General features: G+C 62.8%; 51 protein-coding genes and 1 pseudogene (1 of these 52 only partly in view). 34 read left to right on the forward strand and 18 right to left on the reverse strand.

The features are described 5' to 3' along the window. The first annotated feature begins 144 nt into the window (after window positions 1-144). From AC0L3I_RS07830 to AC0L3I_RS07840, 3 genes are read left to right on the forward strand one after another with little or no spacing between them, the layout of a single operon-like run. Complete coding sequence (locus tag AC0L3I_RS07830; protein WP_473485180.1) at window positions 145-1,179, forward strand: ABC transporter permease; 1,035 nt, start codon at window positions 145-147, stop codon at window positions 1,177-1,179. A gap of 12 nt (window positions 1,180-1,191) precedes the next feature. After that, entirely contained in the window at window positions 1,192-2,349 is a 1,158-nt protein-coding gene (locus AC0L3I_RS07835; RefSeq protein ID WP_473485181.1) for an ABC transporter permease, read from the forward strand. A gap of 48 nt (window positions 2,350-2,397) precedes the next feature. Further along, window positions 2,398-4,602: a dipeptide ABC transporter ATP-binding protein gene (locus AC0L3I_RS07840; RefSeq protein ID WP_473526534.1), complete on the forward strand. Its 2,205-nt coding sequence runs from the start codon at window positions 2,398-2,400 to the stop codon at window positions 4,600-4,602. Between the two features lie 13 nt (window positions 4,603-4,615). Here the strand turns inward: AC0L3I_RS07840 and AC0L3I_RS07845 are convergent, their stop codons facing one another. Next, the gene (locus AC0L3I_RS07845) at window positions 4,616-5,206 is read right to left on the reverse strand and encodes a transglycosylase SLT domain-containing protein (protein WP_473526535.1); all 591 of its coding nucleotides are present in this window, start codon (window positions 5,204-5,206) and stop codon (window positions 4,616-4,618) included. Between the two features lie 218 nt (window positions 5,207-5,424). On the opposite strand from AC0L3I_RS07845, the gene AC0L3I_RS07850 reads away from it, so the two are divergent. Further along, complete coding sequence (locus tag AC0L3I_RS07850; protein WP_473526536.1) at window positions 5,425-6,963, forward strand: trimethylamine methyltransferase family protein; 1,539 nt, start codon at window positions 5,425-5,427, stop codon at window positions 6,961-6,963. An 87-nt stretch (window positions 6,964-7,050) separates the two neighbouring features. Continuing rightward, the gene (locus AC0L3I_RS07855; protein ID WP_473526537.1) at window positions 7,051-9,492 is read left to right on the forward strand and encodes a GcvT family protein; all 2,442 of its coding nucleotides are present in this window, start codon (window positions 7,051-7,053) and stop codon (window positions 9,490-9,492) included. Window positions 9,493-9,511: 19 nt separating this feature from the next. Here the strand turns inward: AC0L3I_RS07855 and AC0L3I_RS07860 are convergent, their stop codons facing one another. Further along, a complete protein-coding gene (locus tag AC0L3I_RS07860) occupies window positions 9,512-9,904 on the reverse strand; it encodes a DoxX family protein (RefSeq protein WP_473485186.1) in 393 nt (130 codons plus the stop codon). A 188-nt stretch (window positions 9,905-10,092) separates the two neighbouring features. Here AC0L3I_RS07860 and AC0L3I_RS07865 point away from each other — a divergent pair, with 188 nt between their 5' ends. Then, window positions 10,093-10,581 (forward strand): hypothetical protein, encoded by a 489-nt coding sequence (locus AC0L3I_RS07865; RefSeq protein ID WP_473485187.1) that lies wholly within the window; start codon window positions 10,093-10,095, stop codon window positions 10,579-10,581. Window positions 10,582-10,784: 203 nt separating this feature from the next. On the opposite strand, the gene AC0L3I_RS07870 is transcribed toward AC0L3I_RS07865, so the two are convergent. After that, a complete protein-coding gene (locus tag AC0L3I_RS07870) occupies window positions 10,785-11,561 on the reverse strand; it encodes a VOC family protein (RefSeq protein ID WP_473485188.1) in 777 nt (258 codons plus the stop codon). A gap of 173 nt (window positions 11,562-11,734) precedes the next feature. On the opposite strand from AC0L3I_RS07870, the gene AC0L3I_RS07875 reads away from it, so the two are divergent. From AC0L3I_RS07875 to AC0L3I_RS07905, 7 genes are all read left to right on the forward strand, one after another. Next, the gene (locus AC0L3I_RS07875; RefSeq protein WP_473485189.1) at window positions 11,735-12,451 is read left to right on the forward strand and encodes a gamma-glutamylcyclotransferase; all 717 of its coding nucleotides are present in this window, start codon (window positions 11,735-11,737) and stop codon (window positions 12,449-12,451) included. A gap of 140 nt (window positions 12,452-12,591) precedes the next feature. Next, window positions 12,592-13,956, forward strand: a complete 1,365-nt coding sequence (locus AC0L3I_RS07880; RefSeq protein WP_473526538.1) for an NAD(P)-dependent oxidoreductase — start codon at window positions 12,592-12,594, stop codon at window positions 13,954-13,956. Between the two features lie 2 nt (window positions 13,957-13,958). Then, a complete protein-coding gene (gene preA / locus AC0L3I_RS07885; protein ID WP_473526539.1) occupies window positions 13,959-15,272 on the forward strand; it encodes an NAD-dependent dihydropyrimidine dehydrogenase subunit PreA in 1,314 nt (437 codons plus the stop codon). Between the two features lie 382 nt (window positions 15,273-15,654). After that, window positions 15,655-16,173 (forward strand): RrF2 family transcriptional regulator, encoded by a 519-nt coding sequence (locus AC0L3I_RS07890; RefSeq protein ID WP_473526540.1) that lies wholly within the window; start codon window positions 15,655-15,657, stop codon window positions 16,171-16,173. Window positions 16,174-16,185: 12 nt separating this feature from the next. Beyond that, window positions 16,186-16,644 carry a carboxymuconolactone decarboxylase family protein gene (locus AC0L3I_RS07895; protein WP_473526541.1) on the forward strand — a complete coding sequence of 153 codons (459 nt, stop codon included), beginning with the start codon at window positions 16,186-16,188 and terminating at the stop codon, window positions 16,642-16,644. A gap of 62 nt (window positions 16,645-16,706) precedes the next feature. Further along, a complete protein-coding gene (locus AC0L3I_RS07900; RefSeq protein WP_473526542.1) occupies window positions 16,707-17,084 on the forward strand; it encodes a DoxX family protein in 378 nt (125 codons plus the stop codon). Between the two features lie 103 nt (window positions 17,085-17,187). Beyond that, window positions 17,188-17,682 (forward strand): DUF3592 domain-containing protein, encoded by a 495-nt coding sequence (locus AC0L3I_RS07905; protein ID WP_292191649.1) that lies wholly within the window; start codon window positions 17,188-17,190, stop codon window positions 17,680-17,682. 106 nt (window positions 17,683-17,788) lie between these two features. On the opposite strand, the gene AC0L3I_RS07910 is transcribed toward AC0L3I_RS07905, so the two are convergent. Further along, on the reverse strand, window positions 17,789-18,418 hold the full coding sequence (locus AC0L3I_RS07910) for a TetR family transcriptional regulator C-terminal domain-containing protein (RefSeq protein WP_473526543.1): 630 nt from the start codon (window positions 18,416-18,418) through the stop codon (window positions 17,789-17,791). A gap of 255 nt (window positions 18,419-18,673) precedes the next feature. Here AC0L3I_RS07910 and aptA point away from each other — a divergent pair, with 255 nt between their 5' ends. The 4 genes from aptA (at window position 18,674) to AC0L3I_RS07930 (ending at window position 23,218) form a co-directional block, all read left to right on the forward strand. Beyond that, window positions 18,674-20,002 (forward strand): omega-aminotransferase AptA, encoded by a 1,329-nt coding sequence (aptA, locus tag AC0L3I_RS07915; RefSeq protein WP_095492228.1) that lies wholly within the window; start codon window positions 18,674-18,676, stop codon window positions 20,000-20,002. 69 nt (window positions 20,003-20,071) lie between these two features. Continuing rightward, a complete protein-coding gene (locus AC0L3I_RS07920) occupies window positions 20,072-21,322 on the forward strand; it encodes a Zn-dependent hydrolase (protein ID WP_473526544.1) in 1,251 nt (416 codons plus the stop codon). Between the two features lie 64 nt (window positions 21,323-21,386). Further along, window positions 21,387-22,838, forward strand: a complete 1,452-nt coding sequence (gene hydA / locus AC0L3I_RS07925; RefSeq protein WP_473526545.1) for a dihydropyrimidinase — start codon at window positions 21,387-21,389, stop codon at window positions 22,836-22,838. Next, window positions 22,835-23,218, forward strand: a complete 384-nt coding sequence (locus AC0L3I_RS07930; RefSeq protein ID WP_473526546.1) for a hypothetical protein — start codon at window positions 22,835-22,837, stop codon at window positions 23,216-23,218. Before hydA ends, AC0L3I_RS07930 begins: the two co-directional genes overlap by 4 nt. 23 nt (window positions 23,219-23,241) lie before the next feature. Here the strand turns inward: AC0L3I_RS07930 and AC0L3I_RS07935 are convergent, their stop codons facing one another. Further along, a complete protein-coding gene (locus AC0L3I_RS07935; RefSeq protein WP_473526547.1) occupies window positions 23,242-23,646 on the reverse strand; it encodes a cupin domain-containing protein in 405 nt (134 codons plus the stop codon). Between the two features lie 116 nt (window positions 23,647-23,762). On the opposite strand from AC0L3I_RS07935, the gene AC0L3I_RS07940 reads away from it, so the two are divergent. The 6 genes from AC0L3I_RS07940 to AC0L3I_RS07965 all read left to right on the forward strand — a co-directional run bounded on the left by AC0L3I_RS07940 (window position 23,763) and on the right by AC0L3I_RS07965 (window position 28,753). Then, on the forward strand, window positions 23,763-24,554 hold the full coding sequence (locus AC0L3I_RS07940; RefSeq protein WP_473526548.1) for an ABC transporter ATP-binding protein: 792 nt from the start codon (window positions 23,763-23,765) through the stop codon (window positions 24,552-24,554). Further along, window positions 24,544-25,062, forward strand: coding sequence for an endonuclease domain-containing protein (locus tag AC0L3I_RS07945; protein WP_473526549.1), 519 nt, complete (start codon window positions 24,544-24,546; stop codon window positions 25,060-25,062). Before AC0L3I_RS07940 ends, AC0L3I_RS07945 begins: the two co-directional genes overlap by 11 nt. Then, window positions 25,062-25,940 (forward strand): ABC transporter permease, encoded by an 879-nt coding sequence (locus AC0L3I_RS07950; RefSeq protein ID WP_473526550.1) that lies wholly within the window; start codon window positions 25,062-25,064, stop codon window positions 25,938-25,940. Before AC0L3I_RS07945 ends, AC0L3I_RS07950 begins: the two co-directional genes overlap by 1 nt. Beyond that, entirely contained in the window at window positions 25,937-27,073 is a 1,137-nt protein-coding gene (locus AC0L3I_RS07955; RefSeq protein WP_473526551.1) for an ABC transporter permease, read from the forward strand. Before AC0L3I_RS07950 ends, AC0L3I_RS07955 begins: the two co-directional genes overlap by 4 nt. 81 nt (window positions 27,074-27,154) lie before the next feature. Beyond that, window positions 27,155-28,126: an ABC transporter substrate-binding protein gene (locus tag AC0L3I_RS07960; protein ID WP_473526552.1), complete on the forward strand. Its 972-nt coding sequence runs from the start codon at window positions 27,155-27,157 to the stop codon at window positions 28,124-28,126. A 177-nt stretch (window positions 28,127-28,303) separates the two neighbouring features. Further along, entirely contained in the window at window positions 28,304-28,753 is a 450-nt protein-coding gene (locus AC0L3I_RS07965) for a CHRD domain-containing protein (protein WP_473526553.1), read from the forward strand. Window positions 28,754-28,828: 75 nt separating this feature from the next. Here AC0L3I_RS07965 and AC0L3I_RS07970 read toward each other — a convergent pair whose 3' ends face one another. The 3 genes from AC0L3I_RS07970 to AC0L3I_RS07980 form a co-directional block, all read right to left on the reverse strand. Further along, window positions 28,829-30,478 (reverse strand): thiamine pyrophosphate-binding protein, encoded by a 1,650-nt coding sequence (locus tag AC0L3I_RS07970; RefSeq protein WP_473526554.1) that lies wholly within the window; start codon window positions 30,476-30,478, stop codon window positions 28,829-28,831. Beyond that, complete coding sequence (locus AC0L3I_RS07975) at window positions 30,475-31,650, reverse strand: CaiB/BaiF CoA transferase family protein (protein WP_473526555.1); 1,176 nt, start codon at window positions 31,648-31,650, stop codon at window positions 30,475-30,477. The genes AC0L3I_RS07970 and AC0L3I_RS07975 overlap by 4 nt, the downstream gene beginning before the upstream one ends. Window positions 31,651-31,808: 158 nt before the next feature. Next, window positions 31,809-32,744: an alpha/beta fold hydrolase gene (locus AC0L3I_RS07980; RefSeq protein ID WP_473526556.1), complete on the reverse strand. Its 936-nt coding sequence runs from the start codon at window positions 32,742-32,744 to the stop codon at window positions 31,809-31,811. A gap of 196 nt (window positions 32,745-32,940) precedes the next feature. On the opposite strand from AC0L3I_RS07980, the gene AC0L3I_RS07985 reads away from it, so the two are divergent. The 5 genes from AC0L3I_RS07985 to AC0L3I_RS08005 all read left to right on the forward strand — a co-directional run bounded on the left by AC0L3I_RS07985 (window position 32,941) and on the right by AC0L3I_RS08005 (window position 38,617). Beyond that, window positions 32,941-33,960, forward strand: a complete 1,020-nt coding sequence (locus tag AC0L3I_RS07985; RefSeq protein ID WP_473526557.1) for a ribonuclease T2 family protein — start codon at window positions 32,941-32,943, stop codon at window positions 33,958-33,960. Window positions 33,961-34,067: 107 nt separating this feature from the next. After that, window positions 34,068-35,717 (forward strand): energy-dependent translational throttle protein EttA, encoded by a 1,650-nt coding sequence (gene ettA / locus AC0L3I_RS07990; RefSeq protein ID WP_292214292.1) that lies wholly within the window; start codon window positions 34,068-34,070, stop codon window positions 35,715-35,717. Window positions 35,718-35,761: 44 nt separating this feature from the next. Next, on the forward strand, window positions 35,762-36,532 hold the full coding sequence (gene tam, locus AC0L3I_RS07995) for a trans-aconitate 2-methyltransferase (RefSeq protein ID WP_473485215.1): 771 nt from the start codon (window positions 35,762-35,764) through the stop codon (window positions 36,530-36,532). Between the two features lie 200 nt (window positions 36,533-36,732). Next, a complete protein-coding gene (locus AC0L3I_RS08000; protein WP_473485216.1) occupies window positions 36,733-37,854 on the forward strand; it encodes a beta-ketoacyl-ACP synthase III in 1,122 nt (373 codons plus the stop codon). A gap of 145 nt (window positions 37,855-37,999) precedes the next feature. Then, a complete protein-coding gene (locus AC0L3I_RS08005; RefSeq protein WP_473526558.1) occupies window positions 38,000-38,617 on the forward strand; it encodes an MOSC domain-containing protein in 618 nt (205 codons plus the stop codon). A gap of 56 nt (window positions 38,618-38,673) precedes the next feature. Here AC0L3I_RS08005 and AC0L3I_RS08010 read toward each other — a convergent pair whose 3' ends face one another. The 4 genes from AC0L3I_RS08010 to tsaA all read right to left on the reverse strand — a co-directional run bounded on the left by AC0L3I_RS08010 (window position 38,674) and on the right by tsaA (window position 41,634). Next, entirely contained in the window at window positions 38,674-39,516 is an 843-nt protein-coding gene (locus AC0L3I_RS08010; RefSeq protein ID WP_473485218.1) for an SDR family oxidoreductase, read from the reverse strand. Window positions 39,517-39,721: 205 nt separating this feature from the next. Continuing rightward, window positions 39,722-40,681: an aminotransferase class IV gene (locus AC0L3I_RS08015; RefSeq protein ID WP_473526559.1), complete on the reverse strand. Its 960-nt coding sequence runs from the start codon at window positions 40,679-40,681 to the stop codon at window positions 39,722-39,724. Between the two features lie 108 nt (window positions 40,682-40,789). Beyond that, on the reverse strand, window positions 40,790-41,101 hold the full coding sequence (locus tag AC0L3I_RS08020; RefSeq protein ID WP_123151985.1) for a DUF2293 domain-containing protein: 312 nt from the start codon (window positions 41,099-41,101) through the stop codon (window positions 40,790-40,792). After that, the gene (gene tsaA, locus AC0L3I_RS08025) at window positions 41,098-41,634 is read right to left on the reverse strand and encodes a tRNA (N6-threonylcarbamoyladenosine(37)-N6)-methyltransferase TrmO (protein WP_473526560.1); all 537 of its coding nucleotides are present in this window, start codon (window positions 41,632-41,634) and stop codon (window positions 41,098-41,100) included. Before tsaA ends, AC0L3I_RS08020 begins: the two co-directional genes overlap by 4 nt. Window positions 41,635-41,778: 144 nt before the next feature. Here tsaA and AC0L3I_RS08030 point away from each other — a divergent pair, with 144 nt between their 5' ends. Together AC0L3I_RS08030 and metF are read left to right on the forward strand one after the other, a co-directional pair. Next, window positions 41,779-42,801 carry an ArsR/SmtB family transcription factor gene (locus AC0L3I_RS08030; RefSeq protein ID WP_473485221.1) on the forward strand — a complete coding sequence of 341 codons (1,023 nt, stop codon included), beginning with the start codon at window positions 41,779-41,781 and terminating at the stop codon, window positions 42,799-42,801. Further along, entirely contained in the window at window positions 42,801-43,718 is a 918-nt protein-coding gene (metF, locus tag AC0L3I_RS08035) for a methylenetetrahydrofolate reductase [NAD(P)H] (protein WP_473526561.1), read from the forward strand. The genes AC0L3I_RS08030 and metF overlap by 1 nt, the downstream gene beginning before the upstream one ends. A gap of 529 nt (window positions 43,719-44,247) precedes the next feature. On the opposite strand, the gene AC0L3I_RS08040 is transcribed toward metF, so the two are convergent. Beyond that, window positions 44,248-45,165: a DMT family transporter gene (locus AC0L3I_RS08040; RefSeq protein WP_473526562.1), complete on the reverse strand. Its 918-nt coding sequence runs from the start codon at window positions 45,163-45,165 to the stop codon at window positions 44,248-44,250. A gap of 232 nt (window positions 45,166-45,397) precedes the next feature. Here AC0L3I_RS08040 and AC0L3I_RS08045 point away from each other — a divergent pair, with 232 nt between their 5' ends. Further along, window positions 45,398-46,618, forward strand: a complete 1,221-nt coding sequence (locus AC0L3I_RS08045) for an alanine racemase (protein ID WP_473485223.1) — start codon at window positions 45,398-45,400, stop codon at window positions 46,616-46,618. A 155-nt stretch (window positions 46,619-46,773) separates the two neighbouring features. Beyond that, window positions 46,774-48,321, forward strand: a complete 1,548-nt coding sequence (locus tag AC0L3I_RS08050; RefSeq protein ID WP_473526563.1) for an acyl-CoA synthetase — start codon at window positions 46,774-46,776, stop codon at window positions 48,319-48,321. Between the two features lie 191 nt (window positions 48,322-48,512). Here the strand turns inward: AC0L3I_RS08050 and AC0L3I_RS08055 are convergent, their stop codons facing one another. Next, entirely contained in the window at window positions 48,513-49,244 is a 732-nt protein-coding gene (locus AC0L3I_RS08055) for an SDR family oxidoreductase (protein WP_473526564.1), read from the reverse strand. 122 nt (window positions 49,245-49,366) lie between these two features. Between AC0L3I_RS08055 and AC0L3I_RS08060 the strand changes: the two genes are divergently transcribed. Next, complete coding sequence (locus AC0L3I_RS08060; RefSeq protein WP_473526565.1) at window positions 49,367-50,260, forward strand: LysR family transcriptional regulator; 894 nt, start codon at window positions 49,367-49,369, stop codon at window positions 50,258-50,260. Between the two features lie 86 nt (window positions 50,261-50,346). Here the strand turns inward: AC0L3I_RS08060 and AC0L3I_RS08065 are convergent, their stop codons facing one another. Together AC0L3I_RS08065 and AC0L3I_RS08070 are read right to left on the reverse strand one after the other, a co-directional pair. Further along, window positions 50,347-51,528, reverse strand: coding sequence for a lytic murein transglycosylase (locus AC0L3I_RS08065; RefSeq protein ID WP_473526566.1), 1,182 nt, complete (start codon window positions 51,526-51,528; stop codon window positions 50,347-50,349). 80 nt (window positions 51,529-51,608) lie between these two features. Then, complete coding sequence (locus AC0L3I_RS08070) at window positions 51,609-52,400, reverse strand: glycoside hydrolase family 25 protein (RefSeq protein ID WP_473526567.1); 792 nt, start codon at window positions 52,398-52,400, stop codon at window positions 51,609-51,611. Between the two features lie 331 nt (window positions 52,401-52,731). On the opposite strand from AC0L3I_RS08070, the gene AC0L3I_RS08075 reads away from it, so the two are divergent. Beyond that, window positions 52,732-54,111, forward strand: coding sequence for a serine hydrolase domain-containing protein (locus tag AC0L3I_RS08075; RefSeq protein WP_473526568.1), 1,380 nt, complete (start codon window positions 52,732-52,734; stop codon window positions 54,109-54,111). Between the two features lie 272 nt (window positions 54,112-54,383). Here AC0L3I_RS08075 and AC0L3I_RS08080 read toward each other — a convergent pair. Both AC0L3I_RS08080 and AC0L3I_RS08085 read right to left on the reverse strand, forming a co-directional pair. Beyond that, window positions 54,384-55,567: pseudogene (locus AC0L3I_RS08080) on the reverse strand (M14 family metallopeptidase). 103 nt (window positions 55,568-55,670) lie between these two features. Beyond that, on the reverse strand, window positions 55,671-56,696 hold the 3' portion of the coding sequence (locus tag AC0L3I_RS08085) for an alpha/beta hydrolase (RefSeq protein WP_473526569.1). The gene runs 627 nt beyond the window's last position; 1,026 of the gene's 1,653 nt are visible here — the last part of the coding sequence; the start codon falls outside the window, past its right edge; it ends in the stop codon at window positions 55,671-55,673.

Genomic DNA, 56,696 nt, shown 5'->3' on the forward strand with positions numbered 1-56,696 from the left:
AAGCGCGGACTCTTCGGATGGGGGCGTGCAATAAGACAGGGTTGATCGCATTCTGAGGGTCCGTTTGACAGCCAGCTCTGCCGATAGCGGCTGATTTGGCTCCAAGCCGGCCTCAACCCCAACCAGACCGGCAGGGGGACCGCCATGCTCTCTTTCATCCTTCGACGCCTCGGCACCATGGCATTGACGATGCTGTGCCTGACGATGGTCGTGTTCTTCCTGATCAATCTCGACCCCAATCTGAAAAAGCTGGCGATCAGCCAGACTGAAATGCACACCTCGGCCGAGCAGCTCGAAAGCTGGCTGGTCAATCATGGCTACCGCCAGAATTTCTTCTCCCGTTATGGCCAATGGCTGGGTATCGTGCCCAAACAGCCGGTCACAGACCCGGCAACGGGCAAACCCGCGCGACGTTTTTCCTTCTGCAACGATCCTGTCGAGCCGACGTTCTCCGGCGTGCTGCAGGGTGATTTCGGCTGCTCGACCAAGTTCAAGACGACGGTGGCGTCGAAGCTTTTCCCGGCGCTCGGCGCCACCGGCATCCTGATGTTCTGGGTGCTTGTGGTGATGGTGCCGATCTCGCTTCTGATCGGCATCCTCGCCGGCATGCGCGAGGGCTCGCGAACCGACCGGACATTGTCCGTCGCCTCGATCGCCTCGACGGCGACGCCCGAATATGTGTCGGGCGTCATTTTTACCGTCATCTTCGCCTCATGGCTCGGCCTGCTGAACGGTTCGGCGGCTTCGGCCAGCCGGGGTATCACCTTCTACAACTTCACCTTGCCGGTGATGACGCTGGCGATCTACGGCATCGGCTACATCGCAAGAATGACCCGCGCCTCGATGGTCGAGGTGATGACGCAGCAATATATCCGCACCGCGCGGCTGAAGGGCCTCTCCTTCGGCAGCGTCGTGGTCAAGCACGCGCTGCGCAACGCGCTGATCGCGCCGTTCACGGTCATCATGCTGCAATTTCCCTGGCTGCTCACCGGCGTCGTCATCGTCGAGGTGATGTTCCGCTATCAGGGCTTCGGCTACACGCTGGTCGAGGCGGCCGGCAACAACGACATCGATCTTCTGCTCGGCTGCTCGCTGGTCTCGGTGCTCATCGTCCTGATCACACAGCTCATTTCCGATGTCGGCTACGCGTTTCTCAATCCGCGTATCAGAGTTCAATAGGGGATCGGGCGGATGCTGCTTGAATATATCGGCGCCTTCAATGTGGTGCTTGGCGTGCTTGCGCGTTTCTGGCCGGTCTGGATCGCCCTCGTCCTGGTGATGGGGGCGAGCTTCGCCTACAAGAAGCGGCTTGGCCTCTACGGTCAGCTCTTCGACAGCAGCGTCGGCATCGTCGGCGTCGGCATCTGCCTGTTCTGGCTGTTCACGGCGATCTTCGCGTCGACCATCTCGCCCTTCAATCCGCTTGCCCAGGTGGCGATCATGAAGGATGCGCTGCCGGGCGCGATCGAGCCGCAATCGGGACTTGTCTACCTCTTCGGCGGCGACAAGCTCGCCCGCGACGTGTTCAGCCGCATGGTCTATGGCAGCCAGATCGTGCTGATCATCGCGCCGGCGGCGACCGGTTTCGCGCTGATGGTCGGCATCACGCTTGGCCTGCCGGCCGGCTACTATGGCGGCAAGATCGATACGGTGCTGTCCTTCCTCGCCAACCTGGTGCTCGCCTTCCCGGTGATCCTCCTGTTCTACCTGCTGGTGACGCCGGGCATCATGGACACGCCGATTCCCTATGCGATGGCCGGCCTGTTCTTCCTGTTCCCGATCATCTTCTTCAGCGTGCTGTTCTGGACGCGCTACAAGAAACGGTCCGACCGCCTCTACATCCTCTTGGGACTGACGCTGATCATTGGCGGCTGGGTCTATGCCGGCCTGGTCTTCGACGCCGACCCGTTCAGGATCATCCACATCGATCCCAACCAGCTCAACATCTTCGTGGCGGTGGTGTTCGCCTCCAGCCCGGGCGTGTTCCGTATCGTGCGCGGCCTCACCATGGACATCAAGACGCGCGACTATGTTGCGGCGGCGCAGACGCGCGGTGAATCGCCCTGGTACATCATGCTTTGGGAGATCCTGCCCAATGCGCGCGGGCCGCTGATCGTCGACGCCTGCCTGCGCATCGGCTACACCACGATCCTGCTCGGCACGCTCGGCTATTTCGGCTTGGGGCTGGCGCCCGAGAGCCCGGACTGGGGCACCGCGATCAAGGATGCCAGCCGGCTGCTGCGCTCCTTCATCCATCCGGCGCTGCCGCCGACGATCGCGCTGATGTCGTTCGTGCTGGGGCTGAACCTTTTGGCCGACTCGCTGCGTGAACAATCGATGAAAGATTGATGGACGGGTCTTCGACCCTATTTAGAAGAACAAGGATTGGAGCGACCCATGAATGAGGCAGTTCGAAATCCCGCCGAGCCGATCATCGAGATCGAGAACCTGTCGATCTCCTTCTTCACCCGCAAGGGTGAGATACCGGCCGTTATGGACTTCTCCTGCACGGTCATGCCTGGCGAAGCCATGGGCATCGTCGGTGAATCCGGCTGCGGCAAGTCGACCGTGTCGCTCGGCATCATGCGCGATCTCTCCAACATCGGAAAGATCGTCGGCGGCCGGATAAAGTTCCAGGGCAAGGACATGGGCGAGCTGTCCGACGAGGAACTGCGCGCCATCCGCGGCAACAAGATCGCGATGATCTACCAGGAGCCGATGGCCAGCCTGAACCCGGCGATGAAGGTCGGCCAGCAACTGATGGAAGTGCCGCTGATCCACGACAAGGTGTCGAAGGAAGAGGCTTATCGACGCGCGCTGGAAATGGTGCGCTCGGTCAGGCTGCCCGATCCCGAGCGCATGATGCGCTCGTTTCCGCACCAGCTTTCCGGTGGCCAGCAACAGCGTATCGTCATCGCCATGGCGCTGCTGTCGAAGCCGGCGCTGCTCCTGCTCGACGAGCCGACGACAGCGCTCGACGTGACGGTGGAAGCCGGCATCGTCGACCTGGTCAAAGGGCTCGGCGAGAAGTTCGGCACCTCGATGATCTTCGTGTCGCACAATCTCGGCCTGATCCTGGAAACCTGCGACCGCATCACGGTGATGTATTCGGGCGAAGCGGTGGAGACCGGCAAGATCAAGGACGTCTTCGACCGGATGCGCCATCCCTACACGCAGGGTTTGTTCCGCTCGATCCCGCTGCCCGGCGCCGACAAGAATTCGCGGCCTCTGATCTCCATCCCGGGGCAATTGCCGCTGCCGCACGAGCGGCCGAAGGGCTGTAATTTCGGCCCCCGCTGCCACCATTTCGTCGAGGGCGTCTGCAACGCCGCCGAAATCCCGATGATCGCGGTCGAAGGCCATGAAGGCCATTTTTCGCGCTGCGTGCGCTTCAACGAGATCGACTGGGAGGCGCTGCCGCCCGGCGCCAAGAAGGTCAACGAGCGCGTCGAGCCCGGCGCGCCGGTGCTCAAGATCGAGGATCTCAAAAAGTACTACAAGGTCGGCGGCAGCGAGGTGTTCGGCTCGAGCGAAGGCCGCGTCGTCAAGGCCAACGAGACGATCTCCTTCATGGCACGCGAATCCGAGACCGTCGCCATCGTCGGCGAGTCCGGTTGCGGAAAGTCAACGCTGGCCAAGGTGCTGCTCGGCCTGGAGACGGCAAGCTCCGGCAGCGTGACGCTCGGCAACCAGCAAATTCAGTCGACCGGCGTCGAGAACCGCAGCGTCGAGACGGTGTCGTCGATCCAGATGGTGTTCCAGAATCCGTTCGACACGCTCAACCCCAGCCACACGGTCGGCTCGCAGATCATCCGCACGCTGGAAAAGTTCAATGTCGGCAACACTGTCGCCGACCGCCGCAAGCGCATGCTGGAGTTGCTCGACCTGGTGAAGCTGCCGCGGGCGTTCGAGACCCGCAAGCCGCGCCAGCTTTCCGGCGGCCAGAAGCAGCGCATCGGCGTGGCGCGGGCCTTTGCCGGCGACGCCAAGGTGGTGGTGGCCGACGAGCCGGTCTCGGCGCTCGACGTGTCGGTGCAGGCGGCGGTGACTGAGCTCCTGATGGACATCCAGCGCAAGAACAAGACGACGATGCTGTTCATCAGCCACGACCTGTCGGTGGTGCGCTACATCGCCGACCGCGTCGTCGTCATGTATCTCGGTTATATCGTCGAGCAGGGCACGACCGACCAGATCTTTTCGCCGCCCTATCATCCCTATACCGAGGCGCTGCTGTCGGCGATCCCGATCGCCGACACCAGCGTGATCAAGAAGCACATCGTGCTGGAGGGCGACATTCCGTCGGCGATGAACCCGCCAACCGGCTGTCCGTTCCAGACGCGCTGCGGCTACAAGAAGCTGGTGCCGGACAATCTTTGCGAGACGCAGGTGCCGCCGGTGAAGAATCTCGGCGATGGCCATATGAGCCTGTGCTGGCTTGCCGACGACGTGCTGGCGAAAATGGAGCCGGTGATCAAGTTCGACAAGGAGCATGCCGCCAATGAAGGCGTGTCGGAAGACGCGCCGCAGGGCGTCGGTCCGGGCTTTGCCGGCGCTCCGCCCAAGCGTCCACGCGGCAAAAGGCCGAAGCTGACGGATGGTTAGATCCGTGGCGCCATCAAGGCGCGCATTGGCGTAGCTGCGCGGCGTAATCCCGAGCCATCTGCTCGGTGGCCCGCGCATAGCGCTGCACGCCGGCATCGCCGCGGTTCCCGCGGCCATAGGCCGTCCAGCCGAGATAATAGGCCAGATAGAGGTTGTAAGTGTCGTTGCGAGCGACGCCGAGCGTGTCTGCGGTCTTGGAATGATACCAGCCGACGAAATCGACGGCATCGGCGAAGCTGGTGCGGCGCGCCGCCCAGCTGCCGGTCTCGCTTTGATACTGCGCCCAGGTGCCGTCGAGCGCCTGCGAGAAGCCGGTGGCGCTGGAGACACGTTTCCAGGGAATGAAGCCGAGAAGCTTGGTGCGCGGCGGCCTGGCGTTGCTCTTGAAGCCGGATTCCTTGCGCACAGTCGCCATCAGCACGCGAACCGGCACCCCGTGCTTCTGTTCGGCGCGTTCGGCCGCCGCCTGCCAGTTGTCGAACCAGCCGTCATTCTGGTCGAACACGGCGCAGACATCGTTGATATGGTTCGGCGGCGTCGCGCAGGCCGACAGCGCCAGCAGCACGGTAACTGCTACAATTTTACTAAAACTCGACCTGCCCATTGGAACAGGATTAGGCCGAAAACATAAAAGGAATCTTGCTGCGTTCCTTAACGGCCCATCGGCCGCTTTGGGGGGGTCAGAACTAGGATAGATATTCCGACGTTTTCCGTCGCTTTTGTCGGCATGAAGCTACCAAAGTGCCGCCTTGGCTAAAATCACGCCCGTGGGTGGCGGATTTCTGACAGCCCGATCGTCGTGCCGGCGCTTTGATGCGCAGCATGGCCGAACCGAGACGCAAGCGCGGCGCTGAGCGAACCAGCAACAGAGGGCCGGCCGCCATCCCGCAACTGCCGCTGCGGCGCGTGACAAATCCCTATCCGCCAATGGCGATGCTCTCGGCCGACCAGATCGAGGCGATCCATCAGGCGTCGATGCACATTCTGGAGAATTTCGGCATTGAGGTGATGAGCCCGCGGGCGCTTTCGCTGTTCGAAAAGGCCGGGGCCAAGGTCGATCATGCGTCGATGACTGTCCGCATCGACCGCGGCATGGTCGATCAGGCACTGGGGACGACGCGGTCGAGCTACGCGCTGACGCCGCGCAACCCGGTCCGTGCCGTTCATCTCGGCGGCAACACCATCAATTTTACGCTCGTCGCCGGACCTCCCAATGTGCACGACATGGAACGCGGCCGCCGCGCCGGAAACCTGCGCGACTATTGTGATCTCACCCGGCTGGCGCAGCATTTCAACTGCGTACACATGCTGGGCAACCAGGTCTGCGCCCCGGTGGAACTGCCGGCCAATTCCCGCCACCTCGACACCTATTTCGCCAATCTGACGCTGACCGACAAAAGTTTTCACGTCTCGGCGATCGGCCGCGGCAGGGCGCTGGACGGCATCGAAATGATGGCAATCGCGCGCGGACTGACGCTCGATCAGATGCGCGACGATCCCGGCGTCACCACCATCATCTCGGTCAACTCGCCGCGCCGCTTCGACGAGATGATGGCTGAAGGGCTGATGACCATGGCCGAGTTCGGCCAATCGGTCGCGGTGACGCCGTTCACGCTGATGGGGGCGATGAGCCCGGTTACGCTTGCCGGCGCGCTGGCACAACAGAACGCCGAGGCACTGTTCGGCGTGGTCTTGACGCAGCTTGTCCGCCCCGGCGCCCCGGTCATGTATGGCGCCTTCACCTCCAATGTCGACATGAAGTCGGGCGCGCCGGCCTTCGGCACGCCGGAGAACACCAAGGCCAACATCGCCTCCGGGCAGTTGGCACGGCGCTATGGACTGCCGTACCGGACGACGCCGGGCTCGGCCTCCAACGCCGCCGACGCGCAAGGCGCCTATGAGACGCTGATGGCGCTGTGGGGCGCGGTGCTCGGCCACGGCAACCTCGTCTACCACGCAGCCGGCTGGCAGGAGGGCGGACTGACCGCGTCGTTCGAAAAGTTCATCATCGACGTCGAGATGATCCAGCACATGATGGAGTTTTTGCGCCCAATCGAAGTCAACGAGGCGGAACTCGCCGTCGAGGCGCTGGGTGCGGTGCCGACCGGCGGCCATTTCTTCGGCGAGCCGCACACGCTGGAGCGCTACGCCACCGCCTTCTACCAGCCGATGCTCTCCAACTGGCAGAACTACGAGGCGTGGCAGGAGACCGGCGGGCTCGACGCCACGGCGCGGGCGACGCGGCTGTGGAAGAAAGCGCTGGAAGATCATGTCGAACCGGCGATGGATATTTCCGTGCGCGAGGCGCTGGAGGTGTATGTGGCCAGGCGCAAGGAAGCGATCGGGCAAGGCGAGCCATGATGGTCGAAGGCTTGCGCTCGTGTGGCTTGGCTCCTCCCGCCCCGATTCATCGTTCCCCTCCAACTCCCTGAAATAACGAGAAAACCCATGAAATCGCATGCAAAGGTCGTGGTCATTGGCGGAGGCGTCGTCGGCTGTTCCGTGCTGTTCCATCTCGCCCGTCACGGCTGGACCGACATCGTGCTTCTGGAGCGTGACGAGCTGACCTCCGGTTCGACCTGGCATGCGGCCGGCGGCATGCACACGATCAATGGCGACCCCAATGTCGCCAAGCTACAGAAATACACGATCTCGCTCTACAAGGAGATCGAGGAGCTGTCGGGCCAGGCGACCGGCGTCCACCTGACCGGCGGCGTGCTTCTGGCGGCGACCGAGGCGCGGCTCGACTGGCTGCGCGGCGTCGTCGCCAAGGGCCGCTATCTCGGCATCGACCTCGAGGAGATTTCGCCTGATGAGGCGGCCGAGCTGATGCCGCTGCTCGACCCGAAGCAGTTCGTCGGCGCCGTCCGCAACAAGGAGGATGGCCATCTCGATCCATCGGGAGTCACCCACGCCTATGCCAAGGCCGCGAGGAAGCTCGGCGCCGAGGTTGAGCGCTTCACCAAGGTCGAGGACATCGTGCGCCGCGCCGACGGGCTGTGGCGCGTCATCACCAACAAGGGCGAGGTGGTGGCCGAGCATGTCGTCAACGCTGGCGGCCTGTGGGCGCGCGAGGTCGGCCGCATGGTCGGGCTGGAACTGCCGGTGCTGGCCATGGAGCACATGTACCTGATCACCGAGGACATGCCGGAGGTTGCCGCCTGGAACCAGAAGACCGGCACGGAGATCATCCATGCGGTCGATTTCGACGGCGAGCTCTATCTGCGCCAGGAGCGCGGCGGCATGCTGATGGGCACCTATGAGAAGGCCAACAAGCCATGGTCCGAATTTTCCACGCCGTGGACTTTCGGCCACGAACTGCTGGAGCCTGACATCGACCGCATCGCGCCATCGCTGGAAGTCGGCTTCCGCCATTTTCCGGCCTTCCAGAACACCGGCATCAAGCAGATCATCAACGGCCCCTTCACCTTCGCGCCCGACGGCAACCCGCTGGTCGGGCCGGTGCGCGGCCTGCCGGGCTTCTGGGTCGCCTGCGGCGTCATGGCCGGCTTTTCGCAGGGCGGCGGTGTTGGCCTGGCGCTGTCGAACTGGATGATCGAAGGCGATCCCGGCGCCGACATCTGGGCGATGGATGTCTCGCGCTACGGCGACTGGGCAACGATGGCCTACACCAACGCCAAGGTGCGCGAGAATTATTCGCGGCGTTTTTCCATCCGCTTCCCCAATGAGGAGCTGCCTGCCGGGCGGCCGCTCAAGACCACGCCGGTCTACGACCTATTGTCGGCTAAGGGCGCGCAATGGGGCGTGGCCTACGGGCTGGAAGTGCCGCTGTGGTATGCGCCCGAGGGCGTCAGGGACGAGTTCTCGTGGCGGCGCTCAAGCGATTTCGAGCATGTCGCAAAAGAGGTGAAGACGGTGCGGACAAGTGTCGGCCTGTCGGAAATTTCGTCCTTCGCCAAATACAGGGTGACAGGCGAGGGTGCGGCGGCCTGGCTCGACCGCCTGCTTGCCTGCAAGCTGCCAAAGCCCGGCCGCATGACGCTGGCGCCGATGCTGAAAGAAGACGGCAGGCTGATCGGCGATTTCTCGCTGGCCAATCTCGGCAGCCCCAATTCCAACGGGGAGGGCTGGTTCCTCGCCGGTTCCGGCATTGCCGAGGAGTATCACATGCGCTGGTTCGAGGCGCATCTGCCGCAAGATGGCTCGGTCCATATCGAGGCGCTGGGGGCGAGACTGACTGGCCTGTCGATTGCCGGGCCGAGGGCACGGGACGTGCTGGCAAAAGTCACGCGGGCGGATGTGTCGAATGCGGCGTTTCCATTCATGGCCATCCGCAAGGTGGATATCGGCATGGCGCCGTGCCTGGTCGGCCGAGTCAGCTACACCGGCGATCTCGGCTACGAGATCTGGGTGGCGCCGGAATATCAGCGTGCCGCGTACCAGACCCTGATGGCGGCTGGCGAAGAATTCGGCATCGGTCTGTTCGGCTCGCGCGCGCTCAATGCGCTGCGGCTGGAGAAGAACTACGGCTCGTGGGCGCGCGAATACCGGCCGACCTATGGTCCGCTTGAGGCCGGGCTCGACCGTTTCGTCGCCTACGGGAAAGAAACCGATTTCATCGGCAAGCAGGCTGCACTGGCTGAGCGCCAGCAAGGCGGCAAGCTGCGGCTGCGCGCCTTTGTCGTTGATACGGCAGACGCCGACGTCATCGGCGACGAACCGATCTGGTTCGACGGCGCCGTGCGCGGCTGGGTGACGTCAGGCGGCTACGCACATCATTCGAAGACGTCCGTGGCTATGGGCTACGTGCCGAAGGAAATCGCCGACGAGGCCGACGGTTTCGAGATCGAGCTCTTGGGTAAGCGCTATCCCGCGCGCGTGCAGCCGACACCGCTGTTCGACGCGAATCTCGAGCGGATGCGGGGGTAAAGGCGCCGCTGGTGGCGGCTCAGGCGCTGCGGCGGTTGTCCAGCGCCAAGGCGCCGGGACCGGCAAACACCAGATAGAGAAAGATGAAACAGAAGGAGATTGCCGCGTCGCCGCCATTGTTGACCGGGAAGAAATCGCGCGGCATGTGCGCCATGAAATAGGCGATCGCCATTTCGCCGCTGAGAAGAAATGCGACCGGCCTGGTGAAAAGGCCCAATACCAGCAGGATGCCGCCGACGAATTCGAGGATGCCCGCGGTCAGCGATAGGCCGCTCAGGGTGCCGGCGTGTTCGCTGACCGGGAAATTGAACAATTTCTGTGTGCCGTGCTCGATGAACTGCAACGCGGTCATGATGCGCAGAACGCCCAGCGCCTGCGGCTGATATCTGGCAAGGCCGTCGAAAAGCTTCATCCAAACGCCATTTTACCCCGAACCGGCCATAGATTATCGCCCGGCAAGGGACCATTCACTTCGCATGGCCTGCCATCAACAATCGGTGATTAGAATGCTCCTCGTATCTATTCTCGCTAGGGTTGCATTCAGATCGCTATAGTTGTATTGATAGCCAGACACTCCAAACCATGTGGGTTCCGTTTGCCATGAGAAAAGTCCTCGTCAGCCTGTTCGCCACCCTTGCAGGCACCAGCGTCGCCATGGCCGACGACGCCGGCTGTGCTGCTTTCAAATGGCCGGTGACGCGCGAGGAGGCCCTGTTTGCGGCAGCGCCCGCCGCGCAGCCCGGGGCTGACCTTTCGGTCGGCGAGGCTGCAGATGTGGCGTTGGCGCCGGTCGACACGATCAGCTTCACCGTTCCGCCGGAACGCGCGCCGGCAGCCGGTACATTCGGCGCGACGGCAAGCGTGGCCGTGCCCCCTGAGGGAGAGCTCCAGATCAGCCTGTCTGATGAGGCTTGGATCGATGTCGTTCAGGACGGCAAAGCCGTGAAGTTGGCGGCTTTCAGCGGTATGAAGACCTGTCCGGGGATCCGCAAGAGCGTGCGCTTCAAGCTGGCCGCCGGCCCGGCGACCATCCAGCTGAGCGGCGCCAAGAAAGAGACCGTTAAGATTGCGGTGCTGGCGCCGGAATGACTTTGCGCGCCCTGAGGCAATTCAGGCCATGCCGTTCGCTCGGTCGATTTCAGCGGCGTGAAAACCTGTCCTGGCATTTGCAAAAGCGTGCGTTTCAAGCTTGCGGCGGGTGCCGCGACCGTCCAACTCAGCGGCGCCCGGTCTCAAAGTTGCGGTGCTGACGCTGGAATGATCCAGCGGCAGCACTCGGTCGGTCAGGACGCCTACCGCACCGGCGCCATCAGCGCGAAATGAGCGCCTTGCGGATCCGTGCACTGCACGATCCAGCCGCCGCCGGGGACCTCCATCGGGCCCATCAGGATCTTGCCGCCATTATCGGTCACGCGCTTGGCCGCTGCGTCGATGGCCGGAACGTTGAAATAGAACTGCCAGACCGGCACGGGAATCTGCTCGGGCTTGTTCATCATGCCGCCGATAGGTTCGCCGTCGAAGGCAAAGAGCTGGTATGTGCCCATCGGACCCATGTCCATGGCGTCGCCCTTGGTCCAGCCGAACTGGCTGGAATAGAAATCGAGCGCCGCCTTCCAGTCGGACGTGTAGAGCTCATGCCAGCCAATGTTGCCGGGTGTCGTCGATGGTAGCGGCGGCTGGTCGGGGCCAATCGGCTGCAGGAAGTTGAAGGCCGCGCTTTGCGGATCAGCGACGACGGCAAAGCGGCCGACGCCCGGAATGTCATCGGGTTCGCGGTGAACCGTACCGCCAGCTTCCTTCAACGATTTTGTCGAGGCATCGACATCCCTGGTGTGGATGTAACCGACCCAGGCCGGCGGCATACCCATCTTGCGCACTTCGTCCGGCTGCGCCATCAGCCCGCCAACGCCGCGCTCGCCGACATTCATGACGATATAACGCGGCATGCCTGGCGCGCCATCGAAGGGCTGCGCCGTCCAGCCGACCACAATTGTATAGAAGGCCTCGGCGGCGTCGAGGTCGGTGGTCATCAGTTCGTACCAGAAGAAGGGCATCGGGGACTTTGGCATTGTCGTGCTCCTTGCGTTTCCAGTTGTGGATTGTGGTTTGATCCATCCTAGGACGATCTTGGCGACGGAAATCCGACATCTGGGCCAGAAATCGATGACGGCAAGGTGCGCCTCATTCGCAATCTTGCGCGTGTCTCGGTTTTCGACTTTGCTGCGTAAGGGGGTGTCGATTCATGCGCCTAATGTCGCTTACGCCGGAGCTTGTCGCGCTATGCCATCGGGAGGAGGCCGATCCCGGTCCCGATGGCAGTTGGACGCAACTGAACGATGAGGATTTCCAAACCCTCGCGTCGCGGCTTTCTGATGAAGCAGACGCGGGCCCCTTGTGGGTGTACGCCTATGGCTCGCTGATCTGGAAGCCGGCTTTCGAGTCCGTCGAACGACAGCGCGCCACCGCTTTCGGCTGGCATCGGTCCTTCTGCCTCGACATCGCTCGCTGGCGCGGCAGCGCTGCGCAACCGGGACTAATGATGGCGCTCGAACGAGGTGGGCGATGCGATGGTGTGATCTACCGCTTGCCGGAGGGAGAAAAGCCGCTGCAGATCGAAAGACTGTTGCGGCGCGAGATCGACGATCACGAGAGCGTCGGCTCGGTCAGATGGCTTCCGGTGCGTACGGCTCAAGGTTCACTGCGGGCGCTGGGCTTCTGGGTCGGTGTGACCGGCAGGGGGACGTCGCTCAAACAGCCGCTGGAGAGGGTAGCGCAAGTGCTGGCGCGGGCGTGCGGGCATGTCGGGTCGGGCGCCGAATATCTCTACAACACCGTCTATCATCTGGAAGAATTCGGCATTCGCGACCGCAACCTGTGGCGGCTGCAGGAACTTGTCGCGAACGAGATCAGGTCTATCCATGGCCGTGCCTCCGGAATGGGCCTCCTGTCTGCGTCGTGATCGCTCGCACACCTCGAAAACATGACTACAATTATCATATTTTTATTAAGCGTTTTCAGCAACTTGGCTGAAAATTGACCAATTGATAAAAAAACAAAACGTGTTAGCCTTCGGCAAAACCACAAGAATGGGGAAGCGGAATGGCGACTGGTCATTTCAAGCAGGGCATTGCCGGCGGCCGGCTTTCGCCTGAACAATATGCGGATAATTTTTCCGACCTGCATCCGCCGCTCGATCATCACGAGGCGCTGGTCGAGTCCGATCGCTGCTATTTCTGTTATGACGCGCCGTGCATGAACGCATGCCCGACCTCGATCGACATCCCGCTGTTCATCCGCCAGATCTCGACAGGCAATCCGATCGGCTCGGCAAAGACGATTTTCGACCAGAACATTTTGGGCGGCATGTGTGCCCGCGTCTGCCCGACCGAGACGCTGTGCGAGGAAGTCTGCGTGCGCGAAGTGGCGGAAGGCAAGCCGGTGCAGATCGGCCGACTGCAGCGCTACGCCACCGATGTCGCCATGGCTGAGAATAAGCAGTTTTACCCGCGCGCCGCCCCGACCGGCAAGACGGTCGCCGTCGTCGGCGCCGGACCGGCCGGGCTTGCCGCCGCTCATCGGCTCGCCCGCCACGGTCACGACGTGACCATCCTGGAAGCCCGTCCGAAAGCCGGCGGCCTCAATGAATACGGCATCGCCGCCTACAAGAGCATCGACAATTTCGCCCAGGCCGAGGTCGACTATATCCAGTCGATCGGCGGCATCGACATCCAGAACGGCAAGGCGCTCGGCCGTGACTACCAACTCTCGGACCTGACCAGGAACTACGACGCGGTGTTTCTCGGCATGGGGCTTGGCGGCGTCAACGCGCTACGCGCCGACGGCGAGGAGGCGCAGGGCGTCACCAATGCGGTGGAGTTCATTGCGGAGCTTCGCCAGGCGAGCGATCTTGCCAGCCTGCCGGTCGGCCGGCGCGTCGTCGTCATCGGCGGCGGCATGACGGCGATCGACGCGGCGGTGCAATCGAAGCTGCTCGGCGCCGAAGAGGTGACGATCTGCTACCGGCGCGGCCAGGAGCACATGAACGCCTCGGAATTCGAGCAGGATCTGGCTGCCGCCAACGGCGTCATCATCCGTCACTGGCTGCAGCCGAAGCGGGTCATTACCGAAGGCGGCAAGGTGTCGGGCATCGAGCTCGAATATACGGCGATGGATGGCGACAAGCTCGTCGGCACCGGCGAGCGGCTGACGCTTACCGCCGACCAGGTGTTCAAGGCGATCGGCCAGAGTTTTGTCCCGGCTGCGCTCAACGGCAGCGGTGCCTTGCTTGCTTTGGAAGCTGGCCGCATCAAGGTCGATGCCGAAGGCCGCACCTCGCTGGCCAATGTCTGGGCCGGCGGCGACTGCATCTTTGGCGGCGACGACCTGACAGTCTCCGCCGTCGCACAGGGCCGCGACGCGGCCGAATCGATCCACCGGGCACTGACCTCGAACGGGAGGGCATGAGCATGGCAGACATTCGCAACAATTTCGTCGGCATCAAATCGCCGAATCCGTTCTGGCTTGCTTCGGCGCCGCCGACCGACAAGGCCTACAACGTCATCCGCGCCTTTAAGGCGGGCTGGGGCGGCGTGGTGTGGAAGACGCTCGGCGAAGAAGGTCCGCCGGTGGTCAACGTCAACGGTCCGCGTTACGGCGCGATCTGGGGCGCCGATCGCCGCCTGCTCGGTTTGAACAATATCGAGCTGATCACCGACCGCGACCTGCAGGTCAATCTGCGCGAGATAAAGCAGGTCAAGATGGACTGGCCCGACCGCGCCATCGTCGTCTCGCTGATGGTGCCTTGCGAGGAGCATGCGTGGAAGGCGATTCTGCCGGGGGTCGAGGAGACGGGGGCCGACGGCATCGAGCTCAATTTCGGCTGCCCGCACGGCATGTCGGAACGCGGCATGGGTGCTGCCGTCGGCCAGGTGCCGGAATACATCGAAATGGTGGTGCGCTGGTGCAAGGCCAACACCCGCATGCCTGTTATCACCAAGCTGACGCCCAACATCACCGACATACGCAAGCCGGCGCGGGCCGCCCTTGCCGGCGGCACAGACGCGGTGTCGCTGATCAACACCATCAATTCGATCACCGGCGTCAATCTCGATAGTTTCGCGCCGGAGCCGACGATTGACGGCAAGGGTTCGCATGGCGGCTATTGCGGCCCGGCGGTGAAGCCGATCGCCATGAACATGGTGGCCGAGATCGCCCGCGATCCGGAAACGCATGGCTTGCCGATCTCCGGTATCGGCGGCATCACCACGTGGCGCGACGCTGCCGAATTCATGGCGCTCGGCGCCGGCAATGTGCAGGTGTGCACGGCGGCGATGACCTATGGCTTCAAGATCGTGCAGGAGATGATCGCCGGCCTGGAAAACTGGATGGACGAGAAGGGCCATACCTCGCTCGACGACATCGTCGGCCGCGCCACGCCCAACGTCACCGACTGGCAGTATCTCAACCTCAATTACATCGCCAAGGCGCATATCGACCAGGAGGCCTGCATCAAATGCGGCCGCTGCCACATCGCCTGCGAGGACACTGCGCACCAGGCAATCACCGCAATCGTCGATGGCGTCAGGCATTTCGAAGTGATCGAAGCTGAATGCGTCGGCTGCAATCTCTGCGTCAATGTCTGCCCGGTGGAGAACTGCATCACCATGGAGCCGCTGGCGGCCGGCGTGATCGACCAGCGCACCGGCAGACCGGTGTCGCCGGTCTACGCCAACTGGACGACGCATCCGAACAACCCGATGGCGAAGGTAGCGGCGGAATAGGGGCGGACGGGGCGACCTTTCTTATCTCTCACACCGTGTGGGAGCACTGTCGGTGGCGCTTTAGCAGTGCAGCCGTTGAGGTCGGCGCTGCTCCTCATCCGCCTGCCGGCACCTTCTCCCTGTAAACGGGGAGAAGCCCGCTGGCCGCGGCCTTGGCTCTCTATTCTGCAACGCTGGAGATTGGCGAAAACTTCGATGCCGGCGTCTTTCTCCCCGTTCTACGGGGAGAAATGCCCGGCAGGGCAATGAGGGGCGGCTCCATCGATCGGATAAAATCGCGGGCAGGGCAGCCATCCCATTCACAGTCGAGAGACTCTCGATTTCGTATTGCGGATAAAATTTATCCACGATAAGATATATCCATGAATTGGAGATCAGCACAATGAAGCTGGGCGAGGGCGTCGAAGCGGCCATCCACTGCGCCACCATGCTCGCCGGCGTCGAAGGCGCAGCGACCATGCCGGGTGCTGCCATGGCTGAAGCGTTCGGCCTGTCGCCGAGCTATCTCCTCAAGCATCTCAACGCGCTGACGGCGTCGGGCATCCTGGAATCGGTGCCCGGCCCATCGGGGGGTTACCGGCTGGCGCGGCCGGCTGAGCGCATAACGCTGCTCGACATCGTGCTCGCCGTGGAAGGACGCGAGCCGGCCTTCCGCTGCGGCGAAATCCGTCAGCGCGGGCCGGCCAGGCTCGATGCCTCGGTCTATGTCAAACCCTGCGGCATCAGCGTCGCGATGCTGAAGGCGGAGCGCGCCTATCGCGCCGCCCTCGCCGAGGCCCGGCTGTCCGACATCGTGGCGGGATATAGGAGCGATGCCGACCCCCGTTCAGTCGCCGCGAACTGCGCCTTTGTCGAGCGCCATCAGCGACCGCAGAAATCCAGTTCAACCAAGCAAGCGTGAAAGGTAATGACGATGAAGCAGAGGCTGCAATTCTTCGGCGCGGCGCCGGAAATCATGAAAGCTGTGTCGGCGCTCAACAAGGCGGTCGACGAATGCGGGTTGGAGGCAAGCCTGCTGCACCTGATCAAGCTGCTGGCGTCGCAGATCAATGGCTGTTCGTATTGCGTCGAGATGCACAGCCGCGAGGCGCGCCACGACGGCGAGACCGAACAGCGGCTCTATCTCGTCTCTGCCTGGAAGGAATCGCCGCTGTTTTCCGAGCGCGAACGCGCTGCCTTCGCTTGGACCGACGCGGTGACGAAGATCGCCGACAGCGGCGTGTCGGACGATCTCTACGCAAAAACGCTCGAGCACTTCTCAGAAGAGGAACTGGTCAAGCTGTCCGTCGCGATCGGCATGATCAACACCTGGAATCGGCTCTGCGTTCCCTTCCACGCCATTCATCCGGTAGCGGCGGCCAAGGCCGCTTGAGCGGACGGACCTGACGCGCGGCCTTTACGCCGCGCGTCTCTTTTTGCTTTGGGATCAAGAGCATGTTGTCGAATTTTGAGAATGAGATTCTTCTTGCCGCCCGCCTGCTGCTTGGTGGGGCGTTCGTCTTTGCCGGCCTGCGCAATATCCAGAATGCAGGCTTCCTGACCCAGATGATGACGACACGCGGCGTGCCGCAGGCGCGGCTGATGCTGTGGCTGGGGATCGTCCTGCAGATCGTTTCCGGAGCGCTGGTGATATCAGGTGTCTGGACCGCTGCCGCCGCTCTGTGCCTGGTGCTGTTCCTTGTCGTCGCCACCCCGATGTTCCATAATTTCTGGGATCATCAGGGACCCGAGCGCGCGTCCCGCATCAACGGCTTTGTCGGCAATGTCGCGCTGACCGGAGGATTCCTAGCGCTGATGGGCCAGGCGCTTTAAGGAGAATCGCGCAGCCGATATGGTATGAATTGTCATCTGCGCATTAATCGCTCCGTTGCGATTGCCTCGTATGATTGGCTCAGTTTCGCTTGTCGGAGCCTTTATGGAGCAAAGCTGGAATAGCTTCTGGGGAAGCGTTTCGCAGGCCTTTCACCTCGCGCTCTCGCCGCTTCGGGCGCTTGCCGAAACATTCGGCTATTTTCCGAGCGATATCCAACTCTGGTGCTTCGTCTGCGGTCTCTTTTTCCTGGTGCTTGTCGTTCCCCACACCTATGGCGATCTCGTGCTTCGGCACCGTCGCGTCTATGTGACAGGCAAGGTGGTGGAGATAAAGATGTCGGACGACTCGCCCAGGACGCCGACCATCGAATTCGCCGATCGCCTCGGCAAGATCTGGCGCTTTGAATCGCATTTGCCGGTCAATAACATGACTGGTTCGGTCGGAGCGGCGGTAAAGGTCATGTATGACCCCCTGCATCCGAACCGGGCACGGGAAGTGGGGCGGCCGATCATGAAGGCAACCCATACGGCGGTCTGGTATGCCATTATCGCCGGGCTAATGGCGCTGGCCTTCTGGCCCGGCCTGACGTCCGATTGAGCCTTCGTCTGCAACCGTGCGCACTTACGCTGCAAATCGCAGACCGCCGTCGCAGGTCAGCACCTGGCGCTTGCCGCCGAGCGGCGCAGCGCCTGAACTATCGAGGTCAGCTTTTCGGCTTCAGCCCGTCGATGAACAATTGCTCGAGAAACCTTGCGGCGTCCTCGAAGCGGCCGTCGCCGCCTCGGTTGGGGCCGAGCACGGCGCGGACCTGAACGTCGAAATCGGCATAGTGCTGCGTCGTCGCCCAGATCGAGAAGATCAGGTGCCAGGGGTCGGTGCGGGCGATCTTGCCGGCGCGCATCCAGCCTTTGATGACGGCGGCCTTCTCGTCGACCAGCGTCTTCAACTCGCCTTCCAGCATCGGCATGATGCGCGGCGCGCCCTGCAGGATCTCGTTGGCGAACAGCCGGCTTTCCCTAGGGAAATCGCGCGCCATTTCGAGCTTGCGCCTGATGTAGCTGCGCAATTCGGTCAAGGGATCGCCGATGTCGTCGAGTTCGCGCAGCGGCGCCAGCCAGGTGTCCAGAAGCCGCTGCATCAGCGTCTCGTGGATGTCCTCCTTGCGGCGGAAATAGTAGAGCAGGTTCGGCTTCGACATGCCGGCGGCTTCGGCGATCTGGTCGATGGTCGAGCCGCGAAAGCCGTTGGTTGAGAAGACCTCGAGCGCCGCCTCCAGGATCAGCTCGCGTTTTTCCTGCTGAATGCGGGTGCGGCGAGGGGCGGGGGTGTCCATGCCAATCGTCATCCCCGCAGGACATTGCCGCGAGGGTCGTCTGGACCAATTCTCTGGACCAGTTTTTCTCCTGCCTGTGGAGCGCGCTTCAGCTGCCGCATTTCCGCTAGTAATCCCTTGACCGCCGACAGGGCGGTGCTAACGTTTGTCCAACCGGTCAAAAATTTGCGTAGCACGAAAACGCAGCAGAGACCAAGTGTCGGGAAGACCAAGCGTTAGCCGCACCGAAACAGGTTACAAGGGGAAGCCTTGGTCATGTCCAACCGGCTGAAAGTCACGCCGAACGATCTCAGCGCATTCTGGATGCCGTTCACGGCAAACCGGCAGTTCAAGCAGGCGCCTCGCATGATGGTGTCAGCCAAGGACATGCATTACACGACGAGCGACGGGCGCAAGGTTCTCGACGGCACCGCCGGCCTGTGGTGCGTCAATGCCGGCCACTGCCGGCCGAAGATCACCGAGGCGATCCAGAGCCAGGCCGCCGAACTCGACTATGCGCCGGCGTTCCAGATGGGCCACCCGATCGTCTTCGAACTGGCGAACCGTTTGGTCGACCTGGCGCCGAAGGGCATGGACCATGTGTTCTTCACCAATTCCGGTTCGGAATCGGTCGAGACCGCGCTGAAGATGGCGATCGCCTATCACCGCGCCAAAGGCGAGGGCTCACGCACCCGCCTGATCGGCCGCGAGCGCGGCTATCACGGTGTCAATTTCGGCGGCATCTCGGTCGGCGGCATCGTCACCAATCGCAAGATGTTCGGCACGCTGCTTGGCGGCGTCGACCACATGCCGCACACGCATCTGCCGGAGAAGAACTCGTTCACCAAGGGTGTGCCCGAGCATGGCGCGGAATTGGCCAACGAGCTGGAGCGCATCGTCGCGCTGCATGATGCGTCGACCATCGCGGCCGTCATCGTCGAGCCGGTAGCCGGTTCCACTGGCGTTATCCTGCCGCCGAAGGGCTATCTCGAGAGGCTGCGCGAGATTTGCACCAAGCACGGCATCCTTCTGATCTTCGACGAGGTCATCACCGGCTTCGGCCGCCTCGGCACGCCGTTCGCCGCCGACTATTTCGGCGTCACGCCCGATATTATGACGACCGCCAAGGGCGTCTCCAACGGCGTCATCCCGATGGGCGCGGTGTTCGTCAAGAAGGAAATCCACGACGCTTTCATGACCGGCCCCGAGCATATGATCGAATTCTTCCACGGCTACACCTATTCGGGCAATCCGATCGCCTGTGCGGCAGCCCTCGGCACGCTCGACACCTACAAGGAAGAGGGGCTGCTGACCCGCGGCGAGGAACTGGCGCCGTATTGGGAAGACGCGCTGCATTCGCTGAAGGGCGAGCCGAACGTCATCGATATCAGAAACATCGGCCTGATCGGCGCGATCGAGCTGGCGCCCATTCCCGGCAGTCCGACCAAGCGTGCCTTCTCGGCCTTCGTCAAGGCGTTCGAGCGCGGCGCCCTGATCCGCACCACCGGCGACATCATCGCGCTGTCGCCGCCGCTGATCATCACCAAGGGCCAGATCAACGAATTGATCGACCATGTGCGTGAAGTGCTGAGGGCGGTGGACTAGATACTCCACAACCTATAGGGCGGCGACGGGAACCGTCGCCCTGTATGCGAAGAGATGAGAGGAACTTGAATGGCCGCTCCCGGCGAGAATCTGCGAATCAATTCAGACCGTTTGTGGGATTCGATAATGGAGATGGCGAAGATCGGCCCCGGCATTGCCGGCGGCAACAATCGCCAGACGCTGACCGACGCGGACGGCGAGGGGCGGCATCTGTTCAAGCGCTGGTGCGAGGCGGCGGGGCTCGAAATGGGCGTCGACGAGATGGGCACGATGTTTGCCCGCCGCGAAGGCACCGAGCCCGATCTGCCGCCGGTCTATGTCGGCAGCCATCTCGACACCCAGCCGACCGGCGGCAAGTATGACGGCGTGCTCGGCGTGCTCGGCGGGTTGGAGATCGTGCGGTCGCTGAACGAGCTCGACATCAAGACCAAACATCCGATCGTCGTCACCAACTGGACGAACGAGGAAGGCGCGCGCTTTGCGCCGGCGATGATGGCATCCGGCGTCTTCGCCGGCGTCCTCGACCAGGTCGATGTCTATTCGCATGTCGACAAGGACGGCAAGAAGTTCGGCGAGGAGCTCGAACGCATCGGCTGGAAAGGCACCGAGAAAGTCGGTGACCGCAAGATCCACGCCTTCTTCGAGCTGCATATCGAGCAAGGCCCGATCCTCGAGGACGAGGGCATCGACATCGGCGTCGTCACCCATGGCCAGGGGCTGAAATGGCTGCAGGTGACGCTGACCGGCAAGGAGGCGCATACCGGCTCGACGCCGATGCCGAAGCGCCGCAATGCCGGGCTCGGCATGGCGCGGGTAATCGAGCTGGTGCACGAGATTGCCATGGACTATCAGCCCGACGCCGTCGGCGCGGTCGGCCACATGGAGGTCTATCCGAACTCGCGCAACATCATCGCCGGCCACACCGTGTTCACCATCGACATCCGCTCTCCGGAAAAGGAGGTGCTCGACGCCATGGACGGGCGCATCCGCGAAGGCATCGACACAATCTGCGAAGCGCTCGACATCCAATATCAAATCGACCAGGTCGGCCATTTCGATCCTGTCACCTTCGACGCGGGCTGCGTCAAGGCTGTGCGGGATGCGGCAGAGCGCCTGGGCTATACGCATCGCAACATCGTCTCCGGCGCCGGCCATGACGCCTGCTGGATCAACCGCGTCGCGCCGACGGCGATGGTGATGTGCCCCTGCGTCGACGGGCTGTCGCACAACGAAGCCGAAGAGATCTCCAAGGACTGGGCGGCGGCCGGCGCCGACGTGCTGTTCCACGCGGTGGTGGAGACAGCGGTGATTGTGGAGTGAGCTAGAAACCAAGATTCCGAAAGCCGCTCACCAAGAAGCGCGAAGAGAACAAGGGAACAAAAAAATGTCCAAAGTCATCAAGAACGGCACCATCGTCACCGCCGATCGCACCTGGAAGGCCGACGTGTTGTTCAAGCACGGCAAGATCATCGCCATCGGCCCGGACCTGCATGGCGACCACGAGTTCGACGCCACCGGCTGCTATGTGATGCCGGGGGGCATCGATCCGCACACCCATCTCGAAATGCCGTTCATGGGCACCTATTCGGCCGACGATTTCGAGAGCGGCACGCGCGCCGCCCTCGCCGGCGGCACCACCATGGTTGTCGATTTCTGCCTGCCGTCGCCGCAGCAGTCGCTGCTCGAGGCCTTGCAGATGTGGGACAACAAGACCTCGAAAGCTTCCTGCGACTATTCCTTCCATATGGCGATCACCTGGTGGGGCAAGCAGGTGTTCGACGAGATGGCCACCGTCGTCGACAAGGGTATCACCTCGTTCAAGCACTTCATGGCCTACAAGGGCGCGCTGATGGTCGACGACGACGAGATGTATTCGTCGTTCCAGCGCTGCGCCGATCTTGGCGCGCTGCCGCTGGTTCATGCCGAGAATGGCGACGTGGTTGCCGCCCTGTCGCAGAAGCTGCTGGCCGCCGGCAATAACGGCCCCGAAGGGCACGCCTACTCGCGGCCGCCGGAAGTGGAAGGCGAGGCGACCAACCGCGCCATCATGATCGCCGACATGGCCGGCGTGCCGCTCTATGTCGTGCATGTCTCCTGCGAGCAGGCCCATGAAGCCATTCGCCGGGCGCGCCAGAAAGGCATGCGGGTGTTCGGCGAGCCGCTGATCCAGCATTTGACGCTCGACGAGAGCGAATATTTCAATAAGGACTGGGACCATGCGGCGCGCCGGGTGATGAGCCCGCCCTTCCGCAACAAGTTGCATCAGGATTCGCTGTGGGCCGGCCTGCAGGCTGGATCGCTGCAAGTGGTGGCGACCGACCATTGTGCGTTCACCACTAGCCAAAAGCGTAACGGCATCGGCGATTTCACCAAGATCCCGAACGGCACCGGCGGGCTTGAGGACCGCTTGCCCGTGCTGTGGACCACCGGCGTCAACACCGGCCGGCTGACGATGAACGAATTCGTCGCGGTGACCTCGACCAACATCGCGAAGATCCTCAACATGTATCCGAAGAAGGGCGCCATCGTCGAAGGCGCCGACGCCGATATCGTCGTCTGGGACCCGAAGCGCAAGAAGACGATCACCTCCAAGAAGCAGCAGTCGGTGATCGACTACAACGTCTTCGAAGGTTTCGAGGTCACCGGCCTGCCACGCTTCGTCTTTTCGCGCGGCGAACTGTCGATCCAGGAACACGAGGTCAAGGCGAAGCCCGGCCATGGCGAGTTCGTCGCTCGCGAGCCGAATGCAGCGATCAACCGGGCGCTGTCGACCTGGAAGGAAATTTCCGCGCCGCGCAAGGTGGAACGATCAGGCATTCCGGCGACCGGGGTGTGAGCTTGCGCGCTGTTTATCTCGCGGTCGTTGCGTCCGTGATGCTGGCGGCTGGCCAGGCTTCGGCGGCCGCCATCGACCTTTCCAAGCCCTATGGCAACAAGTCCGGCTGCATCAACAAGAACGGTCAGGAAGTCTATGCCGAGGACATGCTGCTGTTGACCGATAAGGAATTCATCACGGTGGCCAGCGCCTGCACCTTCACCGAAACCCAGGTGCAGGCCGACGGTTCGCTGGTGGTGAAGGCGCAATGCCAGGCGGAAGGCGAGGAGGGTGAGTCACCCGGCCAGTTCACCATTAGGCGGAGCACCAGGAATGCCAAGAGGCTGGTGATCGCCGACGAGGCCGGTACCGTTTACGGGGAAGTGTCCCGGTGCCGGTGATTGCCGCTGCCTCAAAGCCGCCCTCAGGGGACCAGCCCATCCAGTTCCGGCAGCAGGACGACGCTTTCCTGTTCGTTGGGATCGGTGCGGGCGATGACCGCCGAGGCCGGGCTGTCGCTCGGATTGGCCGGCAGATGCGGCACGCCGGCGGGTATGTAGAAGAGGTCACCGGCCTTGACCACGATCTGCTGTTCAAGCCGGTCGCCATACCAGGTATGGACTTCGCAGGAGAGCACATAGATCGCCGTTTCATGGCTTTCGTGCATATGCGCCTTGGCGCGGGCACCGGGCGGCATGGTGAGCAGGTGCATGCAGATGCCGGTAGAGCCGACCGTCTCGGCGGCGATGCCGGTGAAATAACTCAGTCCCTGCTTGCCTTCATAAGAGTTTTCGGGGCGGATAAGATGGCAGGTGGGTTTGGGCGGCATCGGGCAAACTCCGGGCGTCGATCGAGTGAGACAAGGTAAGTGGAAAGCAGCATTGTGGCAAAAGCAACGGGATTCCGGCCGGCGCGGCAGCGGCGCGAAAAGGCAGGCTGCGGCCTATGACGGGACAGTCGCCAGCCGTCGTTTCGGCAAGCAAGCTCGGCCTGACCTTCCAGACCAGTGACGGTCCGGTGCAGGCGCTGTCGAATGTCGACCTGACCATCGGCAAGGGCGAATTCGTCTCCTTCATCGGGCCGTCCGGCTGCGGCAAGACGACCTTGCTGCGGGTCATCGCCGATCTGGAGAAGCCGACATCGGGAACCATCTCCGTCAACGGCATGACGCCCGAGCAGGCGCGCCAGAGCCGCGCCTATGGCTATGTCTTCCAGGCGGCCGCGCTTTATCCATGGCGCACGATCGACCGCAACGTGGCGCTGCCGTTGGAGATCATGGGCCTCTCCAAGGCAGAGCAGGCGGCGCGCATCAAGCGCACGCTCGACCTCGTCAACCTGGGCGGCTTCGAACAGAAATATCCGTGGCAGCTTTCCGGCGGGATGCAGCAGCGTGCCTCAATCGCAAGAGCGCTGGCCTTCGACGCCGATCTTCTGTTGATGGACGAGCCGTTCGGCGCGCTGGACGAGATCGTGCGCGACCATCTCAACGAACAGCTGCTGGAACTTTGGGAGCGGACCAACAAGACCATCTGCTTCGTCACCCACTCCATTCCCGAGGCGGTCTACCTCTCGACGCGGATCATTGTCATGTCGCCGCGTCCGGGCCGTGTCAGCGACGTCATCGAATCGACGCTGCCGAAAAAGCGGCCGCTCGACATCCGCGAGACGCCGGAGTTCCTGGCGATAGCGGCGCGGGTGCGCGACGGGCTCAGGGCAGGGCACAGCTATGAGGATTGAGCGGGATGGGCTCCCTCCTCTCCCCGACGGGGAGAGGGTGGCCGGAGCGAAGCGGAGGTCGGGTGAGGGGGCGGCGCCGAAAGATCCGACCAAAAGAAAGGCGGGCGCAACCAATCGCGCTCGAAAACTGCGGGTTGACGAGACCGAGGCTGAATACAGGCTTTGGGGGGAACTGCGAGGACGTCATCTCAACGGCTACAAATTTGTGAGGCAAGTGCCGCTTGGGCCTTTCTTGGCAGATTTTGTCTGTCGCGAGAGAGCGCTGATTGTGGAAATCGACGGCAGCCAGCACGTCGATTCTCCAACCGATGCCGCGAGAACTGCTTGGCTGAATGACCACGGCTATTCCGTTCTTCGGTTCTGGAACCATGAAGTTTTGGCCGAACGCCGAGCGGTCCTTGATACGGTCTTAGCTTGCCTCGACGGAAAGATTTCTACCCCCTCACCCGGCCTCCGCTTCGCTCCGGCCACCCTCTCCCCGTTGGGGAGAGGAGGGGAACGCTGCTGATGGACTCCTTTCGCGACAAGATCGTTCCGGTGACCTCGATCCTCGCTGGCGTGGTCGTCGTCTGGTATGTTTTCGCTGTCATCCTCAACGCGCCGTTCCAGCGCGATCTCGACCGCCGTGCCGGCGAGACGCCGGGGGTTGTGGAATTCATCGGCAAGACGATGTCGCAGCCGAAGCCGACGCTACCGGCGCCGCATCAGGTGGCGGTGAATTTCTTCGAGAACACTTTTCTGCGCAAGGTCACCAGCAACCGCAGCCTTGTCTACAATGCCTGGGTGACGCTGTCCTCGACGCTGCTCGGCTTCGCCTTCGGCACGGCGCTCGGCATCGTGATTGCCGTCGGCATCGTCCATGTCGCGACGCTCGACCGCAGCCTGATGCCGTGGATCATCGCCTCGCAGACGATTCCGATCCTGGCGGTGGCGCCGATGATCATCGTCGTGCTGGCGGCGATCGGCGTCACCGGCCTGATCCCGAAGGCGCTGATCTCGACCTATCTGTCGTTCTTCCCGGTGGCCGTCGGCATGGTCAAAGGGCTGCGTTCGCCCGAGATCACCCATCTCGACCTGATGCACACCTACAATGCCAGCCCGTCGCAGACCTTCTGGAAACTGCGCGTGCCGGCGTCGGTGCCGTTCCTGTTCACCTCGATGAAGGTGGCAGTCGCCGCCAGCCTGGTCGGCGCCATCGTCGGCGAACTGCCGACCGGTGCCGTCGCCGGCATCGGCGCCAAGCTGCTCGCCGGCGCCTATTACAGCCAAACGATCGACATCTGGTCGGCGCTGGTTGCCGGCTCGATCGTGGCGGCCTTGCTGGTGATGGTGGTCGGCATTGCCGGGCGCATCGTCGACCGCGCCATGGGCGGGAGGCCGGCATGAGCTCTCTCCTCAGCCTTTCGTCGATCACGCCTCGTTCCTGGCAAGGGTATGCAGCGCTTGCGCTGCTTGCCGGGGCGATCCTTCTTTGGCCGCTTGTCGATGCGGCGCCCGGTTATGGTATCGCCACCGCTGCTTTGATTTTCTTGTTGCTGCTTCTGGCAATCGAGGCCGATAATTTCCCCCCGGCAATTGGGGTGGTGTTGCTTTTCCTTGGCGCGCACGGCGCGGCGTGGGTGCTGCTCGCCGGCATAACCGGCAACGAAGGGACCGCTCGCGCATCCTTCTATCTGCTGCTTGCCGCGGCATGGCTTCTGGCCTGGCGCTGCGTGACGGTCCTGTCCGCGCTTCGCCCGACCTCGCGCTGGGCGGCAACCGCTTTGAGGCTGATCATCCCAACGATCTTCGGCGCCTGGATCCTGATTATCTGGGAAGCGGTGACGCGCGGCGCGGGCATTCCTTTCATCCTGCTGCCGCCGCCAAGCGCCATCGGCGTGCGCATCGCCAATTCGCTGCCGGTGCTCGCCGCCGACGTGCGGCAGACCATCTTCAAGGCGGTGATCTTCGGCTACGTCGTTGGCAGTGGTGCCGGCTTCCTTGCCGCCATCGCGGCCGACCGCGTGCCGTTCCTGCGCCGCGGGCTTTTGCCGATCGGCAATATGGTCTCGGCGCTGCCGATCATCGGCGTGGCGCCGATCATGGTCATGTGGTTCGGCTTCGACTGGCAGTCGAAGGCCGCCGTCGTCATCATCATGACCTTCTTCCCGATGCTGGTGAATACGGTCGCCGGGCTTGCCGCCTCCGGCCATATGGAGCGCGACCTGATGCGCACCTATGCGTCTAGCTACTGGCAGACGCTGTTCAAGCTGCGGTTGCCGGCGGCGGCGCCCTTCATCTTCAACGCGCTGAAGATCAATTCGACGCTGGCGCTGATCGGCGCCATCGTTGCGGAGTTCTTCGGCACGCCGGTCGTCGGCATGGGATTCCGGATTTCGACCGAAGTCGGACGGATGAATATCGACATGGTCTGGGCCGAAATCGCAGTTGCAGCACTTGCGGGTTCGGTCTTTTATGGCGTGGTCGCTCTTTTCGAGAGAGCAGTCACGTTTTGGCATCCCTCCGTCCGTGGTGGATAGGGCGGTGGCGGGTTTGGAATCAGGGCGCATTGAAGGTCCTGATCCTAAAAGGGTGAACACTTAACTTCAGAGGGTAAAAACATGAAAAGACTTGTTATCTCGATGCTGGCCGGCGCGATGTCGCTTGCCGCGTTCCAAGCGATGGCCGCCGACAAGGTGACGCTGCAGCTGAAATGGGTCACACAGGCCCAGTTCGCCGGCTACTACGTCGCCAAGGACAAGGGTTTCTATGAGGCCGAGGGCCTCGACGTCGAGATCAAGCCGGGCGGCCCCGATATCGCGCCCGAGCAGGTGATTGCCGGCGGCGGCGCCGACGTCATCGTCGACTGGATGGGCGGCGCGCTGGCCGCGCGCGAAAAGGGTGTGCCGCTGGTCAATATCGCCCAGCCGTTCAAGAAGGCCGGCATGGAACTGGTCTGCCCGAAGGACGGCCCGATCAAGACCGAAGCCGACTTCAAGGGCCGCACACTCGGCGTCTGGTTCTTCGGCAATGAATATCCGTTCTATGCCTGGATGAACAAGCTCGGCCTGAAGACCGACGGCGGTCCGGACGGCGTCACCGTGCTGAAGCAGAGTTTCGACGTGCAGCCGCTGATCCAGAAGCAGGCGGATTGCATCTCGGTCATGACCTACAACGAATACTGGCAGCTCATCGACGCCGGCTACAAGCCGGAGGAGCTGATCGTGTTCAACTACTCGGCCATGGGCAACGACCTGCTCGAGGACGGGCTCTATGCCTTGGAGGACAAGCTCAAGGATCCGGCCTTCGAGGACAAGATGGTGCGTTTCGTGCGCGCTTCGATGAAGGGTTGGAAATATGCCGTCGACAATTCCGACGAGGCGGCCGGCATCGTCATGGACAATGGCGGCCAGGACGAGAACCATCAGAAGCGCATGATGGGCGAAGTCGCCAAGCTGATCGACAATGCCGACGGCAAGCTTGACCCGGCGACTTACGCGCGCACCGCCAAGGCGTTGCTTGACCAGAAGATCATCACCAAGGAGCCGACCGGCGCCTACACGACCGCCATCACCGACAAGGCCATCAAGTAGGGAGCCATCAATAGAGGCGATCAACTGGGCTTCTTCAGTTGAAAAAGGGGGCGGGCGACCGCCCCCTTTTTTGTGGGATGTAAAATAGCCGTTACCGGTGGAAACATCCACTCGCCGCAACCGTTGTTGCGGTGCATCCAGCTTCAGCGGATGTACATCGCCACAACGGAGATTTCCATGCGCATGCAATCCTTCTCGCCGATGCTTTCGGCGCTGGCCGTTTCGGCTTCCTTCCTGTGCGCTTCACCGGCCTTGGCCGACATGATGAAGATGAAGGCGACGCTCGATGGCGCTCAGCAGAATCCGCCCATCACCACAGAGGGCAAAGGCGAGGCCGATCTCGGCTTCAACACCGCCACGAAACAGCTGACCTGGAACGTGACGTATTCAGGTCTCAGTGGACCGGCGACGGCGGGACATATTCACGGTCCGGCAGCAAAGGGTGAAAATGCCGGCGTCGTCATCCCGTTCAAGGGCGCTCCGAAAAGCCCGTTCAAGGGGGCGGCGATCCTGACCGACGCGCAGGCTGCCGACCTGATGGCCGGGAAATATTACATCAACCTCCATACGGCGGTCCACAAGGACGGCGAGATCCGCGGGCAGATCGAGAAGGCAGCGGCGATGTAGCGCAACGTCGCCCGAGGGAGCGCTGCATTACCTGTCGAAGTTTGCGCGAAGGAACTCGGCCTATGCCTCTGGCGCTTACGACCTGTCGCGGATCTGGGTCATTGTCCGGGTCGGCGTGATGGCCTCGGGATCGAGCCTGATCTCGACAATCGACGGCTTGCCGCTGGCACGCGCGCGTTCGAAGGCCGGCGCGAAGTCGGCCGTCTTCTCGACCGTCTCGCCATGGCCGCCATAGGCGCGGGCGAGCGCCGCGAAGTCGGGATTCTTTAGGTCGGTGGCGACGACACGGCCGGGATACTCGCGCTCCTGATGCATGCGGATGGTGCCGTAGATGCCGTTGTTGACGACGACGACGATGATCGGCAGATCGTACTGCACGGCGGTGGCGAACTCTTGGCCGTTCATCAGGAAGCAGCCGTCGCCGGCAAAGGCGATCACGTCGCGCTCGGGAAACAATTCCTTGGCGGCGACCGCCGCCGGCGTGCCGTAGCCCATCGAACCGGAGGTCGGCGCTGCCTGCGTGGCAAAGCGGCGGGAGCGGTGGAAGCGATGCACCCAGGTGGCGTAGTTGCCGGCGCCGTTGGTGAGGATCGCGTCGTCGGGCAGCATTTTTTCGAGATAGTTCATGATCGGCCCCATCTGGACGGCGCCGGGGCCGCTTTCGGGCGGTGTCGACCAGTCGAGATAGGCGGCGTGCAGCTTCGGTGTTTCATCAGCCCATGCCGGCGTGGCGGCCGGCTTGCGCCCGGCAAAGGCTTCGACGAAAGCGGACGGCGAGGCGTTGATCGCCAGCGTCGGCCGATAAACACGGCCGAGCTCGCCGGCGTCGGCATGGACATGGACCAGCGTCTGGTCGGGGTAGGGGCTCTTGAGCAGCGTGTAGTCGGAGGATGGCATCTCGCCCATGCGGCCGCCGACGAGCAGCACGAGGTCGGCCTGCTTGATGGCGGTGGCCAGCTTCGGGTTGATGCCAATGCCGACATCGCCGGCGTAGTTCGGATGGAGATGATCGAACAGCATCTGGCGGCGAAAGGAGCAGCCGACCGGCAGCGACCAGGCTTCGGCGATGGTCCGCATTCGCGCGACGGCCGCCGCATCCCAGCGCGTGCCGCCGAGGATGACGAAAGGGCGCTTTGCCTTGCCGAGCAGCTTTTCCAGCGCATCGATCTCGGCCTCGCCCGGCCGCGTTTCGACCGGCGTGTGGGGCAGGGCTTCCGGCGCTTCGGCCAAGCTGGTCAGCATGTCTTCCGGCAGCGAGATGACGACCGGGCCGGGACGGCCGGACGTCGCCACCGCGAAGGCGCGGGTGACGAATTCGGGGATGCGCGCGGCGTCGTCGATCTCGACCACCCATTTGGCGATATCACCGAAGAACCTGACGTAGTCGACCTCCTGGAAGGCCTCGCGCTGCTTGGCGTGGCTGGCGACCTGGCCGATGAACAGGATGACGGGAACCGAATCCTGCATGGCAATGTGGATGCCGGCCGAGGCGTTGGTGGCGCCGGGACCGCGGGTGACGAAACAGATGCCGGGCCTACCGGTCAGGCGACCATGGCAGTCGGCCATCATCGCAGCACCGCCCTCCTGGCGGCAGACGATGGTGCGGATCGGCGAGTCGTGCAGCGCGTCGAGCACCGCAAGGTAGGATTCGCCGGGCACGCAATAGATACGGTCCGTTCCGTTGGCTTCGAGCGCATCGACGATCAGTTGTCCGCCGGTTTTCATTTTCCTGACCTCTCCAGTTCGGCAAGGATTTCTTTGGTGTGTTCGCCGAGGCGCGGCGAGGGCCGCTCATAGACCAGCGGCGTGCCCGACATGACCATCGGCGCGCGCACCGAGGGCAACAGGTTGCCATGGCCGTCGTCGAGGTCGAGCCGCATGCCGCGCGCGATGGTCTGCGGGTCGGCGAACATCTCGCCGATCGTGTTGATCGGGCTGGCAGGCACGCTTGCCGCCTCCAGCTTGGCCAGCAGCGGATCGCGATCGAAGGTCTTTAGCGCTTCGATTATATGCTCGCGCAGCGTCGCCCGGTTGGCGACCCGGGCGGGGTTGGTGGCGAAATCGGGGTTCGATGGCAGGTCGTCCAATCCGACGGCGGCGCAGAATTTGGCGAACTGGCCGTCATTGCCGATCGCCAGGATGATGTGGCCGTCCTTCACCGGCACCACTTCGTAGGGCGCGATGTTCATATGCGCATTGCCCATCTGCACCGGCGATTTTCCCGAGACCAGATAGTTGAGGTTCTGGTTGCCGAGCGCCGAGATCTGGCTGTCGTAGAGCGCCATGTCGATATGCTGGCCTTCGCCGGTCTTCTCGGCGTGGCGAAGTGCGGCCTGGATGGCGATCACCGAATAGAGGCCGGTGAAAATGTCCGATATGGCGACACCGGCCTTTTGCGGCTCGCGGCCGGCTTCGCCGGTGATCGACATCATGCCGGCCATGCCCTGGATGATGAAGTCATAGCCGGCGCGCGGCGCATAGGGCCCGTCTTGGCCGAAGCCGGTGATCGAGCAATAGATCAACCGCGGGTTGATTTTGCGCAAGCTGTCACAGTCGAGGCCATATTTCTTCAGGCCGCCGAGCTTGAAGTTCTCGATCAGCACATCTGATGTCGCGACCAGCCGGCGCACGGTCTCGGCACCTCCGGGCGTCGAGAAATCGATGGCGATGGAGCGCTTGCCGCGATTGCAGGAATGGTAGTAGGCGGCCGAAAGGTTTTCGCCGTCATGGCTCATGACGAAGGGCGGACCCCAATTGCGGGTGTCGTCGCCGCCATCAGGGCTCTCGACCTTGATCACGTCGGCGCCGAGATCGGCGAGCAGCTGCCCGGCCCACGGCCCGGCCAGGATGCGGGCGAGTTCGATTACGCGGATGCCTTTCAGCGGAGGCTCGGTCATGGATCACCGTGATTGATCGGGAACGCAGGCTCTAGTTTTCTTTTTATGCATGTCGTTATCCCAAAACCGCTGCGCACTTTTGGGCAACATGCACTATCAATCCCGCGTGCTGCTGTCACGGTTCTTGCAATGGGCCAACCCGACCATGCCAATGTCGATCACGCTTGTTTCAGCACCCTATCGGCCCATGCGGCGAAATCGTTCATGATGATATCTCGATTCACCTCGTTCAGGCTTTCATGGCGGGTCTCGGCGTAAACCTTTGAAACGAGATTCGAAAAGCCCATCCTGTGCAGGCGGCCAGCGAGCTGGGCGACCGCCTTGCCGCCGTCGGTGGCGGGGTCCTTTTCGCCGCCGACCAGGCAGATCGGAAGGGTCTTGCGGACGCCGGAAAAGTTAGTGTCGTGGGCACCGTCGAAGACAAAGCCGAACAGGTCGCGCCACATCGACACCGAGGCATCCCAGCCGCACAGCGGATCGGCGATGTACTTGTCGACTTCGGCTGCGTCGCGCGACAGCCAGTCGAACGGCGTCCGGTGATCGGGGACGGCATTGCCCCAGGCTTGGAAGGTCAGTCTAGGCAGCATGCGCGACGGCATGTCGGAGCCGAGCCGGAACTTTTCCCAGGCCAGGATGATTCGCGCGGCACGGCCGGCCAGCCCGGCGGAAAAATTGGCGTTCCAGATGGCGGCGGCGTGCAGCCGGTTCGAATGGTGAAGCATGAAATTCAGCGCGACGAGGCCGCCCATGGAATGGCCGAAGACGATGACGGGCAGGCCGGGATGTTCGGCGGCGATCAGATCGTGCACGGCGGCGACATCGGCGATGACCTTGGCGCCGCCATCCGATTGAGCGAACTGGCCGAGTGGCGCATCTGGCGCCTTGGTGGCGCCATGGCCGCGATGGTCATGGGCGTAGACGTGGTAGCCGCGCTCGCCCAGAAAGGTAGCGAAGCGGACATAGCGCGCCGCGTGTTCGGCCAGTCCGTGATTAATCTGGACGACTGCGCGCGGGCGGCCCTCGGCGCGTTTCACATAAAGGTTGAGCTCGGCGCCGGTCGGTGATCGCATCACGCGCTGCTGGCTGAATGACATTCTCGCTTCGTCTCCAACGCGTCTTTTGCGCCTGCGGACGTTTGTGTGCGCCGACGCCGGTTTTGCGTCAATCCGTGTTTTCCGCAGCGCCGTTCTTGTGTCGCGACGCGGGGTATCGCAATTCTGACATCGAGAATTTGCTACCGAGAGAGGGCGGCGGTTTGTTGCCGCGGCATTTTGCAACCGGAGAGTACCCATGCGTACGCTGACAGGCCTTGTTTTTGGATTGGCACTTGTCGCCGCGTTGCTAACGGGTGCTGCGCGGGCCGAGGTGAAGTTGAGCGGCTCCTTCGTGGCCGATGTCACCTGTCCAGCGACGCAGGCCATCAAGAGCGGCAAGAATCCCGGCAATATCGCGACCGATGCGGGGCAGAGCTACGAGCTTCTGGCCGGCAACAAGGATGCTCCCACGCATTATCTGATCCGCGTGCCAGGGGCCGATCCGGAGCGCCGCTGGGTGAAGGTCGATTGCGGCCATGTTTCGGGCGCGTCAACGATGCCGGCAGCACCGGCGCCGGCCGACCGGGAGAAGTCTGCTGCGCCCGCTTCGGGAAAACCCGAATATGTCCTCGCGCTGAGCTGGCAGCCAGCCTTTTGCGAAACCAAGCCCAGCAAGACCGAATGCAAGGCACAGACCGCGGCCGGTTTTGACGCGACGCATTTCACCTTGCATGGGCTGTGGCCGCAGCCGAACGAAAATTTCTATTGCCAGGTGGCAGCGGCCGATAAGGCGAACGACAATCCGGCGCACTGGCAGGATTTGCCGCCGGTCGAGCTCGAGCCGAACACGCGGTCGGAGCTCGATCAGGTGATGCCAGGCACCGCATCCGCTCTCGACAGGCATGAGTGGATCAAGCATGGCACCTGTTACGGCAAGAGCCAGCAAGAGTATTTTTCCGATGCGCTGAACCTGACGCGCGCGGTGAATGCTTCACCGGTGCGCGATCTTTTCACGCAAAAAATTGGCCGGGATCTGACCTCCGACCAGATCCGCGCCGCCTTCGACAGTGCTTTCGGTCCCGGCGCGGGCGAGCGGGTTCGCGTCTCCTGTTTGAACGACCATTCGAGCGGCAGGCGGCTGATCGGCGAACTGACGCTCGGCCTGACCGGCCCGATCGGTCCGAACTCTTCGCTCAGTGAGCTGTTGCTGGCATCAGTGCCGACGAACAATGCGGGTTGTCCGAAAGGCACCGTCGATCCGATCGAGTTCCAGTGACACGTTCGAAATGCCAAAACAGTTTGCCGTTCGGCGCGGCATCGCCTACATAGCGCGCAACTTCCATTCAATCCGACATTCCAGTCGACTTTTCAGGGAAAGCGCGCGTGGCACGCCAGTTCATCTATCACATGGCCGGCCTCAATAAGGCCTATGGCACCAAGAAGGTGCTCGAGAACATCCATCTCTCCTTCTACCCCGACGCCAAGATCGGCATCCTCGGCCCGAACGGCGCCGGCAAGTCGACCATCCTCAAGATCATGGCCGGTATCGACAAGGAGTGGAGCGGGGAGGCATGGCTGGCCGAAGGTGCCACCGTCGGTTACCTGGCGCAAGAGCCGGCACTCGATGCGAACAAGACCGTGTTCGAGAACGTCATGGAAGGCGTCGCCGCCAAGACCGCGATCATCGAGCGCTACAACGAATTGATGATGAACTATTCCGACGAGACGGCCGACGAGTCGGCCAAGCTCCAGGACGAGATGGACCGGCTGAACCTGTGGGATCTCGAACAGCAGGTCGAGATGGCGATGGAAGCGCTCGGCTGCCCGCCCAAGGAAGCCGACGTCACCAAGCTGTCGGGCGGCGAGCGCCGCCGCGTAGCACTCTGCCAGTTGCTGCTGCGGCAGCCCGACCTTCTGCTGCTCGACGAACCGACCAACCATCTCGACGCCGAGACGACGGCTTGGCTGGAAAAGCATCTGCGCGCCTATCCGGGCGCGGTGATGATCATCACCCACGATCGCTACTTCCTCGACAACGTCACCGGCTGGATCCTCGAGCTCGACCGTGGCCGCGGCATTCCCTATGAGGGCAACTACACCAAATATCTCGAAGCCAAGGCCAAGCGGCTCAAGCAGGAGGGCCGCGAGGACGACGCGCGCCAGCGGGCGATCGGCCGCGAGCGCGAGTGGATACAGTCCAGCCCGAAAGCCCGGCAGACCAAGTCGAAAGCGCGCATTCAGGCGTTCCAGGATCTGCTGGATGCGGCCGACAAGCGGCGTCCGAGCGACAGCCAGATCGTCATTCCGCATGGCGAGCGGCTCGGCAATGTGGTGATCGAGGTCGAGGGCCTGTCGAAGGGCTTTGGCGACACGCTGCTGATCGACGATCTCGACTTCAAGCTGCCGCCCGGCGGCATCGTCGGCGTCATCGGCCCGAACGGCGCCGGCAAGACGACGCTGTTTCGCATGATCACCGGCCAGGAAAAGCCGGACGCCGGCACGATCCGCGTCGGCGAGACGGTCAAGCTCGGTTACGTCGACCAGAGCCGCGACGCACTCGACCCGACCAAGACCGTGTGGGAAGAAATCTCGGGCGGCGCCGAAGTGGTCAAGCTCGGCAAGTTCGAGGCCAACACCCGTGCCTACTGCGCGTCGTTCAATTTCCGTGGCGGCGATCAGCAGCAGAAGGTCGGCAATCTGTCCGGCGGCCAGCGCAACCGCGTGCACCTGGCCAAGATGCTGAAGACCGGCGGCAATGTGCTGCTGCTCGACGAACCGACCAACGATCTCGATACGGAAACCCTGGCGGCACTCGAAGACGCGCTGGAAAACTTCGCCGGCTGCGCCGTCATCATCTCGCACGATCGCATGTTCCTCGACCGGCTGGCGACGCACATCCTGGCATTCGAGGGCGACAGCCATGTCGAATGGTTCGAGGGCAATTTCGAGGATTACGAGCAGGACAAGATCCGCCGGCTCGGCCCCGATGCCGTCAATCCGCACCGCATGACGTACAAGCGGCTGACGCGGTAGGTTTTTTTGGGGCGGCGAATTCTCAAATGATCTGAGGAGCTGAAATGGCCGACTGGTCCGCCGCCCAATATCTCAAATTCGAGGACGAGCGCACGCGGCCGTCGCGCGATCTTGTCGCGCAGGTGCCGGTGGAGGCACCGCGCCGGGTGGTCGACATCGGTTGCGGGCCGGGGAATTCTACCGAATTGCTGGTCGCGCGCTGGCCGAGCGCGCAGGTCAGCGGTTTCGACACCTCGCCTGACATGATCGAGAAGGCGAGGGCGCGTCTGCCTGAAGTAACCTTCGAGCTGGCGGATGCGGCGGCGTGGCTGCCCGAACAGCCGGTCGATGTGATCTTCGCCAATGCGGTATTCCAGTGGCTGCCGGAGCATCCGGCGATCTTCCAGCGGCTGATGGGATTTCTGGCGCCCGGCGGCGCGCTTGCCGTGCAGATGCCCGACAATATGAGCGAACCCTCGCACCGGCTGATGCGGGAGACGGCGGCCGAAATGCCGTTTGCCGAAAAGCTTAGGGGTGCTGCGGGCGGGCCGCTGCCGCCGGTGTCGTTCTACTACGATCTTTTGTCGCCGTTCTCCGACCGGCTCGACATCTGGCACACCGCCTACAATCATCCGCTTGCCGGTGCCGAAGCCATTGTCGAATGGCTGAAGTCGACCGGGCTGAAGCCGTTCCTCGATCCGCTCGACGAGGACGAGCGCCGGCTTTTCCTCAATCGCTACACTGCCAGAATAACCCAAGCCTATTCGAAGACGGCAAACGGCAAGGTGCTGCTGCGTTTTCCGCGCCTGTTCATAGTCGCGCGGCGATCCGCTTAGAAACGGTAGCCACACCGAGAGAGGCAGTGCCTGGCGGCGCTTGATCCGCACCATGCGCATTTCGGCAACGCAAGGTTGTGGTCTTTTGCCTCAGGCATTTGATTTAAGCCGGCGTAAACACCCACCAGGTACGAAAAACAGTTGCGCCCAACCTTCGCGGCGCCCAAATGAGAGCCGCAACGCCTGCGCATGGGGTGGAAATGCATCGCGTCATCATCAGCGGTATCGGCGTTGAAATCCCCGAGCCTTCGATCACCAATGAAGAACTGGTCGACAGCTTCAATGCCTGGGTCGACACGGAGAATGTCCGCCGCGAGGCTTCGGGCGAGACGCTGCTGCAGAAGTCGGACAGTGCCTTCATCGTCCATGCTTCGGGCGTACAGACCCGCCATGTGATCGAGCGGGAAGGCATTCTCGACCCGACCCGCATGGCGCCGCGGATTCCGGTGCGGCCCGACGATGCGCTGTCGCTCGAAGCCGAGTTCGGCATCGCGTCGGCCAGGAAAGCGCTCGACCATGCCGGCCTGGAGCCTGGGGATATCGACCTGGTGATCTGCTCGGCCTCGCATCACCAGCGGCCCTATCCGGCGATCGCTATCGAGATGCAGCAGGCGATGGGCACGAAGGGCGCTGGTTTCGACATGGGCCTTGGCTGCTCATCGGCGGCGGCGGCATTGCATATTGCGGTCAATCTGGTGCGGGCGGGCGCACACAGGCGCGTGCTGGTGACGACGCCCGAGATCATTACCGGCCATCTCAACTTCCGCGACCGGCAGACGCATTTCATCTTCGGCGATGCTTCGGTCTCGATGGTCGTCGAGGGGCTTGCCCAGGGCGATAAGCGACCGGGACGCTTCGAGGTGCTCGACACGCGCACCTGGACGCAGATGTCCAACAACATCCGCACCAATCTTGGCTACTACACACGCACCGCCCAGGACGATCCGTATATGATCAATCTGGAAGGCAACCTGATCAAGCAGGTCGGCAACAAGGTGTTCAAGGAAGTCACCGTCGCCGGGCACAAGTTCATCGTCGAGTTCCTGGCCGAGCACGGGCTGACGCCGCAGGCGATCCGGCGCTTCTGGCTGCATCAGGCCAATGCCCGGATGAACGCCATGATCCTGAAGCTGTCGTTCGGCCACGAGGTCGGCCATGACCGCGCGCCGATGGTGCTGGAGCGCCTTGGCAACACCGCCGGCGCCGGCGCGATCGTCGCCCTGTCGGAGAACCACGCCGACATGAAGGCGGGCGACTACGGCCTGCTCTGCGCCTTCGGCGCCGGCTATTCGATTGGCGGGGCGCTATTGCGCATGCTCTGATCGGTCTTGGCGCGAACGGCACCAGCATTAGCGGGCGCCGGTGTGTAATCGCATCAGTCTGCTTGATTGGGGCATCAGCGCTTTAGACTGGACCTGATGAGCTCACTGCGGCTAATTGCTTGGCATCACGCAAGGAGCGAAGCCTATGCCGGATCTCTTCCCCGAGACCGACAACCCGGTCGAAATCATCCCGGCGCGGAAGCTTGCCGCGCAGGTGGTCGCGGTTTACGTCGCGCCATCAGATCATTTCGAGACACGCGCGGTGGATGAACTACGGCTCGGCTTCGACGGCATTGACGGCGATTTCCACGCCGGCGCGACGCGGCGCTCCGGCGGGCGCGAGCCCTGGTATCCACGCGGCACCGAGATGCGCAACGAGCGGCAGCTGTCTGTTGTGGCGGCGGACGAGCTGGCGATCGTTGCCCGGCGGATGGGCATCGCCGAGATCAAGCCGGAGTGGATCGGCGCCAATCTGTTGATCGAAGGCCTGCCGCATCTCTCCATGCTGCCGTCCGGCACGCTGCTGTTCTTCAGGGGAGGCGTCACCATCAAGGTCGACGCGCAGAACGGACCTTTCCGCATCGCCGGGCGATCGGTCGCCGAAAATGCCGGAATGGCCGACCACGAGGCCGGCGCGCTGCTGTTCCCGAAGGCGGCAAAGCGGTTGCGCGGCCTCGTCGCCTGGGTCGAAAAACCAGGCCGCATCACGACCGGCGAGGAGATTTCGGTGCGTGTGCCCGAGCAGTGGATTTACCGGGCTTAGGGCGGGTGAGGCTGGGGCTACGCCGCCATGGCGGCGTAGCGATTTCCGGATCGGTCTTAGGCGGCCTTGCGGTTCTTGTTCGCGCCCTGCGCCATGATGGACAGGTGATCCCACTTTTCCCACAGCGCGATGCGATTGGCATATTCCTGGTTGGCCATCGGCAGGCCGCCATCGCCGAAGAACACCCTAAGCGGCGGTTCGGCCGCATCGACGATTTCAAGCATTGCCGGTCCGGTGGCGGCGGGATCACCGGCCACCGAGCGCTTGCGGCGCTCCGCCATCGCGGCACGAGCCGGCTCATAGGCAGCGATCGGCTTCGAAACCTTGGCGGACGGTCCGGCCCAGTCGGTGGAGAAACCGCCCGGCTCGACAAGCGTCACGTGGATGCCGAACTCCGCGACCTCCAGGCTAAGCGACTGGCTAAAGGCTTCCAGCGCCCATTTCGAGGCGTGGTAGAGACCGATCATGGCGAAGGCGTTGACGCCGCCGATCGACGAGATCTGGATGATGTGGCCGGACCTCTGCGCCCGCAGGATCGGCAGGGCGGCCTGGGTCACCCAGAGAGCGCCGAACACGTTGGTCTCGATCTGATCGCGGGCCTCCTGTTCGCTGACTTCCTCGATGGCCCCGAAATGGCCATAGCCGGCATTGTTAATGACGACGTCGAGCCGGCCGAAGCGGTTATGCGCTTCGGCAATGGCGGCATCGACGGCCGTCTTGTCGGTGACGTCTAGCTTAATCGCGGCGATATGGTCGCCATATTTGTCGACCAAGTCGGCAAGCGTGCCGGCATCGCGGGCCGTTGCCGCGACGCGGTCGCCGCGGGCGAGTGCTGCTTCTGCCCAGACGCGGCCGAAACCCTTCGACGATCCGGTAATAAACCAAACCTTGTGTGTCATGATCCACCAATTCTTGCCCTTGCGGGCTTTGATTTTGAGTTCTTGCTTGACCATGATCTCCAGCGAAAACCGGATTCCACTTTCGGGGATCATGGTCTAAACGGAGGCTACTCCGTTCCAGCATATACGGAGCATTCCGGACCTATCAAGGTCGAGCACGTTTTGTTGATGAGAGCCTGCGCCATAACAGTCGGCCAGGGATGGGTCAGGGATAGCGTACCGGGCTCGACCAGGCCGGGTCTTCGTGCATTTGCCAATAGATCGCCATAAGGCGCCTGGTAATCGCGCCGACCTTGCCGTCCGCGACCGGAACACCGTCGATCATCGTTACCGGCATGATGCCGCCGGCGGTCGAGGTGATGAAGACCTCGTCGGACCGACGCAGCGCAGCGACGCTGACATCGGCCGCTGCAACGGCAAGCCCTGCCTCCGCGCAGAGATCGAAGACGGTGCGACGGGTGATGCCGGGCAGCACGCCGGCAGCCGGCGTCGACAGTTTACCGTCATCCACGCAAAAGACGTTGAAGCCGGGGCCTTCCGCGACATTGCCGTTGAAATCGAGGAGCAGCGCGGTCTCGGCGCCGCGGTCATAGGCGTCGTAGAGGCCTCGCACCAGGTCGAGCCAATGATAGTTCTTGATCGCCGGGTCGATCGAAGCCGGTGGGATGCGCACCTTGTCGCTGATCGCCACATGCAGGCCGCGCTGCAATTGCTCGGCATTGGCGACCGAGCCGAAGGGAACAGCGAACGCCATGAAACGGTTGACCGCGTCGCGCGGGTCGCGGCTGAAGGTCGGCGAGGTGCCGCGCGTGCACAGCATCTCGACATAAGCGGCGCGATGACCCGACAGCGCCACGCAATTTTCGAGGATCTCGGCCACGCCATCGCGGTCGAACGGGATCGTCATGCGCAGCTTTTCCAGTCCGCCGAAGAAGCGATCGAGATGCAGGTCGAGGCGGAAGAAGCGACCGCCCCAGACATGCACCGTGTCGTAGGTGGCGTCGGAATGCAGGAAGCCCCAATCCAGCACCGAGATCTTGGCCTGCGACATCGGCAGATATTGCCCGTCCAGGAAGGCAACGCCGTCCGGATAGGAGTGCGGGTCTATGTGATGGGCGGAGAGCGAGGGCAGTGGTTTGGCATGTGGATCGATCGAGTTGCTCATCACGTCCTCCGTCAGGTCGTTTTTCGCCGACCAGATAGCGGGATAGAGCGGCACGGCGGGTGGTACAAGACACAGGCTGGTCCTGCCGCTGGGCCATCGAGGAACTTGTTATTCTTCCTCCTCGTCGTCGAGCAGACGCGTGGCGCGCCAGCGGGTCAGCACGATGTTGGTCTGTTCCATGACGAAGAAGCGCGCCGAGTCTCGGTCGTAGCCTTCGGCCAGCAGTTTTTCGTAGTCGGTGTGCACATGTCGGATATGGGCGATGGTCGCCAGCCACACCGCGATCGTCGGCGGCAAGCTCTTCATATGCACCGCGCCGGCGTCGGCGCGGATCTTTTCCATGTCGGCATAGGGCGCCAGCGGCAAAAGCGCTGTCAGCGCCTTGGCGATGGCGCGGCGGCGGCCGGTCGGCGCGCTCATTGCCCATCCCGTCCCGGCCCGTCCCGTCCGGGCTCGTCCCGTCCGGCAATGGTCGCCTCGGCAAAGGCATCGGTCGATGCGAAATAAGGCTTGATGTCGATGACCGGCGTGCCGTCGAGCACGTCGATGGCATCGATATCGATACGGCCCGTATCGATGTCGAGGGCGACGAGCCTGGCGATATGCAACCCGATCGGGTTCGGCCGGGCCGGGGAGCGCAGCGAAAAAACGCCTTTCGGTTCAGTCGCATGGCGGGGTTTCTGAACAATCAGGGTCCGCGGCGCGTGGTGCAGCCAGGACAGGATGATGACGTGGCTGGCCCGCTCCAGCCCAAGCAGGCCGCTACGATAGCGCTGGTCGATCGTGAGAACCGCCTGCTGTCCGGTTTCCCGCGCGGCTTTCATGTTCTTGGGGCAAGTTTCCCGCGCGGTCCAAGGCGAGGCAATGCGGCCTATGAAGACGACATGGCCGTCCGGCGGCATATCGGCCGGATCGGTTTCCAGAAGCTTTTCGCCGCTGCGCGTCTCGAACATGGATTTTCGCCCCGATCCTGCTTCCGGCTTTGCGCGATCCGTCACGCATGCGCCATTTTCTTGTCCGGAAGCGACATAGCGCTTGCAAGGCTATCAAAATCGACATAAACATATGTTTATATCTTTTTCAAAGAGAATGCTCGCATGCATGTCGCTCTCGACACCATGGTAGATACATTGAAGGCGGCGGCCGAATCCAGCCGGTTGCGCATCCTGGCGTTGCTGTCGCGCGGCGACCTGACCGTCTCCGATCTCACCGAAATCCTCGGCCAGTCACAGCCGCGCGTCTCGCGCCACCTGAAGCTGCTGCTGGAGGCGGGGTTGATCGGCCGCTATCAGGAGGGCTCATGGGCCTTCTTCCGGCTGTCGGATTCGGATGCGGCGCGGGATTTCGTGCTCAGGCTGGTCTCCGGCATCCGGGATGCCGATCCGCAGGTCGAGCGTGACCTCGAGCGGTTGGCGGCGGTCAAGCGCAAGCGGCAGGATCGCGCCGCCGAATATTTCTCCGTAAATGCCGCAAGCTGGGACCACATCCGCTCACTGCATGTGCCGGACCGCGCCGTGGAGGCGGCGCTGCTCAAGCTCGTCGGCAAGCGGCCGTTCCAGTCGATGCTCGATCTCGGCACCGGCACCGGGCGGCTGCTTGAGATCTTTTCGCCGCTCTACCGGCGCGGCATCGGCATCGACATGTCGCGCGAGATGCTGACGGTGGCGCGCGCCAATCTCGACAAAGCCGGCATTTCGAATGCGCAGGTGCGCCAGGGCGATATTTTTGCGCCACCGGTCGAGCGCGACGCCTTCGATCTCGTCACCATCCACCAGGTGCTGCACTATCTCGACGATCCCGCCCGCGCCATCCGCGAGGCAGCAAGGCTGCTGCGCCCGGCAGGCCGGCTGGTGATCGTCGATTTCGCTCCGCACGCACTGGAATTCCTGCGCGACGTGCACGCGCATGTGCGGCTCGGCTTTTCCGACCGGCAGATCACCGAGTGGTTTTCCGAGGCCGGGCTCGATCTCGAGGACAGCCAGGAATTCGAGCCGCGCGGCGGCAACGAGGCCAGGCTCACCGTCAAACTATGGCTCGGCCGTGACCAGCGCATGCTGATCGCCGATCCTTCCAACCACGCACAACCGGCCAATGCCTATCCGATAGGGGAAACCGCCTGATGAACCAGTTCCGCTTTTCCCGTCGCCCTGACATTGGCGACAAGGTCAGAGTTTCGTTCGAGTTCTTCCCGCCGAAGAGCGACGAGATGGAAGCAAGGCTGTGGGACACCGTCACCCGGCTGCAGCCGCTCAAGCCGAAATTCGTCTCCGTCACCTATGGCGCCGGCGGCTCGACGCGCGAGCGCACGGCGCGCACGGTCAAGCGCATCCTCAACGAAACGGCGCTGACGCCGGCGGCGCACATGACCTGCGTCGATGCGGCGCGTCACGAGGTCGATGAAGTCATTCAGGAATTCGCCGACATGGGTGTCACCCGCTTCGTCGCCTTGCGCGGCGATCCGGCCGAGGGCGTCGGCGCCGCCTACCGTCCGCATCCGGGCGGCTATGCCAATGGCGCCGAACTGGTGGGGGCGCTGAAAGGTGTCGGCGATTTCGACATCTCGGTCTCCGCCTATCCGGAAAAGCATCCGGAGAGCCCGGATTTCGCCACCGACATCGACATGCTGAAGCGCAAGGTCGACAATGGCGCGACACGGGCGATCACCCAGTTCTTCTTCGACAATGATCTCTACGAGCGCTATGTCGAGCGGGCACGGCGGGCCGGAATCTACATACCGATCGTGCCGGGCATATTGCCGGTCCACAATTTCACCCAGGTCGCCAATTTCTCGGCGCGCTGCGGCGCGCTGGTGCCGGCGTGGATGGCCGAGCGCTTCGACGGGCTGCAGACGGACCCGCAGACGCATGCGCTGGTGGCATCCGCGGTGGCGGCCGAGCAGGTGCTGGACCTTGTCGAGCGCGGCGTCGGCGATTTCCATTTCTACACGATGAACCGGGCCGATCTGGTCTTCGCCGTCTGCCACATGATCGGCATCCGCTCGCATGAGGCTGAAGCTGCGGGGTCTGCTGCGGCGTAAGTCTCGGCCAAGTCTCTGGAAATGCAAAAAGGCCGGGTAAAAACCCGGCCTTTTCGATGACTTGGACTATTCGGTGCTGATCTTCCGTTGCTTTGGCGGGTCTACGGAAGAAAGCCCATAATCAGGGCTCCGATGAATGCAAACGCAGCACAGATCATCAATGCGTTGATTGGCCTCGTGAGTCCCATGTCATAGCCTCCTCTTAAAGAGCTATGGCCAGAGTCTAGGGTCATTTGTGCCACAGGCAAGCGGAAAATATGCTGCAATGCGACGACATTGTGGAATTTATGACCGGCCATTTGCCGTTAGGTATTGAAACTCTTCGGCAAAATCCCGCTTCGGACCTGTGTATAAAATGTGACGAAGCTGGGGCAAGAATGGATATGGCAGCGCCACCGCCGCCGAGAATCGGAATCGTTTTTCGAGTCGATGCGAAGATTCAACGAGTTAGAGCGTCGTTTGCGCGTTATCGCAAAGGCGCTGCGCACCCTCGGTTCAAGCCCGAGGGCGTGCTTTTGGGCGACATGCATTAACGTCGGCCGAACAGGCGCCCGTCGATGGTGACGAGGCCGAGCGCGATCAGCGCCATGCCGCCGAGTTCGAACAATTCGAGCCGCTCGCCCAGGAACAGACAACCGAGCAGGATGGCGCTGGCCGGCACGATCAGCGTGACCAGCGAGGCGTTGGTGGCACCGGCCGAGGCGACGAGGTTGAAATAGAGAATGTAGGCGAAGGCGGTGGACAGCAGGGCCAGCGCCAACACCGCTGCCCAGACCGGCAGCGAGGCCGAAAACAGGTTGGCAGTGCCGTGGCCAAGCAGCACGACCGGGATCATGATGATGGTCGAGGCGGTTAATTGTCCGGTGGCGATGACCGGTGACGGCACGCCCTTCAAGTGGCGGGCAATCATCAGGGCCACCGCATAGGACAGCGACGCGCCGACCAGCGCGAATTTCGCCCAGACCGGCCCGCCCAGCCCGGCAAGCAGGCCGGGACCGATCATCACCGCCGTGCCGACGATGCCGAGCGCGATCCCGGCAAGCTTGTTCCAGGAGAGCTTTTCGTCTGATGTCAGCGCGTTGGCGAGGACCAGCGTCCAGAACGGCGTCGTCGAATTGAGCACCGAGGCGACACCGGCACCAAGCTCAGTCTGGCCGGCGAAGATCAGCGAGAAGGGAATGACGTTGTTGACGAGCGCCAGCAGAAAGAACAGGCCGGCATGCGGCAAGGCGAGGCGGAAGGACGGACCGCGCAGGCCGAGATAGAGATGCAGTGCCAGCGCCGCAATGGCGACGCGAAACAGCACCAGCACCAACGGCGGAATCTCGGCAACCGCAATGCGGGCAAAGAAGAACGAGCCACCCCAGATCGCACCGAGCAGCAGAAGCTGTGCCCAGTCTTTCAGGGCCATGGGTCCGCGCATTGCAGTCGTGGTTGTGATCGCCATGGATCGTCCTCCCAGATGGCTCTGAATGCCAAGCCAATCAGGCGTCTGTTCAGGCCATATCCTGTTCGACGGCAAGGGCCACCCGAAACCAGATCGGTAGGCTAGCTTTTTCCTGTTGTCTGGCCTGTCATCTGGCGTAGCGCCGCAGCGTCTGGGCCGCGAGACATAGAATTGTTTTCATTCACGCATAGGTTGGATTAATTGTGCGCAGTCTAGGTCAAGGGATTCGTCCATGCAGCGATTCGAAAATGCGCGCGAAGCGGCGCTGGCGCTTCGCCCGGACGATCCGATCTATTGCTTCCGCCCGCAGGTGCTGAAGGCGGACGCCAGGCAGTTCATGGGTATGTTTCCCGGCAAGACCGCCTATGCGGTCAAGACCAACGGCGAGCAGATCGTGCTGAACGCGCTGGCCGAGGCTGGCGTCAATGCCTTTGACGTGGCCTCGCCCGGCGAATTCGCCGCCGTGCGCGCCGTCTCGCCCGACGCCGAGATGCTCTACATGCATCCGGTCAAGGCACAGTCGGACATCAAGCTGGCGCTGGAGAAATACGGCATCCGCGTCATCTCGCTCGATCATGAGGACGAGATCACCAAGCTGACCCGCGTGGTGCGGGCGCTCGATATCGATCCGGGTGCGATCACCGTGTTCGTGCGCATCCAGACCAAAGGATCGGCCGCCTACGAACTGTCGAAGAAATTCGGCGCCGGGCCGGCCAATGCCGTCGATCTGGCCGAACGGCTGAACCGGACGGGCTACAAGGTCGGCCTGTGCTTCCATGTCGGCAGCCAGATCGAGGATCCCGACACCTATGAGCGGGCGCTGGCCTCGGCCGACTGGGTGCGCAACCGCGTCAGCTTCGACATTGCCGGGCTCGACGTCGGTGGCGGCTTTCCCGCCGAATACGGCCATGATCCCAACCGCAAGCAGATCGAGATGCCATCGCTCGGCCAGATCATGTCGCGGCTGTCCGGCGATTTGAAGGAATACCAGTTCGACCAGATGCCGCTGGTGGCGGAGCCGGGCAGGGTGATCGTGGCGCGTTGCCTGTCGCTGATCGTTCGCGTGCTGCTGCGCAAGGGCAAGCGGCTCTACATCAATGACGGCATCTGGGCGTCGCTGTCGGATTCGTGGACCGGCAAGATCACGCTGCCGGCGCGCTTCATTCCAGACCCGGCGATTCGCTCGCGCAATGGCGAGGAGAAGACCATCGTGCCGTTCAAGGTCTGCGGCGCAACCTGCGATTCCGTCGACATCCTGTCGCGGCCGTTTTGGCTGCCGGAAACGGTCGATACCGGCGATTGGATCGAGATCGGCCATATCGGCGCCTATTCGCTGTCGCTGAGGACACGGTTCAACGGCTTCTATCCCGACACGTTCGTCGAGGTGACGACGCCGTTCGACGAAGGCGACGCGCCGCAGGGGTTTGCCAGCCTGGAGACGATGGCGGATTAGTTAGTTCGTGAACTCATAAACCGGCACGGCCCAGCCGCGTACGGAAGTCTGCTTTCGATTTGAAGATGCTTCTTCTTCACGACTGCCTCCATGTCGCGGAAGTGCTAAATGCAGACACGTTGTCGAACCTAAGCCCATGTGCAACATAGCCCAGAATGTCCACATGCCACCATGACTGGATCGCCCATCATGCCGCCCGTCGGCCGGAGGCGCTCGCGGCGGTAAATCTGGAAGACGGCCGCCGCCTCACCTACCGCATGTTTGATCGGCGCATCGCGACCCTGGCGCGGCACCTGCAGGAGGCCTGCGCCGTCTCGCCCAGCGTGCGCGTAGCGCTGCTGGCGCACAATTCGACCGACACGTTTGAGCTACAATTCGCCTGCTTCCGTCTCGGCGCCATTTTTGTCCCGCTGAACTGGCGGCTGGCGCTTCCCGAACTGGACGCCATCATAGCCGATTGCACGCCCGCTGTGCTCATCTACGACCCCGAGTTTGCCGGTGTTGCCGATGAGCTGACGCGCCGCCACAGCATCGTGCATCGCCTGCTGCGCGGTCCTGAGGAGAGCCCCTACGAGCGCGCCATCGCCGCGGCGCAGCCGCTCGCAGCGCCGCACCGGCTCATGCATGACGACGTCTGCACGATACTCTACACCTCCGGCACGACAGGCGTGGCCAAGGGCTCCATCGCGACCCACGGCATGAACTTCTGGAATGCAGTGAACTGCATTGGCGTGGCCGTGCTGTCGCCGCAGACCGTGCTGCTCTGCGTCCTGCCATTATTTCACGCGGCTGGCCTCAACATCTACGCAAATCCCACCTTCTATGCCGGCGGCACTGTCGCGGTGACACGGCGCTTCGATGCCGGAGAGGCGCTGCGGCAGCTGGCCGATCCGATGCTTGGCGTGACGCATCTGCACGGCGTGCCGGCGCATTACCAGGCCATGGCGGCGCACGCGGATTTCGCTGCGGCTGACCTCTCCAACGTCGTGGGTGCCTTCGTCGGCGCGGCACCCGTTCCCGTCCCGCTCCTCGAAACCTGGCGGCGCAAAGGTGTAGTACTCAGACAGAACTACGGCATGACCGAGACAGGTCCGCTGATCCTCAATCTCGAGGCGGCGGATGCTGCGCGCAAGGTGGACTCGGCCGGCAAGCCCGTCATGCACGTCGAAGTGCGCGTGGTGGCCGATGCGGCGCGCGATGCCGCCCCGGGCGAGGTCGGCGAGCTCTGGGTCCGTGGTCCCGCCGTCACGCCGGGGTATTGGAACCAGCCGGAAGCGACGCGCGCCGCCTTCGCCGAGGGCGGCTGGTTGCGCACCGGCGATGCCGTGCGGGTCGACGAGGAGGGTTTTGTCACGATCGTCGATCGCCGGAAGGACATGTACGTCTCCGGTGGCGAGAACGTCTATCCAGCCGAAGTCGAAAATGTTCTCTACAGCCATCCTGAGGTGGCCGAGGCGGCAGTGATAGGTGTGCCCGATTCGCGCTGGGGCGAGGTGGGCTGCGCCATCGTAGTGAGAAAGAATGGTGCGGCGGTCACAGAGGCCGAGCTGCTGGCACACTGCGCCACCGCCTTGGCGCGCTACAAGGTTCCGCGCACGGCGATGTTCGTGGAAGCTCTGCCCCGCAGCGCGGTCGGCAAAGTGCATAAGCCTACTCTGCGGCACCAGTTCCGAAGTGCTGTCTCTGGGGATTCGCAAACATAGCGCGATCATTCTCCCGGTCGAAATCGGGCGGACGTCCGCTCCGGGGTCATACTCGTTGGTTCGGGGCTTTGCGACGAGTTTGAGTGCGGCGGCATAGTTCTCGGGTTGCCGTAACCAGAGATCGATCTCGATCTCGGCTTTTGCCGTCGCGCTGAACAACGTTTGTGGGTTTGGGCATAGGCTGCGGTCGGTCAGGCCACGCCGCCGCCGGCCTGGATGTTTTCGCCGGTCAGCCAGCGGGCCTCGTCGGAGGCGAGGAAAACCGCGACATCGGCGACGTCGCGCGGCGCTCCGATCCTGCCAAAGGGCGACATGCCGGCGGCCACAGCCCGGTCCCGCTCTGGGAGCAGGTCGGTGTCGGTAAAGCCCGGCGAAAGCGCATTCACGGTGACGGAGCGCGGTCCGAGCTCGCGCGAGAGGACGCGGACGAACTGCTCGACGGCTCCTTTGCTGCCGAGATAAAGGGCGGTCTGGGCGAAGAACATCTTGGTTCCACCAGTGGAAACCGCGATGATACGGCCACCGTCGCGCACGCGGCGCGCCGCTTCCTGAAGCGTGAAGAAGGTGCCTTTGGCATTGGCGCCGAAGACGTGGTCGAAGTCGGCTTCGGTGGCCTCGACGAACGGCTTTATGACGGCGACGCCGACATTGGCGACAACGATGTCAATCGCCCCCATCTGCTTTTCGGTCTCATCGAAAAGCCGGCTTATGTCGGAAACGCTGGAGATATCGGCCTGAATGGCGACGGCCTTGCCGCCATTCTCGCGGATCGCAGCAACGGCTTCCTGAGCGGCTTTCTCGTTACCGACATAATTGACGACCACGGCCGCCCCGTGTGTCGCGAGCCCCTCGGCGATGGCGCGGCCGATGCCGCGCGAACTGCCGGTCACGAGCGCGATTTTGCCTTCAAGCGAATGATACATAGCTGTCTCGTCTGGCTACGGCCGTTCCAAATCAACCGGCGGTTCCATGTGGAAGTTAGGGGCATGCTATTGCTCAGATAATGGCCTATGATCGAACAGGCTTGTTAAGTCTGGGGTACATAATGCGAGGGACCGAGTTTTCCGAGCTGAAGGCGTTCGCGACGATCGTCGAGGAAGGCAGCTTTGTCCGCGCCGCGGCCAGGCTCAGGATTTCGCCGCCGGCGCTTAGCCAGACGATACGCGGGCTGGAGGAGCGTGTCGGTGTCCGGCTGCTCAACCGCACGACCCGCAGCGTGTCGCCGACCGCTGCAGGCGAAACGCTGTTTGCCCGCCTCGCTCCGGCATTCAGCGAACTCGAAGGGGCTGTCGCCGACGCGCATGCATCACGCGATCGACCGGCAGGCTCGCTGCGCATCAATGTTCCACGCATCGCCGCCATGCGTTTCATCGTGCCCATCCTCGGCGATTTCCGCCGTGCCTATCCCGATATTGCCCTCACCATCATCGTCGACGACATGCTGACCGATATTGTCGAGGGACGATTCGATGCCGGAATCAGGCTTGGTGAGCGGCTGCATAAGGACATGGTGGCGGTGAAACTCGGCGACGAGATGGAGATGGCTGCGGTGGCGGCGCCCAGCTATCTCGAGCATCACCCCATGCCCCGTCATCCCGCCGACCTGCACCATCACCAATGCATCAATTTCCAGTGGCCCGGTGGCGGCAACATCTATCGATGGGAGTTCGCGCGAGGCCAGCGCGCTTTCGAAATAGCCGTGAACGGCGGTCTGACTGTTAACGACACGGAACTGATGATCAGGGCGGCCCTGGATGGGATCGGCGTGGCTTACGTGCTGGATTACCAGGTTCGGCCGTGGATCGAAACCGGCAAGCTCATCCGTTTTCTCGAAGCCTGGTCGCCCAGATTTCCGGGCTTTCATCTATATCATACGAGCTCCCGGCAGGTTCCGCCGGCCTTGCGCGTCTTCATCGATTTCCTGCTTGCCAGGCGATGACGGATTAGTGAATAGTGAATAGTGAATAAGTCAGTAGTCAGCAGTGAGTACCTAGTTCCACTCACCACTCACCACCACTCACTAACCTACAGTTTCGCCAAAAGCTCCGGTGTCGGCCAGCCGTCGACCGGCAAGCCTAGCCGCATCTGCTCCTTGCGGATCGCCTCGCGGGTGTTGGTGCCCAGGATGCCATCGACCGTTCCGACGTCATAGCCTTTGGCCTCGAGCTTTGTCTGCAATGCCCGCATCTGGGCGCCGTTGAGGCCGGGTTCGGGATTGCGCGGATCGAATTGCGGCGCACCCGCCAGCCGCGCGGCGAGATTTGCCGCGGTCAGCGCATAGGTGAAGGACTGGTTCCATTCGAGGTAGACGTCGAAATTGTCGTAGACAAGGAAGGCCGGACCCTTGCGGCCCATGGGCAGCGCGAGACCTGCCTTCAGGCCGTTGTCGACAAGCGGCGTGCCGTTGGGGTTGGTGACACCCCACTGAGCCCACTGCGTCAGCGGCAGCCTGTTGGTGCGGCCAGTCTGGTCCCATGGCATGTCGTCGGGCACGCGGACTTCCTCGATCCAGGGCTGGTCGCGTTTCCAGCCGCGCGACATAATCTTGTTGGCCGTGGTCATGATCACATCCGGCGCGCTGCTGCGCAGGTCGACCAGGCCGTCGCCGTCGCCGTCGACGCCGCGGCCGAGATAGTCGGACGGCAGCATCTGTGTCTGGCCGATTTCTCCAGCCCAGGCGCCGGTGACATCGGCCGGCACGACGCCGCGATCGATGAGGGTCAGCAGCGGCGTGATCTGCGGGCGAAAGAGTTGCGGGCGGCGGCAGTCATGCGAGAGCGTGACCAGTGCGTTCAGCGTGTGGAAATCGCCCTGCACGGCGCCGAAATCCGTTTCCAGCGCCCAGAACGCGGCGATGATCGGCGGCTGGACGCCGAATTCCTGGTCGGCGCGGGCAAAGACGTCGGCGTATTTTTTCAGATTGGCGGCGCCCTGCTTCAGCCGGTAGGCCGAGATCATCCGGTTGGAGAACTCGATGAAGGTCTGGGTAAAGACGCCCTGGGCGCGGTCGCGCGCCAGCACCTTTTTGTCGGCGGTGGCCTTTTCCAGCGCCTCAAGGCCGGCAGTGCCGACGCCGGCGTTCCTGGCCTCCGCCGCTACGCCCTGCTTCCATGCCTCGAAATCGCCGCCGCATTGCTGTGCCACCGCTGGCGTCGCCGCCGTAGCTGCCAGAAGCAGCGCCGCGAGAATTTCCAAGCGCAATCGCATCGCCATCCCCCAAGAAGATCACCAGCGGTTGCAAGCATCCTTCATTTGGCTGTGTCGAAAAGCAGGCGGCAGGCCCGGTGTCAACGGGTGTTCTGCCGCAGCCACTTGTTCCAGGCTGCTTCCGAGCCGTTGAAAACGTTGATATCGGCCTTGCCTGGGATGCCCGGCACAATACCGGTTCCGGTGTACTGCCAGAAGGCGAAGGGATGGCTGCCGTATTTCTTGCGCGGGTGGCCGGCCACCGAACGCAGCCAATAGGGATAGTCGCGGAAAACCGATAGGCCGTTGTCGTCGAAGAAATCGAGGGAAGTGTAGATGATCGGCTTCTTGCCGTAGTGGTTTTCGACGATTTCGAGGAATGTGCTCATCTCGCTGCGCACCGTGGCCGCATCCGGCCGCAGCCTGCAGGTCGGCGATTGCGGGTTCCATTCCATGTCGAGAACCGGCGGCATCGCCGAGCGGTCTTTGGGCACGTTCTGGATGAACCAGCGCGCCTGCGTCGCGGCCGGTGTGCAAAAATAGTAGAAATGATAGGCCGCGCGCGGGATTCCTGAAGCTTTCGTGCGGCTCCAATGCTCGTTGAAATAATCGTCGAAGCGATCGCCGCCTTCCGTCGCCTTGATGAAAACGAAGGAAATGCCGCTGGCCCTGGCCGCCGGCCAATCGACCGAGGTCTGGTATTTGGAGACGTCGGTGCCGTGAACGGCATAACTCCACGGCGCGCCGCTGTCCCACTCATGCGGGTCGGAGTCGTCAAAACGGGGTGCGCGCACCGCAACGGTCGGGGCGCCCGGCAGCGACGGCGCAAGATCGTCGACGGTCGAGCAGGCGCCCAGCAGCGTCAGCAAGATGAAAGCCGCGAGACGGCGCATCACAACTCCTGAACCGGTTTCAGCCGGCCGCTGATGGGTTGTTGCTGCAGGTGGTCCCTCGACCGTGCCCCCAAGCGATCGCCCCACAGGACCGCTCTATCTTTTAAAGTGCGCCGCTTCGGCGCGCCTTAATCTTTGTTATGCATGTCGTAATCCCAAAACCGCTGCGCACCCCCGGTTCGGGCCCGGGGGCATGCTTTTGGGTGACATGCATCAGTGATCGCCGATCATGGTTGATATTCCGTTGACAGCGCTCGACCAGAACCGCGATTTTGCCGAAGCAATGGCGGCAAATCGATGACATGGATGAGCGTCCGGGGGGAGTCGGAAAATGCAGATTGCCCTGAGGCTGGTGAAATGGCTGCTCGGGCTGGCCGTGCTGGCGGTCGCAGCACTCGCCGCCTGGCTTTACATCGCGCCGCCGGAACTGATCCGCGTCGGCTCGGGTTATACGGCCAAGATCGTCTGCTCGAATGTCTTTATCGCCGGACGCGATGCCGATGAGGTGCTCGCCGTCGACGTGCAGGCGCCGGGCCACCCGCTGCTGCGGCTGATGAGGGTATCGGTCGACAAGGAGCAGGGCACGGTCTCGGCGGGACTGTTCGGCGTGTTCGGCAAGAGTGTCGCGGTCGTTCGCGACGGGCTCGGCTGCGCTTCGGTTCCGGATGGCGACGTCGCCAGGGCCAAAGCAGTCGCCCGGCCGGCGCTGACACCGGCGCCGTCGCGCGACGCACTTTGGCCGGACGGCGACAGGGTCGACGCCTCGCAAAACCCCGAAATCGCAAACATCCTCGACGATCCCGCAATGACCGGCGCCGGTATGCGGGCGGTGGTGGTGGTCAAGAACGGCCGTATCGTCGCCGAGCGTTATGGCGCCGACTTTTCCGAGAAGACGCCGCTGCTCGGCTGGTCGATGACCAAGACGGTAAACGCCGCGATCGTCGGCACGGTGGTGAAGGACGGCAAGATGGTGATGACGAACCAGGGCCTGTTCGGACCCTGGAAAGCGGACGGCCGTGCCGCCATCAGTCTCGCCGATATGATGGCGATGTCGAGCGGGCTGGAGTTCAACGAGGATTATGGCGACGTCACCGACGTGACGCGGATGCTCTACCTCGAACCTGATATGGCGGGCTTTGCCGGATCCAAGCCGCTGACCGGCGAGATCGGAAAAATGTTTTCCTATTCGAGCGGCACAGCAGTGATGCTGTCGCGGCTGTGGCAGGACGCGATCGGCGACAAGGACAAGGCGCTGGCGTGGCCGAGGGTTGCGCTGTTCGACCCGCTCGGCATGCATAGCGCGGTGCTGGAGGCCGACGAGCACGGCACCTTCGTCGGCTCGTCCTATTTCTACGCCACCGCGCGCGACTGGGCGCGCTTCGGCCAGTTCCTGCTGCAGGATGGTGTGTGGAACGGCAAGGAGATCCTGCCTGCCGGTTTCGTCGGCTGGATGCGGGAAGCTGCACCCGCCTCGAAAGTCTACGGCAGGGGCCAGGTGTGGATCGAGGGGCCGGGCGACGAGGAGAGCCCCGGCGCCGGCATCGCTGCTGGCCTGCCTCGGGATACCTATTGGATGGAAGGCCATGACGGGCAGACGGTCGCCATCATTCCCTCCGAGAAGCTGGTGGTGGTGCGGCTCGGCCTGACACCGGCCAAGCTCGGCTACCGGCCGCAGACGATGGTGGCGGCGCTGGCGAAGGCGCTGCATTAGGGTCAAAACCCAATCACCTGAACGACCGAGTTCGGACCCTTCTCGGACATTTGACGCCGAGAGCCGGGACGACGCAAGTTGGGTGGGAATCGGACGCTCCATCGCTAGTCGTTTTTGGAGTACGGATCCAACGAGCACGGTCAGGCTCAATCTGTCGGCGCCGCCTCCAGTCCGGCGATATCGAATTTCACCATAGAGCACCACTTCGGCGACGCGTTTGGATTGCCGCGATCGCGCGTCAGTTCACCTAAGCCGCCTCGGCAGGGTGTGAACTACTCGGGATAAGTCTCGACGCCCTCCGGCGCCGCCCTGTGGAAAAGGACAAATACCAAGGTATTGCCGGCCTCGGCCGTCGTATCGCTGCGCAGCCCCGCCACCTCTCCAGCCACGCTGCTGGTGTACTCCGCAACCACCTCGCCGAAGCTGTATGCTGAATGGCCACTTTCTGTCCGGGTCCGACCTTGTCGTTCAGCTTGACCAGATGCTCGACGAACCCGGCCTGGGTTGCAAGGATCGGGAACGCACTGTTGCCGACAAAAAACATTCACATCCTTGCCTGTGCGTCCCATTGGCCCGGCAAGGATGCCATGATGCTTGAGGACGTTCATCGTGCCTTCAACGAATAGGGGAATCATCTCAAGGTCGAGGATACGCGCAGCACCAACCTCCGGACAAAAGGATGGGATACCCGCGGCGACAAACGCGTTATGAAGGACGCTTGGATACACAGGATTGTCGAAGATCTGGCCCACTGGATAAAGTTCCAGCATCGCCTTGATCTCGGGCACATCCATGTCGCCAATATTGAATGCGGAGGCATCGAATCCGGTCGTCCCGGTATGGAAGTCGATTGCGACGTCAGCGTTCGGCCGAAGGAGCCGGTTGAACAGGAGACCGGCGTGGCGGCTGGCCGCACTGGCACCGTTCTCGTTGCCGGGCCATTCCCTATTCATGTCGATCAGGTCAATGCCCCTGCCAGAATTGGGCCATCTGCGCTGCATGGTTTCCATGGCTGGACGGGACACGTCCGTGACCGCCATCACTGTGCCCGACATCTCCGCCGGATCAAGTCGGTTCATCACGGTCTGGACCGTATGCACAGAACTCATCTCGTCACCATGCACACCACTGACCAGGACAGCGCGCTTGCCCGGCTTTGTCCCCCTAGCGACCGTCACAGACACATACCAGTGCTGTCCGGTGGGCATCTGCACGCCCTGAAAATACAAAAAATGCTTCTTGCCGGGCTCCAGGTCCTTGACGTCGAGCACGCTGACGACTTTTTTCCCCTGGATCACATCGCCGGTATAGATCGTTGCTGATGGCGCACCCGGTGTCGGGCCTGGGCGTTCGCAGAACCAGCATTGGCCGCGAAGACGGCCGCCGCGCCTACCGAGGCAATGGATGCTACAATTAGATCCCGGCGATCGAGGCCCTTTTTAGGTTTGCCCGACATGATGAGGATCTCCTTATGTCGTGTGGAAAGCCAAAGTCGAATGCCAAATGTGTAGACTTTCGGAAACAAACCGCTCGCATAACGCACTCGTCGCAGGCAGCGATCACATCCTGCCGCGAGCGGCAAGATACTGCTTCAATCGCGCGATCTGGTCGGCAGACCAGCCCTGCGGATCAGTCACCGCGAGCCACGCGTCGACGTAGTGTTCGGGCGCAAAGACATGACCATAGCCCATCGGCGTATTGGTCGCGACGGCCATGTCAAGGGCCAACTGTAGCATCGATACCACCGGATACCACCGCAGTTCCGGCGAGACGTCCGGGCCGCGTGGAGCGTCCATCCACTCGGGACGACGATAGAAGTCGCGATAATCGAAAAACGTAATCGCATCGCTGGCATATTGGAGGTAGACAATGCGCATGGGACCCCAAGGCGCGTCCGCCGGACCGGTCTCGCCATTCTGGTTCATGAAGCGGACGAACGAACCGTTCCGGAACCGCGGCAACCAAGCGGGCGTACCGGCATTGCGATGCTCCGTTATGCTGCGCCAAATTCTGCTCTCAAAGGGCGGACCGCTCCACAGCGCCCCGTGGACAGGGTCACCAAGGATCTCGAAAAGCTCCACCGATCTCTCGGAGTTCATCGCTCCGAGGCTCAGGCCATGCAGATAGAGTTTGGGTCGCCTGTTGTGGGGAAGCGTCGTCCAGTATTCATAGACTGCGGCAAACAAAGCCCTTGCTGCTTCCGAGCCGTATTCCGGCTCGACCAGCAACGATAGCGGGCTCGACAGATAGGAGTACTGCTGGGCAACACTCGCCACGTCGCCATTGTGGAGGTATTCAACCGTATCCATCGAGGCGGGATCGATCCAGCCACTTCCGGTAGGCGTGATGACGACCAGTACGGAGCGTTCGAAGGCCCCGACGCGCTTTGATTCCTCAAGGGCAAGTTGCGCCCTCTCTTCGGCAGTGTCGGCCGCCCGAAGCCCCACATAGACCCGGATGGGTTCGCGCGCATCCTTTTGCGTGAACGTGCTTATCTCGCTAGCGGTAGGTCCCGTCGCGATGAACTCTCGTCCTGTCCGTCCAAGTTCTTTCCAGCTGACGAGGGAAGCGGCACTGCCGGTCTT

Source organism: Mesorhizobium sp. WSM4840, from assembly GCF_055811755.1.

Coding starts and splice junctions, on each gene's coding strand:
- AC0L3I_RS07830 (WP_473485180.1), top strand. CDS start 145: ATGCTCTCTTTCATCCTTCGACGCCTCGGCACCATGGCATTGACGATG.
- AC0L3I_RS07835 (WP_473485181.1), top strand. CDS start 1,192: ATGCTGCTTGAATATATCGGCGCCTTCAATGTGGTGCTTGGCGTGCTT.
- AC0L3I_RS07840 (WP_473526534.1), top strand. CDS start 2,398: ATGAATGAGGCAGTTCGAAATCCCGCCGAGCCGATCATCGAGATCGAG.
- AC0L3I_RS07845 (WP_473526535.1), bottom strand. CDS start 5,206: ATGGGCAGGTCGAGTTTTAGTAAAATTGTAGCAGTTACCGTGCTGCTG.
- AC0L3I_RS07850 (WP_473526536.1), top strand. CDS start 5,425: ATGGCCGAACCGAGACGCAAGCGCGGCGCTGAGCGAACCAGCAACAGA.
- AC0L3I_RS07855 (WP_473526537.1), top strand. CDS start 7,051: ATGAAATCGCATGCAAAGGTCGTGGTCATTGGCGGAGGCGTCGTCGGC.
- AC0L3I_RS07860 (WP_473485186.1), bottom strand. CDS start 9,904: ATGAAGCTTTTCGACGGCCTTGCCAGATATCAGCCGCAGGCGCTGGGC.
- AC0L3I_RS07865 (WP_473485187.1), top strand. CDS start 10,093: ATGAGAAAAGTCCTCGTCAGCCTGTTCGCCACCCTTGCAGGCACCAGC.
- AC0L3I_RS07870 (WP_473485188.1), bottom strand. CDS start 11,561: ATGCCAAAGTCCCCGATGCCCTTCTTCTGGTACGAACTGATGACCACC.
- AC0L3I_RS07875 (WP_473485189.1), top strand. CDS start 11,735: ATGCGCCTAATGTCGCTTACGCCGGAGCTTGTCGCGCTATGCCATCGG.
- AC0L3I_RS07880 (WP_473526538.1), top strand. CDS start 12,592: ATGGCGACTGGTCATTTCAAGCAGGGCATTGCCGGCGGCCGGCTTTCG.
- preA (WP_473526539.1), top strand. CDS start 13,959: ATGGCAGACATTCGCAACAATTTCGTCGGCATCAAATCGCCGAATCCG.
- AC0L3I_RS07890 (WP_473526540.1), top strand. CDS start 15,655: ATGAAGCTGGGCGAGGGCGTCGAAGCGGCCATCCACTGCGCCACCATG.
- AC0L3I_RS07895 (WP_473526541.1), top strand. CDS start 16,186: ATGAAGCAGAGGCTGCAATTCTTCGGCGCGGCGCCGGAAATCATGAAA.
- AC0L3I_RS07900 (WP_473526542.1), top strand. CDS start 16,707: ATGTTGTCGAATTTTGAGAATGAGATTCTTCTTGCCGCCCGCCTGCTG.
- AC0L3I_RS07905 (WP_292191649.1), top strand. CDS start 17,188: ATGGAGCAAAGCTGGAATAGCTTCTGGGGAAGCGTTTCGCAGGCCTTT.
- AC0L3I_RS07910 (WP_473526543.1), bottom strand. CDS start 18,418: ATGGACACCCCCGCCCCTCGCCGCACCCGCATTCAGCAGGAAAAACGC.
- aptA (WP_095492228.1), top strand. CDS start 18,674: ATGTCCAACCGGCTGAAAGTCACGCCGAACGATCTCAGCGCATTCTGG.
- AC0L3I_RS07920 (WP_473526544.1), top strand. CDS start 20,072: ATGGCCGCTCCCGGCGAGAATCTGCGAATCAATTCAGACCGTTTGTGG.
- hydA (WP_473526545.1), top strand. CDS start 21,387: ATGTCCAAAGTCATCAAGAACGGCACCATCGTCACCGCCGATCGCACC.
- AC0L3I_RS07935 (WP_473526547.1), bottom strand. CDS start 23,646: ATGCCGCCCAAACCCACCTGCCATCTTATCCGCCCCGAAAACTCTTAT.
- AC0L3I_RS07940 (WP_473526548.1), top strand. CDS start 23,763: ATGACGGGACAGTCGCCAGCCGTCGTTTCGGCAAGCAAGCTCGGCCTG.
- AC0L3I_RS07945 (WP_473526549.1), top strand. CDS start 24,544: ATGAGGATTGAGCGGGATGGGCTCCCTCCTCTCCCCGACGGGGAGAGG.
- AC0L3I_RS07950 (WP_473526550.1), top strand. CDS start 25,062: ATGGACTCCTTTCGCGACAAGATCGTTCCGGTGACCTCGATCCTCGCT.
- AC0L3I_RS07955 (WP_473526551.1), top strand. CDS start 25,937: ATGAGCTCTCTCCTCAGCCTTTCGTCGATCACGCCTCGTTCCTGGCAA.
- AC0L3I_RS07960 (WP_473526552.1), top strand. CDS start 27,155: ATGAAAAGACTTGTTATCTCGATGCTGGCCGGCGCGATGTCGCTTGCC.
- AC0L3I_RS07965 (WP_473526553.1), top strand. CDS start 28,304: ATGCGCATGCAATCCTTCTCGCCGATGCTTTCGGCGCTGGCCGTTTCG.
- AC0L3I_RS07970 (WP_473526554.1), bottom strand. CDS start 30,478: ATGAAAACCGGCGGACAACTGATCGTCGATGCGCTCGAAGCCAACGGA.
- AC0L3I_RS07975 (WP_473526555.1), bottom strand. CDS start 31,650: ATGACCGAGCCTCCGCTGAAAGGCATCCGCGTAATCGAACTCGCCCGC.
- AC0L3I_RS07980 (WP_473526556.1), bottom strand. CDS start 32,744: ATGTCATTCAGCCAGCAGCGCGTGATGCGATCACCGACCGGCGCCGAG.
- AC0L3I_RS07985 (WP_473526557.1), top strand. CDS start 32,941: ATGCGTACGCTGACAGGCCTTGTTTTTGGATTGGCACTTGTCGCCGCG.
- tam (WP_473485215.1), top strand. CDS start 35,762: ATGGCCGACTGGTCCGCCGCCCAATATCTCAAATTCGAGGACGAGCGC.
- AC0L3I_RS08000 (WP_473485216.1), top strand. CDS start 36,733: ATGCATCGCGTCATCATCAGCGGTATCGGCGTTGAAATCCCCGAGCCT.
- AC0L3I_RS08005 (WP_473526558.1), top strand. CDS start 38,000: ATGCCGGATCTCTTCCCCGAGACCGACAACCCGGTCGAAATCATCCCG.
- AC0L3I_RS08010 (WP_473485218.1), bottom strand. CDS start 39,516: ATGACACACAAGGTTTGGTTTATTACCGGATCGTCGAAGGGTTTCGGC.
- AC0L3I_RS08015 (WP_473526559.1), bottom strand. CDS start 40,681: ATGAGCAACTCGATCGATCCACATGCCAAACCACTGCCCTCGCTCTCC.
- AC0L3I_RS08020 (WP_123151985.1), bottom strand. CDS start 41,101: ATGAGCGCGCCGACCGGCCGCCGCCGCGCCATCGCCAAGGCGCTGACA.
- tsaA (WP_473526560.1), bottom strand. CDS start 41,634: ATGTTCGAGACGCGCAGCGGCGAAAAGCTTCTGGAAACCGATCCGGCC.
- AC0L3I_RS08030 (WP_473485221.1), top strand. CDS start 41,779: ATGCATGTCGCTCTCGACACCATGGTAGATACATTGAAGGCGGCGGCC.
- metF (WP_473526561.1), top strand. CDS start 42,801: ATGAACCAGTTCCGCTTTTCCCGTCGCCCTGACATTGGCGACAAGGTC.
- AC0L3I_RS08040 (WP_473526562.1), bottom strand. CDS start 45,165: ATGGCGATCACAACCACGACTGCAATGCGCGGACCCATGGCCCTGAAA.
- AC0L3I_RS08045 (WP_473485223.1), top strand. CDS start 45,398: ATGCAGCGATTCGAAAATGCGCGCGAAGCGGCGCTGGCGCTTCGCCCG.
- AC0L3I_RS08050 (WP_473526563.1), top strand. CDS start 46,774: ATGTCCACATGCCACCATGACTGGATCGCCCATCATGCCGCCCGTCGG.
- AC0L3I_RS08055 (WP_473526564.1), bottom strand. CDS start 49,244: ATGTATCATTCGCTTGAAGGCAAAATCGCGCTCGTGACCGGCAGTTCG.
- AC0L3I_RS08060 (WP_473526565.1), top strand. CDS start 49,367: ATGCGAGGGACCGAGTTTTCCGAGCTGAAGGCGTTCGCGACGATCGTC.
- AC0L3I_RS08065 (WP_473526566.1), bottom strand. CDS start 51,528: ATGCGATTGCGCTTGGAAATTCTCGCGGCGCTGCTTCTGGCAGCTACG.
- AC0L3I_RS08070 (WP_473526567.1), bottom strand. CDS start 52,400: ATGCGCCGTCTCGCGGCTTTCATCTTGCTGACGCTGCTGGGCGCCTGC.
- AC0L3I_RS08075 (WP_473526568.1), top strand. CDS start 52,732: ATGCAGATTGCCCTGAGGCTGGTGAAATGGCTGCTCGGGCTGGCCGTG.